At 66.2% G+C, this 54280-nt stretch carries 61 protein-coding genes (1 of these 61 cut by a window edge); 49 read left to right on the forward strand and 12 right to left on the reverse strand.

Annotated elements, in window-relative coordinates; translation table 11 throughout:
* The 29 genes from ABIA71_RS16190 to ABIA71_RS16330 form a co-directional block, all read left to right on the forward strand.
* Positions 1–114: EF-Tu C-terminal domain-related protein (locus ABIA71_RS16190; protein ID WP_502961270.1), on the forward strand; the 114-nt coding region annotated here is incomplete at its 5' end.
* 333 nt (positions 115–447) lie between these two features.
* Positions 448–759, forward strand: coding sequence for a 30S ribosomal protein S10 (gene rpsJ / locus ABIA71_RS16195; protein WP_010341589.1), 312 nt, complete (start codon positions 448–450; stop codon positions 757–759).
* Positions 760–770: 11 nt separating this feature from the next.
* The gene (rplC, locus tag ABIA71_RS16200; protein WP_128095572.1) at positions 771–1421 is read left to right on the forward strand and encodes a 50S ribosomal protein L3; all 651 of its coding nucleotides are present in this window, start codon (positions 771–773) and stop codon (positions 1419–1421) included.
* Between the two features lie 12 nt (positions 1422–1433).
* Positions 1434–2039 (forward strand): 50S ribosomal protein L4, encoded by a 606-nt coding sequence (gene rplD / locus ABIA71_RS16205; protein WP_038690296.1) that lies wholly within the window; start codon positions 1434–1436, stop codon positions 2037–2039.
* Positions 2036–2335 carry a 50S ribosomal protein L23 gene (gene rplW, locus ABIA71_RS16210; RefSeq protein ID WP_038690294.1) on the forward strand — a complete coding sequence of 100 codons (300 nt, stop codon included), beginning with the start codon at positions 2036–2038 and terminating at the stop codon, positions 2333–2335. The genes rplD and rplW overlap by 4 nt, the downstream gene beginning before the upstream one ends.
* Before the next feature lie 10 nt (positions 2336–2345).
* A complete protein-coding gene (gene rplB, locus ABIA71_RS16215) occupies positions 2346–3173 on the forward strand; it encodes a 50S ribosomal protein L2 (protein ID WP_038690292.1) in 828 nt (275 codons plus the stop codon).
* Between the two features lie 6 nt (positions 3174–3179).
* Complete coding sequence (rpsS, locus tag ABIA71_RS16220; protein WP_017355409.1) at positions 3180–3449, forward strand: 30S ribosomal protein S19; 270 nt, start codon at positions 3180–3182, stop codon at positions 3447–3449.
* A gap of 12 nt (positions 3450–3461) precedes the next feature.
* The gene (gene rplV / locus ABIA71_RS16225; RefSeq protein WP_017355410.1) at positions 3462–3797 is read left to right on the forward strand and encodes a 50S ribosomal protein L22; all 336 of its coding nucleotides are present in this window, start codon (positions 3462–3464) and stop codon (positions 3795–3797) included.
* Positions 3798–3814: 17 nt separating this feature from the next.
* Entirely contained in the window at positions 3815–4546 is a 732-nt protein-coding gene (rpsC, locus tag ABIA71_RS16230) for a 30S ribosomal protein S3 (protein WP_038690288.1), read from the forward strand.
* 5 nt (positions 4547–4551) lie between these two features.
* Positions 4552–4965, forward strand: a complete 414-nt coding sequence (rplP, locus tag ABIA71_RS16235; RefSeq protein ID WP_017355412.1) for a 50S ribosomal protein L16 — start codon at positions 4552–4554, stop codon at positions 4963–4965.
* A complete protein-coding gene (gene rpmC, locus ABIA71_RS16240) occupies positions 4965–5150 on the forward strand; it encodes a 50S ribosomal protein L29 (protein WP_017355413.1) in 186 nt (61 codons plus the stop codon). The genes rplP and rpmC overlap by 1 nt, the downstream gene beginning before the upstream one ends.
* Positions 5151–5161: 11 nt before the next feature.
* On the forward strand, positions 5162–5431 hold the full coding sequence (gene rpsQ, locus ABIA71_RS16245; protein ID WP_038692463.1) for a 30S ribosomal protein S17: 270 nt from the start codon (positions 5162–5164) through the stop codon (positions 5429–5431).
* Between the two features lie 13 nt (positions 5432–5444).
* A complete protein-coding gene (gene rplN / locus ABIA71_RS16250; protein ID WP_038690286.1) occupies positions 5445–5813 on the forward strand; it encodes a 50S ribosomal protein L14 in 369 nt (122 codons plus the stop codon).
* Between the two features lie 16 nt (positions 5814–5829).
* Positions 5830–6147: a 50S ribosomal protein L24 gene (gene rplX / locus ABIA71_RS16255; protein ID WP_017355416.1), complete on the forward strand. Its 318-nt coding sequence runs from the start codon at positions 5830–5832 to the stop codon at positions 6145–6147.
* Positions 6148–6157: 10 nt separating this feature from the next.
* Positions 6158–6700 (forward strand): 50S ribosomal protein L5, encoded by a 543-nt coding sequence (gene rplE, locus ABIA71_RS16260; RefSeq protein WP_038690283.1) that lies wholly within the window; start codon positions 6158–6160, stop codon positions 6698–6700.
* Positions 6701–6718: 18 nt separating this feature from the next.
* Positions 6719–7024 (forward strand): 30S ribosomal protein S14, encoded by a 306-nt coding sequence (gene rpsN, locus ABIA71_RS16265; RefSeq protein ID WP_038690281.1) that lies wholly within the window; start codon positions 6719–6721, stop codon positions 7022–7024.
* A 261-nt stretch (positions 7025–7285) separates the two neighbouring features.
* Entirely contained in the window at positions 7286–7684 is a 399-nt protein-coding gene (gene rpsH / locus ABIA71_RS16270; RefSeq protein WP_019186156.1) for a 30S ribosomal protein S8, read from the forward strand.
* Positions 7685–7702: 18 nt separating this feature from the next.
* Positions 7703–8230, forward strand: a complete 528-nt coding sequence (gene rplF, locus ABIA71_RS16275; protein ID WP_128095570.1) for a 50S ribosomal protein L6 — start codon at positions 7703–7705, stop codon at positions 8228–8230.
* A 95-nt stretch (positions 8231–8325) separates the two neighbouring features.
* A complete protein-coding gene (rplR, locus tag ABIA71_RS16280; protein WP_038690277.1) occupies positions 8326–8685 on the forward strand; it encodes a 50S ribosomal protein L18 in 360 nt (119 codons plus the stop codon).
* Between the two features lie 158 nt (positions 8686–8843).
* Positions 8844–9386, forward strand: coding sequence for a 30S ribosomal protein S5 (gene rpsE, locus ABIA71_RS16285; RefSeq protein WP_038690276.1), 543 nt, complete (start codon positions 8844–8846; stop codon positions 9384–9386).
* On the forward strand, positions 9379–9570 hold the full coding sequence (gene rpmD / locus ABIA71_RS16290) for a 50S ribosomal protein L30 (RefSeq protein ID WP_038690275.1): 192 nt from the start codon (positions 9379–9381) through the stop codon (positions 9568–9570). Before rpsE ends, rpmD begins: the two co-directional genes overlap by 8 nt.
* A gap of 4 nt (positions 9571–9574) precedes the next feature.
* Complete coding sequence (gene rplO / locus ABIA71_RS16295; protein WP_128095569.1) at positions 9575–10018, forward strand: 50S ribosomal protein L15; 444 nt, start codon at positions 9575–9577, stop codon at positions 10016–10018.
* Between the two features lie 3 nt (positions 10019–10021).
* A complete protein-coding gene (gene secY, locus ABIA71_RS16300) occupies positions 10022–11377 on the forward strand; it encodes a preprotein translocase subunit SecY (protein WP_038690265.1) in 1356 nt (451 codons plus the stop codon).
* 361 nt (positions 11378–11738) lie between these two features.
* Positions 11739–12095, forward strand: a complete 357-nt coding sequence (gene rpsM / locus ABIA71_RS16305) for a 30S ribosomal protein S13 (RefSeq protein WP_019186163.1) — start codon at positions 11739–11741, stop codon at positions 12093–12095.
* 12 nt (positions 12096–12107) lie between these two features.
* Positions 12108–12497 (forward strand): 30S ribosomal protein S11, encoded by a 390-nt coding sequence (gene rpsK, locus ABIA71_RS16310; RefSeq protein WP_017355427.1) that lies wholly within the window; start codon positions 12108–12110, stop codon positions 12495–12497.
* Between the two features lie 14 nt (positions 12498–12511).
* The gene (rpsD, locus tag ABIA71_RS16315; RefSeq protein ID WP_038690262.1) at positions 12512–13141 is read left to right on the forward strand and encodes a 30S ribosomal protein S4; all 630 of its coding nucleotides are present in this window, start codon (positions 12512–12514) and stop codon (positions 13139–13141) included.
* Positions 13142–13196: 55 nt separating this feature from the next.
* Positions 13197–14195, forward strand: coding sequence for a DNA-directed RNA polymerase subunit alpha (locus ABIA71_RS16320; protein ID WP_038690260.1), 999 nt, complete (start codon positions 13197–13199; stop codon positions 14193–14195).
* Positions 14196–14396: 201 nt separating this feature from the next.
* Complete coding sequence (gene rplQ, locus ABIA71_RS16325) at positions 14397–14783, forward strand: 50S ribosomal protein L17 (protein WP_038690259.1); 387 nt, start codon at positions 14397–14399, stop codon at positions 14781–14783.
* 817 nt (positions 14784–15600) lie between these two features.
* Positions 15601–16107 carry a disulfide bond formation protein B gene (locus tag ABIA71_RS16330; protein ID WP_354286567.1) on the forward strand — a complete coding sequence of 169 codons (507 nt, stop codon included), beginning with the start codon at positions 15601–15603 and terminating at the stop codon, positions 16105–16107.
* A 51-nt stretch (positions 16108–16158) separates the two neighbouring features.
* Here the strand turns inward: ABIA71_RS16330 and ABIA71_RS16335 are convergent, their stop codons facing one another.
* Positions 16159–18279 (reverse strand): TonB-dependent receptor, encoded by a 2121-nt coding sequence (locus ABIA71_RS16335; RefSeq protein ID WP_354286569.1) that lies wholly within the window; start codon positions 18277–18279, stop codon positions 16159–16161.
* A 221-nt stretch (positions 18280–18500) separates the two neighbouring features.
* Between ABIA71_RS16335 and ABIA71_RS16340 the strand changes: the two genes are divergently transcribed.
* Together ABIA71_RS16340 and ABIA71_RS16345 are read left to right on the forward strand one after the other, a co-directional pair.
* A complete protein-coding gene (locus tag ABIA71_RS16340) occupies positions 18501–19892 on the forward strand; it encodes a class II 3-deoxy-7-phosphoheptulonate synthase (RefSeq protein ID WP_354286571.1) in 1392 nt (463 codons plus the stop codon).
* 108 nt (positions 19893–20000) lie between these two features.
* Complete coding sequence (locus ABIA71_RS16345) at positions 20001–21128, forward strand: mechanosensitive ion channel family protein (RefSeq protein ID WP_354286679.1); 1128 nt, start codon at positions 20001–20003, stop codon at positions 21126–21128.
* Between the two features lie 87 nt (positions 21129–21215).
* Here ABIA71_RS16345 and ABIA71_RS16350 read toward each other — a convergent pair whose 3' ends face one another.
* Genes ABIA71_RS16350 through typA form a run of 3 tightly spaced genes read right to left on the reverse strand, consistent with a single transcriptional unit; the run spans position 21216 to position 25243 of the window.
* Positions 21216–22841, reverse strand: coding sequence for an amidase (locus ABIA71_RS16350; protein ID WP_354286573.1), 1626 nt, complete (start codon positions 22839–22841; stop codon positions 21216–21218).
* Between the two features lie 56 nt (positions 22842–22897).
* Positions 22898–23383: a DUF2127 domain-containing protein gene (locus ABIA71_RS16355; protein WP_354286575.1), complete on the reverse strand. Its 486-nt coding sequence runs from the start codon at positions 23381–23383 to the stop codon at positions 22898–22900.
* Between the two features lie 12 nt (positions 23384–23395).
* Positions 23396–25243 (reverse strand): translational GTPase TypA, encoded by a 1848-nt coding sequence (typA, locus tag ABIA71_RS16360; RefSeq protein ID WP_128097090.1) that lies wholly within the window; start codon positions 25241–25243, stop codon positions 23396–23398.
* Between the two features lie 359 nt (positions 25244–25602).
* On the opposite strand from typA, the gene ABIA71_RS16365 reads away from it, so the two are divergent.
* The 6 genes from ABIA71_RS16365 (at position 25603) to ABIA71_RS16390 (ending at position 31581) form a co-directional block, all read left to right on the forward strand.
* Positions 25603–26094: a peptidylprolyl isomerase gene (locus tag ABIA71_RS16365; RefSeq protein WP_038690243.1), complete on the forward strand. Its 492-nt coding sequence runs from the start codon at positions 25603–25605 to the stop codon at positions 26092–26094.
* A 222-nt stretch (positions 26095–26316) separates the two neighbouring features.
* Complete coding sequence (locus ABIA71_RS16370; RefSeq protein ID WP_038690241.1) at positions 26317–27303, forward strand: malate dehydrogenase; 987 nt, start codon at positions 26317–26319, stop codon at positions 27301–27303.
* 225 nt (positions 27304–27528) lie between these two features.
* Positions 27529–29406 carry a propionate--CoA ligase gene (gene prpE, locus ABIA71_RS16375; protein WP_354286578.1) on the forward strand — a complete coding sequence of 626 codons (1878 nt, stop codon included), beginning with the start codon at positions 27529–27531 and terminating at the stop codon, positions 29404–29406.
* Between the two features lie 86 nt (positions 29407–29492).
* The gene (locus tag ABIA71_RS16380) at positions 29493–29702 is read left to right on the forward strand and encodes a hypothetical protein (RefSeq protein ID WP_354286580.1); all 210 of its coding nucleotides are present in this window, start codon (positions 29493–29495) and stop codon (positions 29700–29702) included.
* Between the two features lie 218 nt (positions 29703–29920).
* The gene (locus ABIA71_RS16385) at positions 29921–30445 is read left to right on the forward strand and encodes a hypothetical protein (protein WP_354286582.1); all 525 of its coding nucleotides are present in this window, start codon (positions 29921–29923) and stop codon (positions 30443–30445) included.
* Positions 30446–30522: 77 nt separating this feature from the next.
* Entirely contained in the window at positions 30523–31581 is a 1059-nt protein-coding gene (locus ABIA71_RS16390; protein WP_354286584.1) for a suppressor of fused domain protein, read from the forward strand.
* 275 nt (positions 31582–31856) lie between these two features.
* Here the strand turns inward: ABIA71_RS16390 and ABIA71_RS16395 are convergent, their stop codons facing one another.
* The 5 genes from ABIA71_RS16395 to ABIA71_RS16415 all read right to left on the reverse strand — a co-directional run bounded on the left by ABIA71_RS16395 (position 31857) and on the right by ABIA71_RS16415 (position 37331).
* Positions 31857–32468 carry a glutathione S-transferase N-terminal domain-containing protein gene (locus tag ABIA71_RS16395; protein WP_354286586.1) on the reverse strand — a complete coding sequence of 204 codons (612 nt, stop codon included), beginning with the start codon at positions 32466–32468 and terminating at the stop codon, positions 31857–31859.
* Positions 32469–32558: 90 nt separating this feature from the next.
* Positions 32559–33017 (reverse strand): cell wall hydrolase, encoded by a 459-nt coding sequence (locus ABIA71_RS16400; RefSeq protein WP_038690229.1) that lies wholly within the window; start codon positions 33015–33017, stop codon positions 32559–32561.
* A gap of 291 nt (positions 33018–33308) precedes the next feature.
* The gene (locus ABIA71_RS16405) at positions 33309–35342 is read right to left on the reverse strand and encodes an oxidoreductase (RefSeq protein WP_354286588.1); all 2034 of its coding nucleotides are present in this window, start codon (positions 35340–35342) and stop codon (positions 33309–33311) included.
* A gap of 245 nt (positions 35343–35587) precedes the next feature.
* Entirely contained in the window at positions 35588–36202 is a 615-nt protein-coding gene (gene yczE / locus ABIA71_RS16410) for a membrane protein YczE (RefSeq protein WP_354286590.1), read from the reverse strand.
* A 106-nt stretch (positions 36203–36308) separates the two neighbouring features.
* Positions 36309–37331 carry a zinc-binding alcohol dehydrogenase family protein gene (locus ABIA71_RS16415; protein WP_354286592.1) on the reverse strand — a complete coding sequence of 341 codons (1023 nt, stop codon included), beginning with the start codon at positions 37329–37331 and terminating at the stop codon, positions 36309–36311.
* A 368-nt stretch (positions 37332–37699) separates the two neighbouring features.
* Here ABIA71_RS16415 and ABIA71_RS16420 point away from each other — a divergent pair, with 368 nt between their 5' ends.
* The 4 genes from ABIA71_RS16420 to ABIA71_RS16435 all read left to right on the forward strand — a co-directional run bounded on the left by ABIA71_RS16420 (position 37700) and on the right by ABIA71_RS16435 (position 41147).
* Positions 37700–38791 (forward strand): OmpA family protein, encoded by a 1092-nt coding sequence (locus tag ABIA71_RS16420; protein WP_038690221.1) that lies wholly within the window; start codon positions 37700–37702, stop codon positions 38789–38791.
* Between the two features lie 555 nt (positions 38792–39346).
* Positions 39347–39856 (forward strand): hypothetical protein, encoded by a 510-nt coding sequence (locus ABIA71_RS16425; protein WP_137190941.1) that lies wholly within the window; start codon positions 39347–39349, stop codon positions 39854–39856.
* A gap of 20 nt (positions 39857–39876) precedes the next feature.
* Positions 39877–40710, forward strand: coding sequence for a pseudouridine synthase (locus tag ABIA71_RS16430; protein ID WP_354286595.1), 834 nt, complete (start codon positions 39877–39879; stop codon positions 40708–40710).
* A gap of 92 nt (positions 40711–40802) precedes the next feature.
* Positions 40803–41147, forward strand: a complete 345-nt coding sequence (locus ABIA71_RS16435; protein ID WP_354286597.1) for a hypothetical protein — start codon at positions 40803–40805, stop codon at positions 41145–41147.
* 186 nt (positions 41148–41333) lie between these two features.
* Here ABIA71_RS16435 and kbl read toward each other — a convergent pair whose 3' ends face one another.
* Positions 41334–42545, reverse strand: a complete 1212-nt coding sequence (gene kbl / locus ABIA71_RS16440) for a glycine C-acetyltransferase (protein WP_354286598.1) — start codon at positions 42543–42545, stop codon at positions 41334–41336.
* Between the two features lie 194 nt (positions 42546–42739).
* Between kbl and ABIA71_RS16445 the strand changes: the two genes are divergently transcribed.
* A complete protein-coding gene (locus ABIA71_RS16445; protein ID WP_354286600.1) occupies positions 42740–43441 on the forward strand; it encodes a TorF family putative porin in 702 nt (233 codons plus the stop codon).
* Positions 43442–43514: 73 nt separating this feature from the next.
* Here ABIA71_RS16445 and tdh read toward each other — a convergent pair whose 3' ends face one another.
* A complete protein-coding gene (gene tdh / locus ABIA71_RS16450) occupies positions 43515–44537 on the reverse strand; it encodes an L-threonine 3-dehydrogenase (RefSeq protein WP_128097864.1) in 1023 nt (340 codons plus the stop codon).
* A gap of 391 nt (positions 44538–44928) precedes the next feature.
* Between tdh and ABIA71_RS16455 the strand changes: the two genes are divergently transcribed.
* The 7 genes from ABIA71_RS16455 (at position 44929) to ABIA71_RS16485 (ending at position 53646) form a co-directional block, all read left to right on the forward strand.
* The gene (locus tag ABIA71_RS16455) at positions 44929–47091 is read left to right on the forward strand and encodes a S46 family peptidase (RefSeq protein ID WP_354286602.1); all 2163 of its coding nucleotides are present in this window, start codon (positions 44929–44931) and stop codon (positions 47089–47091) included.
* 222 nt (positions 47092–47313) lie between these two features.
* Positions 47314–47958, forward strand: coding sequence for a histidine phosphatase family protein (locus ABIA71_RS16460; RefSeq protein WP_354286604.1), 645 nt, complete (start codon positions 47314–47316; stop codon positions 47956–47958).
* A gap of 46 nt (positions 47959–48004) precedes the next feature.
* Positions 48005–49279, forward strand: coding sequence for a bifunctional tetrahydrofolate synthase/dihydrofolate synthase (folC, locus tag ABIA71_RS16465; RefSeq protein WP_354286606.1), 1275 nt, complete (start codon positions 48005–48007; stop codon positions 49277–49279).
* A 106-nt stretch (positions 49280–49385) separates the two neighbouring features.
* Positions 49386–50435: an SPOR domain-containing protein gene (locus tag ABIA71_RS16470; RefSeq protein ID WP_354286608.1), complete on the forward strand. Its 1050-nt coding sequence runs from the start codon at positions 49386–49388 to the stop codon at positions 50433–50435.
* Between the two features lie 55 nt (positions 50436–50490).
* Entirely contained in the window at positions 50491–51288 is a 798-nt protein-coding gene (locus ABIA71_RS16475) for a CvpA family protein (RefSeq protein WP_354286610.1), read from the forward strand.
* 29 nt (positions 51289–51317) lie between these two features.
* On the forward strand, positions 51318–52784 hold the full coding sequence (gene purF, locus ABIA71_RS16480; RefSeq protein ID WP_038690198.1) for an amidophosphoribosyltransferase: 1467 nt from the start codon (positions 51318–51320) through the stop codon (positions 52782–52784).
* A gap of 10 nt (positions 52785–52794) precedes the next feature.
* Positions 52795–53646, forward strand: coding sequence for a ferritin-like domain-containing protein (locus ABIA71_RS16485; protein WP_354286612.1), 852 nt, complete (start codon positions 52795–52797; stop codon positions 53644–53646).
* 413 nt (positions 53647–54059) lie between these two features.
* On the opposite strand, the gene ABIA71_RS16490 is transcribed toward ABIA71_RS16485, so the two are convergent.
* Positions 54060–54280, reverse strand: partial view of a T6SS phospholipase effector Tle1-like catalytic domain-containing protein gene (locus ABIA71_RS16490; RefSeq protein ID WP_354286614.1) — the end only. It continues 1267 nt past the right edge of the window; 221 of the gene's 1488 nt are visible here — the last part of the coding sequence; its start codon lies beyond the right edge, outside the window; its stop codon occupies positions 54060–54062.

Raw genomic sequence — 54280 nt, forward strand, 5'->3', positions numbered from 1 at the left:
AAGATGGTTGTCACCCTGATCAACCCGGTCGCCATGGACGAAGGCCTGCGCTTCGCGATTCGCGAAGGCGGCCGTACCGTCGGCGCCGGCGTGGTGTCGAAGATCCTGGCATAATCTGCTAGAATCTGCGCCCCGATGTTGCCTGGGTAGGGCATCGGGGCGTAATTAAATGGGAAAAGAGGCGCAGGACGCACCTCGTGTTCCCCGGACCAGGAAGGGTCGCGCCATTCAGGCAGTGTCAGCAGGTCCCCTGTTGACCGCCGCGTTGTATGCGCGCTATACTTTTTGTCTGGGCAGATCGGGAGACCGGTCTGCCTCGATTTTTGAGGTCTACGGAAAGATCTTGTCGCCGCACGGGAATGTGCGGCGTCTGCATTCAGGATATTCATGGGACAAGGCAACCCAGAGGCCTTGTCCGTCGCTCTTTTAACGAAGGAACCCACCGTCATGGCGGACCAAAAGATCCGGATTCGGCTGAAGGCGTTCGATCATCGTTTGATCGACCGTTCGGCCAGCGAGATCGTAGAAACGGCAAAGCGGACCGGCGCGCAAGTGCGTGGCCCGATCCCCCTGCCGACCAAGATCGAGCGTTACACCATTCTCGTTTCCCCGCACGTCGACAAGGACGCGCGTGACCAGTACGAGACCCGCACGCACAAGCGCGTGCTCGATATCGTTGACCCGAACGACAAGACCGTGGACGCGCTGATGAAGCTCGAACTGGCTGCCGGCGTCGACGTTCAGATCAAGCTGACCTGAGGACTACGACCATGACGAAGAAATATTCGTTGGGCTTCGTGGGCCGCAAGGCTGGCATGAGCCGCGTGTTCACCGAAGATGGCCAGGCCATCCCGGTAACCCTGATTGAAGCTACCCCGAACCGCATCGCGCAGATCAAGACCGTCGAATCCGACGGCTACAGCGCCGTGCAGGTGACCGTCGGCGCGCGTCGCGCTGCCCTGGTCAACAAGCCGGAAGCCGGTCACTTCGCCAAGGCGAAGGTCGACGCGGGCCGTGGCCTGTGGGAATTCCGCGTTGAAGACGCCCAGCTCGGCGATTTCGCCGTCGGTGGCGAAGTCAAGGCGGACATCTTTGAAGTCGGCCAGATCGTCGACGTCCAGGGTGTCACCAAGGGTAAGGGCTTCCAGGGCACCATCAAGCGCTACAACTTCCGTATGGGTGACGCTACCCACGGCAACTCGCTGTCGCATCGCGCGCCGGGTTCGCTGGGTCAGCGCCAGACGCCAGGTCGCGTGTTCCCGGGCAAGAAGATGTCCGGTCACATGGGCTCGGTGCAGCAGAGCACCCAGAACCTGGAAGTTGTCAAGGTCGACGTCGAGCGCGGTCTGATCGCGGTTCGCGGCGCCGTTCCGGGCGCGGCGGGTGGCGACGTGATCGTCCGTCCGGCGAGCAAGGCATAAGGAGAGATGACGATGGAACTCGTTATCACGGGTAGCAACAACAAGGTCTCGGTCTCCGACGCCGTGTTCGGTCGCGATTTCAGCGAAGATCTGGTTCACCAGGTCGTCGTCGCCTATCGCAACGCCGGCCGCGCCGGCACCAAGGCACAGAAGACTCGCTCTGAAGTGGCTGGTACCACCAAGAAGTCGAAGAAGCAGAAGGGCGGCGGCGCGCGTCATGGCGCACTGACGGCTCCGATCTTCGTCGGCGGCGGTGTCACCTTCGCGGCCAAGCCGCGCAGCTTCGAGCAGAAGGTCAATCGCAAGCAGTACCGTGCAGCCATGTGCGCGATCCTGTCCGAGCTGAACCGTCAGGGCCGTCTGACCATCGTGGAGTCCTTCGATGTCGAAGCGACCAACACGAAGGCTCTGATCGCCAAGCTGGCCGGCCTGGAAGTGGGCAAGCGTCCGCTGATCGTCACCGAAGATGCTTCCGAGCACCTGTACCTGTCGGCCCGCAACATTCCCTACGTGGAAGTGCGTGACGTGCAGGGCCTGGACCCGGTGTCGCTGGTCGGTGCCGACACGGTCGTCATCACCGCTGACGCGGTCAAGAAGGTCGAGGAGTGGCTGGCATGAGCGCCAACGAGAAAATCTTCAGCGTTCTTCGCGCTCCGCGAGTCTCCGAAAAGACCGCGCGCCTGCAGGAACATTCCAACCAGTATGTCTTTGAAGTGTCGAACGAAGCGACCAAGGCCGATGTAAAGGCCGCGGTTGAGCAGCTGTTCGATGTCAAGGTCGAGTCGGTCAACGTGCTGAACGTGAAGGGCAAGAACAAGTCCTTCCGTAACCGCACCGGCCGTCGCGGCGATTGGCGCAAGGCATACGTGCGTCTCGCCGATGGCCAGTCCATCGATGTAACGGCCAAGGCCTGAGGTACATCCCATGCCATTGATGAAATTCAAGCCCACTTCCCCCGGCCGCCGTTCGGCCGTGCGCGTGGTTACGCCCGATCTGCACAAGGGCGCACCGCACGCAGCGTTGCTGGAGCCGCAGAGCAAGTCCGGTGGTCGTAACCACCACGGCCGCATCACCACCCGTCACGTTGGTGGTGGCCACAAGCAGCACTACCGTGTCATCGACTTCAAGCGCAACAAGGAAGGCATTCCGGCGCGCGTGGAACGCATCGAATACGATCCGAACCGCACCGCCCATATCGCCCTGCTGTGCTACGTCGACGGCGAACGCCGCTACATCATCGCACCGAAGGGCCTGAAGGCCGGTGACCAGGTGATCGCGGGTTCGGATGCGCCGATCAAGACCGGTAACACGCTGCCGCTGCGCAACATCCCGGTCGGTACCACTGTCCACGGCATCGAACTGAAGCCGGGCAAGGGTGCCCAGATCGCACGTGCCGCCGGCGCCGCCGTGCAGCTCGTCGCTCGTGAAGGTATCTACGCCACCCTGCGCCTGCGCTCGGGTGAAATGCGTAAGGTGCCGGTCGAGTGCCGCGCCACCATCGGTGAAGTCGGTAACGACGAACACAACCTGGAAAAGCTGGGCAAGGCTGGCGCCAAGCGCTGGCGCGGTGTCCGCCCGACCGTTCGTGGTGCTGCCATGAACCCGGTTGACCATCCGCACGGTGGTGGTGAGGCGAAGGCCGGCCAGGGTAATCCGCATCCGGTCACCCCGTGGGGTGTTCCGACCAAGGGTTACAAGACGCGCAAGAACAAGCGCACCCAGCAATTCATCGTCCGCGATCGTAGGGGCTAATCGACCATGGCACGTTCACTCAAGAAGGGCCCGTTCGTCGATCACCACCTCGTCAAGAAGGTGGAGGCCGCTGCGGGTAGCAAGAAGCCGATCAAGACCTGGTCGCGCCGTTCGATGATCCTGCCGGAAATGGTAGGCATCACCATCGCCGTTCATAACGGCAAGAACCACGTTCCGGTGCTCGTCAACGAGAACATGGTCGGCCACAAGCTCGGCGAATTTGCCATCACCCGGACCTTCAAGGGTCACGGTGGTGACAAGAAGTCGGGCAAGTAAGGAGAGATGACAATGGAAGCGAAAGCAATCCTGCGCTCCGCGCGCATCTCTGCGCAGAAAGCCCGCCTGGTCGCTGACCAGGTGCGCGGCCTGCCGGCCGAGCGTGCGGTCAACCTGCTGAAGTTTTCGGACAAGAAGGCTGCCCACCTGATCAAGAAGGTGGTGGAGTCGGCTATCGCAAATGCCGAGAACAACCAGGGCGCCGACGTCGACGAGCTGAAGGTTCAGACCATCATGGTAGATGAAGGTCCGACCCTGAAGCGTTTCATGGCGCGGGCGAAAGGCCGCGGCACCCGCATCCTCAAGCGCACCAGCCACATCACTGTGGTTGTGGGCGCCGGCAAGTAAGCGGAAAGGAAAACACCATGGGTCATAAAGTTCATCCGATTGGTATCCGCCTCGGTATTTCCAAGGACTGGAACTCCAAGTGGTACGCCAACAAGGGCGAGTTCGCTGGTTACCTGGCGGCCGACCTGAAGGTGCGGGAAATGCTGCGCAAGAAGCTTGCGCAGGCCGGCATCAGCAAGATCCTTATCGAGCGTCCGGCAAAGACCGCTCGCGTGACGATCCACACCGCCCGTCCGGGCGTGGTGATCGGCAAGCGCGGTGAGGACATCGAAAAGCTGCGTAAGGAAGTGAGCGAGATGATGGGCGTTCCGGCGCACATCAACGTCACCGAAGTGCGCAAGCCCGAGCTGGACGCACAGCTGGTTGCCGAGTCGATCGCGCAGCAGCTGGAGCGTCGCATCATGTTCCGCCGCGCCATGAAGCGCTCGGTCGGCAACGCGATGCGCCTGGGTGCCCTGGGCATCAAGGTCAACGTGGGTGGCCGCCTCAACGGTGCAGAAATCGCCCGTTCGGAGTGGTACCGCGAAGGCCGCGTGCCGCTGCACACGCTGCGTGCCGACATCGACTATGGCTTCGCTGAAGCCAAGACGACCTACGGCATCATCGGCATCAAGGTCTGGATCTACAAGGGCGAGGTTTTCGATTTCTCCCAGGTTGGCCAGGAAAAGCAGGACGATTCCCCGCGCAACGATCGTAACGATCGCGGCGACCGCGGTGACCGTCAGCGCCCGGCTCGTGAAGCGAGGTAACGGCAATGTTGCAACCCAAGCGAACCAAATACCGCAAGGTACACAAGGGCCGTAACGATGGCCTGAGCTGGAGCGCCAACGCTGTCAGCTTCGGCGAATACGGCCTGAAGGCAACCGCTCATGGTCAGCTGACCGCGCGTCAGATCGAAGCGGCTCGCCGCTCGATCAGCCGCTACGTCAAGCGCGGCGGCAAGATGTGGATCCGAGTGTTCCCCGACAAGCCGATCACCAAGAAGCCCATCGAAGTTCGAATGGGTTCTGGTAAGGGCAACGTGGAGTACTGGGTAGCCCAGATCCAGCCCGGCCGCATGATCTATGAAATTGAAGGTGTGGATGAAAGCGTGGCTCGCGAGGCGTTCCGCCTGGCAGCTGCCAAGCTCTCCGTGACCACCACCTTCGTGACCCGGACGGTGATGTAATGGATATCAAACAACTTCGCGAAAAGTCGGCTGACGATCTGAAGGCCCACCTGACCGACCTGCGTAAGGAGCAGTTCTCGCTCCGTATGCAGCAGGTTACTGGCCAGCTGCCGAAGACTCACGAAACCCGCCGGGTCCGCCGCGAGATTGCTCGCGTCAAGACCCTGCTCGGCAGCACCAAGTAAGGATGGCCGCGATGAGCGACAATACTGAAAACAAAGCGCTGCGCACGGTCGAAGGCCGTGTCGTCAGCAACAAGATGGACAAGACGGTCACCGTGTTGGTGGAACGCCTGGTCAAGCACGCCCTGTACGGCAAGTACATCAAGCGTTCGACCAAGCTGCACGCCCACGACGCCGACAACGCCTGCAACGAAGGCGATGTCGTCCGCGTGACCGAGATTGCTCCGATGTCCAAGACCAAGAACTGGCGCGTGGTGGAAGTCATCACGCGTGCGGCTGAATAAGGAGATCTGAATCATGATCCAGATGCAGAGCTACCTCGAGGTCGCGGACAATTCCGGTGCCAAGGAAGTGATGTGCATCAAGGTGCTGGGCGGCTCCAAGCGTCGCTACGCCCACATCGGTGACATCATCAAGGTCACCGTGAAGGATGCGATCCCGCGCGGCAAGGTCAAGAAGGGTGAAGTGTTCGACGCCGTCGTGGTGCGTACCCGCAAGGGTGTGCGTCGCGCCGACGGTTCGCTGATCCGTTTTGACGCCAACGCCGCGGTCCTGCTCAACAACAAGCAAGAGCCGATCGGCACCCGCATCTTCGGACCGGTGACGCGTGAACTTCGTACCGAGAAGTTCATGAAGATCGTCTCGCTCGCTCCCGAAGTGCTGTGAGCGACAGGAGATAATCATGGCTAACCGTATCAAGAAGGGCGACCAGGTCGTCGTCAACACCGGCAAGGACAAGGGCAAGCAGGGCGAAGTCGTCCGCGTCGACGGCGATCGTGTGATCGTCGCCAACGTGAACATCGTCAAGCGCCACACCAAGCCGAACCCGCAGGCAGGCGTTGCCGGCGGCGTGGTCGAGCGTGAAGCGTCGATCCATATCTCCAACGTGAATGTGCTGAACCCGGCTTCGGGCAAGGGCGAACGCGTTGGTTTCAAGGTGCTGGAGGATGGACGCAAACTGCGTGTGTTCCGCTCCAGCGGTGAGGCGCTCGACGCCTGAGGATGCGCTGATGAATACCCGTCTCGAAAAGTTCTACAAGGAAGAAGTGGTGCCGGCGCTGATGAAGCAGTTCGGCTACACCAATCCGATGCAGGTTCCGAAGCTGGTCAAGGTCACCCTGAACATGGGTGTCGGCGAAGCAGCCACGAACAAGAAGATCCTGGAAAATGCCGTCGCCGACATGGCCAAGGTCTCCGGCCAGAAGCCGATCGTGACCAAGTCCCGCGTCTCGGTGGCTTCGTTCAAGATCCGCGATGGTTGGCCGATCGGCTGCAAGACCACGCTGCGTCGTGAAAAGATGTATGAGTTCCTGGACCGCCTGATCAACATCTCGCTGCCGCGCGTGCGCGACTTCCGTGGTGTCTCGGGTCGTTCCTTCGACGGTCGCGGCAACTTCAACATGGGTGTGAAGGAACAGATCATCTTCCCGGAAATCGACTTCGACGCTGTCGACGCGATCCGCGGCATGGATATCGCCATCACCACCACCGCCAAGACCGACGCGGAAGCGAAGGCGCTGCTCGCAGCGTTCAAGTTCCCGTTCCGTAACTGATACGTCGAGGAAACCGAAATGGCAAAGACCTCCATGGTCAACCGCGATCTGAAGCGCGCCAAGCTGGCCGTCAAGTTCGCTGGCAAGCGTGAAGAGCTGAAGAAGATCATCTCCAGCCCGACCGCTTCCTACGCCGACAAGGCCGACGCTGTCGTGAAGTTGCAGAAGCTGCCGCGCGATTCGTCGCCGAGCCGCCACCGCAACCGTTGCGAACTGTCCGGCCGCCCGCGTGGCGTCTACAGCAAGTTCGGCCTCGGCCGCAACAAGCTGCGCGAAGCCACCATGCGTGGCGACGTGCCGGGCCTGCGCAAGGCCAGCTGGTAAGGGATTCGTCCCGGAACCTGCCCCGCATCCCCTGGATGTGGGGCAGGGGGACCGACCGGTTGTTCAGGTTTGTTCCCAATTAAGGAGTCCGACGCAAGTCGGGCTCTTTTTGCCGTATACTCCCGCGTCTTGCTCCGTCACAGGGGCTGGCGCAGAGCGGACCGTTGGTCCGCTGAACAGGTAACAAGGGTTCTGGCCCATCCCAGGAACACAGCAAGATTTTCGCGAAAGCGGATATCGGTGCACTCAAAGGTATCGACTATGAGCATGACTGATCCCATCGCCGACCTGCTGGTACGCATCAAGAATGCGGCCGCGGTAGGCAAGCAGACGGTGAAGGCACCGTCCTCCAAGATCAAGGTTGCAATCGCAGAAGTGTTGAAGGCCGAAGGCTACATCACCGACCTGCGCGTGACCAAGATCGAGAACAACAAGGCCGAGCTTGAAATCGTCCTGAAGTATTTCGAAGGCAAGCCGGTTATCGAGACCCTGAAGCGCTTCTCGCGTTCGGGCCTGCGCCAGTACCGTGGCAAGTCTGAGCTGCCGAAGGTCCTCAACGGCCTGGGCATCTCCATCATCTCCACCTCCAAGGGCATCATGACTGATGCGCAGGCGCGCCAGTTGGGCGTCGGCGGCGAAGTCCTGTGCTTCGTGGCCTAAGGCGAGAAGGAACCAACTATGTCCCGCGTAGCCAAGAAGCCGGTCAACCTGCCCAAGGGCGTTGAACTGAACATCCAGCCGGAATCCGTCAGCGTGAAGGGCCCCAAGGGCACCCTGTCGCTGCCCAAGGTTGCTGGCGTTGAAATCACCGTCGACAACGGCGTGGCCACCCTGGCCGCCAATGACGAGAGCCTGATCGCACTGACCGGTACCGTGCGCGCCATCCTGGCCAACATGGTCAAGGGCGTCACCGACGGTTTCGAGCGCAAGCTCGAGCTGGTCGGCGTGGGTTACCGCGCCGCGATGCAGGGCAAGGACCTGAGCCTGTCGCTCGGTTTCTCGCACCCGATCGTGTTCGTGGCCCCGGAAGGCATCACCATCACCACCCCGACCCAGACCGAAGTGCTGGTCCAGGGCGCTGACAAGCAGCAGGTTGGTGAAGTGGCTGCCAAGATCCGTGGCTACCGTCCGCCGGAGCCCTACAAGGGCAAGGGTGTGAAGTACGCCGGCGAAGTCATCATTCGTAAGGAAGCCAAGAAGGCCTAATCAGGCGCGGGAACTTCCACGGGAACCCGGCGGTCAATCGCTGGGTTCCTCAAAGCAAAAGCCCGCTTCACTTCAGCTTTCAAGGAACTCAAATCATGAGCATCAACAAGAACATCGCCCGCCTGCGTCGCGCCAAGTCGACCCGTGCACACATCCGCGTTCTCGGCGTGCCGCGTCTGTCGGTGCTGCGCACCGGTCAGCACCTGTACGCCCAGGTCTTCACCGCCGATGGCTCCAAGGTGCTGGCCGCTGCCAACACCACCCAGGCCGACGTCAAGGAAGGCCTGAAGAACGGCAAGAACAGCGACGCCGCCGCCAAGGTGGGCAAGCTGGTCGCCGAGCGCGCCAAGGCTGCGGGCATCGAGAAGGTCGCTTTCGACCGCTCGGGCTACCGCTACCACGGCCGCATCAAGGCACTGGCCGACGCAGCCCGCGAAGGCGGCCTGCAGTTCTAAGGGATTCGGGGGCAGGGCACAGCCCTGCCTCCACCTGCCTGCCGGCGCGGGTTGCGCCGGGCGACGTCCTTCTTCTGCAGGGACGAACGATTCACCGCACCACTTCACAGCTATAAGCGGCCTCGAGCCGTACATACTCAATCAATCAAGGAATCAACATGGCAGAAGAACGTCAGCAGCGGGGTCGCGATCGCGACCGTAACCGCGAAGAGAAAGTCGACGACGGCATGATCGAAAAGCTGGTCGCGGTCAACCGCGTCAGCAAGACCGTCAAGGGTGGTCGTCAGTTCACCTTCACCGCACTGACCGTGGTCGGTGATGGCGCAGGCAAGGTCGGTTTCGGCTATGGCAAGGCGCGCGAAGTGCCGGTCGCCATCCAGAAGTCGATGGAGCAGGCCCGCAAGAACCTGGCCGACGTCGATCTGAACAACGGCACCCTGTGGCACCCGGTGAAGTCCGGCCACGGCGCAGCCCGCGTGTTCATGATGCCGGCCTCGGAAGGTACGGGTGTCATCGCCGGTGGTGCCATGCGCGCCGTGCTGGAAGCCGTTGGCGTCAAGAACGTGCTGGCCAAGGCCGTTGGTTCGCGCAACCCGATCAACCTGGTTCGCGCCACGTTGAAGGGTCTGAGCGAAATGCAGTCGCCGGCCCGCATCGCGGCCAAGCGCGGCAAGAAGGTAGAGGATCTCAACCATGGCTAATGACACCACCAAGACCGTCAAGGTCCGTCTGGTTCGCGGCCTGCGTGGTGCCCAGGCGCGTCATCGCCTGTCGGTGCGTGCGCTGGGTCTGGGCAAGCTCAACGATGTCCGTGAACTGAAGGACAGCCCGCAGGTTCGCGGTCTGATCAACAAGGTCCACTACCTCGTCAAGGTTGAGGAATAATCCAATGACCATGCATCTGAATGAATTGAGCCCGGCACCGGGCGCTCGTAAAGAGCGTACCCGCGTCGGTCGTGGTATCGGCTCCGGCCTGGGCAAGACCTGCGGCCGCGGCCACAAGGGTTCGTTCGCCCGTAAGGGTGGCGGCAAGATCAAGGCGGGCTTCGAAGGCGGCCAGACCCCCATGCAGCGTCGTCTGCCGAAGGTCGGTTTCCGTTCCAAGATTGCCAAGGACACCGCTGAAGTCCTGTCCTACCAGCTGGAACGCCTGGAAGCCGGCGAGATCGACTTTGCCGCGCTGCGCGCTGCCAAGCTGGTCCCGAGCTCCGCAAAGCGTGCCAAGATTGTCATGAAGGGCGACGTCACCAAGGCGTTCACCCTGAAGGGCGTCGCTGCAACGGCCAGTGCCAAGGCCGCGATCGAAGCTGCCGGCGGCAGCGTACAGGAGTAAGACATGGCGCAAGCTGGCATTGGTAACCTCGGCGGCGGGCTCGGCAAGTTCACGGAACTTCGCCAGCGTCTGCTGTTCGTCATCGGGGCATTGATCGTCTATCGCATCGGCTGTTATGTGCCGGTGCCGGGCGTGAATCCCGATGCCATGCTTGCGCTCATGCAGGCGCAGGGCGGCGGCATCGTGGACATGTTCAACATGTTCTCGGGCGGCGCCCTGCACCGTTTCAGCATTTTTGCGCTGAACGTGATGCCGTACATCTCGGCGTCCATCGTGATGCAGCTGGCGGTCCATATCTTCCCGGCATTGAAGGCAATGCAGAAGGAAGGTGAGTCGGGCCGTCGCAAGATCACCCAATATTCCCGCATCGGGGCCGTGTTGCTGGCCGTGGTGCAGGGCGGCAGCATCGCGCTGGCGCTGCAGAACCAGCTGTCGCCGAGCGGCGCGCCGGTTGTGTACGCCCCGGGCATGGGCTTCGTGCTCACCGCCATCGTTGCGCTGACCGCCGGTACGATCTTCCTGATGTGGGTTGGCGAGCAGGTCACCGAGCGTGGCATCGGCAACGGCGTCTCGCTGATCATCTTCGCCGGCATCGTGGCCGGCCTGCCGGGCGCGGTCATCCACACCGTGGAAGCCTACCGCGACGGCAACATGAGCTTCATCGCGCTGCTCCTGATCGTGCTGGTGGTGCTGGCCTTCACCTACTTCGTGGTGTTCGTCGAGCGTGGCCAGCGTCGGATCACGGTGAACTACGCGCGCCGCCAGGGCGGTCGCAACGCGTACATGAACCAGACCTCGTTCCTGCCGCTGAAGCTGAACATGGCGGGCGTGATCCCGGCCATCTTCGCCTCGTCGATCCTGGCGTTCCCGACCACCCTGGCCATGTGGTCCGGCCAGGCCAGTTCGGCCACCTGGCTGCAGAAGGTGGCCAACGCGCTGGGTCCGGGCGAGCCGCTGCACATGATCGTGTTCGCCGCGCTGATCACCGGTTTCGCGTTCTTCTATACCGCGCTGGTGTTCAACTCGCAGGAAACCGCCGACAACCTGAAGAAGTCGGGCGCGCTGATTCCGGGCATCCGTCCGGGCAAGGCGACGGCCGACTATGTCGACGCCGTGCTGACCCGCCTGACCGCCGCCGGTTCGCTGTACCTGGTGATCGTCTGCCTGCTGCCGGAAATCATGCGCACCCAGCTGGGCGCGTCGTTCTACTTCGGCGGCACCTCGCTGCTGATCGTGGTGGTGGTGGTGATGGACTTCATTGCGCAGATCCAGGCGCACCTGATGTCGCACCAGTACGAGAGCCTGCTGAAAAAGGCCAACCTGAAGGGCGGCAATCGCGGCGGTTTTGCCCGCGGCTGATAAGCCTGTTACACTTTCGTCTTCCTGACGTGATGGTCCTCCGCTTCGCGGACCTGGCCACACAAACGAAGGGCGGCCCCCGCAGCGGTTCCGGGTGGGGGTGAGATCGGGTGGTCCCGCGCGGGAGTAGCGCGGGCGTCACCGGGAAGGGCACCAAGGTGCCATTTCCTGGGGTCAACCTGATCCGGCGCCGGAGCCTGGGCACACTCCCTGGGCCAAGTTCGTGAAACCTTGTGTTTCACGGGCTTCCAAGTAAACCGGAACCTTGTTAGTATCGCTAGTTCACTTTTTTGATCCATCCTGCCGGATTGGCGCGCCCCATGGTGCGCTGTCGGCCATCACTCAGCTGGAGAACCGCGTCATGGCGCGTATTGCAGGCGTCAACCTGCCAGCCCAGAAGCACGTCTGGGTCGGGTTGCAAAGCATTTACGGCATCGGCCGTACCCGTTCGAAGAAGGTCTGCGACGCCGCAGGCGTTACCTCGACCACCAAGATCCGCGATCTGTCGGAGCCGGAAATCGAGCGTCTTCGTCTCGAAGTCGGCAAGTACATCGTGGAAGGCGATCTGCGCCGTGAAATCGGTATCGCGATCAAGCGCCTGATGGATCTGGGCTGCTACCGCGGTCTGCGTCACCGTCGCGGTCTTCCGCTGCGTGGCCAGCGCACCCGTACCAACGCCCGCACCCGCAAGGGCCCGCGCAAGGCGATCAGGAAGTAAGGGACCTAAGAAATGGCTAAGCCCGTCGCTAAGACCAAGAAGAAGATCAAGCGCGTCGTCACTGACGGCGTCGCCCACGTCCACGCTTCTTTCAACAACACCATCGTGACCATCACCGACCGTCAGGGCAACGCTCTGTCGTGGGCGACCTCCGGTGGCGCTGGCTTCCGCGGTTCGCGCAAGTCCACCCCGTTCGCTGCCCAGGTGGCTGCCGAGAAGGCCGGCCGTGCCGCGCTCGACTACGGCGTCAAGTCCCTGGAAGTCCGCATCAAGGGCCCGGGTCCGGGTCGTGAGTCGGCCGTGCGCTCGCTGAACAACGTGGGCTACAAGATCACCAACATCATCGACGTGACGCCAATCCCGCACAACGGGTGCCGTCCGCCGAAGAAGCGTCGCGTCTAAAGGAGCGATAAGAAATGGCTCGTTATATCGGTCCTACCTGTAAGCTCGCCCGCCGCGAAGGCGCCGACCTTTCCCTCAAGAGCCCGGCGCGTGCGCTGGACTCCAAGTGCAAGCTGGAGCAGAAGCCCGGCCAGCACGGCGCCACTGCCCGTAAGGGCAAGCTGTCCGACTACGCTACCCAGCTGCGCGAAAAGCAGAAGGTCAAGCGTATCTACGGTCTGCTGGAGCGTCAGTTCCGCAACTACTACAAGAAGGCCTCGACCAAGAAGGGCAACACCGGCGAGAACCTCCTGCAGCTGCTGGAAACCCGCCTGGACAACGTTGTCTACCGCATGGGCTTCGCTGTGACCCGTCCGGCTGCCCGTCAGCTGGTCTCGCACCGCGGTGTCACCGTGAACGGCAAGTCGGTCAACCTGGCTTCTTACCAGGTCAAGGCTGGCGACGCTGTTGCGCTGTCCGAGAAGGCTGCCAAGCAGCTGCGCGTTCAGGAAGCCCTGACCGTGTCGGCCACGCACGACCTGCGTCCGTCGTGGGTTGAAGTGGATTCCGGCAAGTTCGCCGGCATCTTCAAGGCGGTTCCGGATCGTGCGGACCTGCCTGCGGATATCAACGAAGCGCTGATCGTCGAGTTGTATTCGAAGTAATTCACATTGGAGAATCCCCGGCGACGGCCGGGGATTCACTAGGAGAACCCGCAACATGACGGTTACCGCCAACCAGGTTCTGCGTCCTCGCGGTCCGCAGATCGAACGCCTTACCGACACCCGCGCCAAGGTCGTTATCGAACCCTTGGAGCGTGGTTACGGGCATACGCTGGGCAATGCCCTGCGTCGCGTGCTGCTGTCGTCCATCCCGGGCTTCGCCATCACGGAAGTTGAGATCGACGGCGTGCTGCACGAGTACACCACCCTTGAAGGCTTGCAGGAGGACGTGCTTGAAGTCCTGCTCAACCTGAAGGACGTGGCGATCCGTATGCATACCGGTGACAACGCAACCGTGTCGCTGTCCAAGCAGGGTCCGGGTGTCGTGACTGCTGCCGATATCAAGGTCGATCACAACGTCGAGATCCTCAACAACGACCATATCATTTGCCACCTGACCAAGGACACGGCAATCAATATGCGTTTGAAGGTCGAGCGTGGTTTCGGCTACCAGCCGGCGGCCGCGCGTCGTCGTCCGGATGAAGAAACCCGTGCCATCGGTCGTCTGGTCCTGGACGCCTCGTTCTCGCCGGTCCGTCGCGTCGCCTATTCGGTGGAAGCGGCCCGCGTTGAACAGCGTACCGATCTGGACAAGCTGGTGCTGGACATCGAAACCAACGGCACGATCGATGCCGAGGAAGCCGTGCGCACTGCCGCGGATATCCTCAGCGATCAGCTGTCGGTCTTCGGTGACTTCACCCACCGCGACCGCGGTGCAGCCAAGCCGGCCAACAACGGCGTGGATCCGGTGCTGCTGCGCCCGATCGACGATCTGGAATTGACCGTTCGCTCGGCCAACTGCCTGAAGGCAGAGAGCATTTACTACATCGGCGATCTGATCCAGAAGACCGAAGTGGAACTGCTCAAGACCCCGAACCTCGGCAAGAAGTCGCTGACCGAGATCAAGGAAGTCCTCGCACAGCGCGGTCTTTCGCTCGGCATGAAGCTGGAGAACTGGCCGCCGGCCGGTGTCGCCCAGCACGGCATGCTCGGCTGATCCAGCGCTACGCAAGATGCTTGACCCCGCACCTTCGGGTGCGGGGGCTTTACCCGCAGTACCTCGCATCGACAGGCCCATAGCCTGCGGTGACGGTCGGCCAGGAGGGCCGGCATCGGACCAACCGCAGTCCAAGCAGCAACGCCAGGATGGCGACAGCGATACCCAACCGATCCAACATTCAATCAAGGAATCACGTCCATGCGTCACATGAAGTCCGGCCGCAAGTTCAACCGCACCAGCGCCCACCGCGAAGCTATGTTCAAGAACATGGCCGCCTCGCTGTTCAAGCACGAGCTGATCAAGACCACGCTGCCGAAGGCCAAGGAACTGCGCCGCGTCGCCGAGCCGCTGATCACCCTGGCCAAGGTCGACTCCGTCGCCAACCGTCGTCTGGCCTTCGCCCGTCTGCGTGACAACGAAGCCGTGGGCAACCTGTTCACCATCCTGGGCCCGCGCTACGCGACCCGTCCGGGTGGCTACCTGCGTCTGCTGAAGTGCGGCTTCCGCGCTGGCGACAACGCTCCGATGGCCTACGTCGAACTGGTCGACCGTCCGGCTGCCGTGGCTGAAGCCGTCGAAGAATAATCGACGCGCAACACCCGTAATTCGGTGAAGAACCCGGCCTTGTGCCGGGTTTTTCCGTTTCTGGGGTAGGGGTTTCTTGGTGTGTTGATCAACGGCAACGGTCAGGCGCATCGCGTACTACGGTGGGGCGCTGGTGTGGGTGGGTCTACGGGACACGCCGCAAGTCCCGCTCCGCGGCCCGGCCGAGCCGCTGGCGGCTGTGCGTTCGGACGCATGCGAGGCAGTGCCTCGCAAGCAATGCGCCCTCACCCGTGTGGGCTCCGTCGCGCCATCCATGGCGCTCAGGGTCCCGTAGACCCACCCACACCAGCGCCTGGACAGTTGGTCGGTGCGCATGGGAAGGGCCGAGCCATGCACCTCAACCCCAGCGCGCGTTTGCGCCAGCGGACGTGCAGCCAATCACGTTGCTCGATAGCTTGCTGTTCAATTGCCTGCGGCACCAGCGAACTGTCAGGCGGCGGTTCGGGTGGGTTGGCGGGACCCTGAGCCGCATGGGTCCGACGCATGCGTCGGACGGGCTGGGCAGGACGCCCAGCCCCGCCCTTGCCGAGTGCGCAGGATTGCGCACTCGCGCAAGCGGCGACGGAGCCTCCAGGGACGGATTCACGGCGTGTCCCGCCAATCCACCCGTACCGACGCCCCTTCCGGGGCAAGGAGTCAAAGGCATTCGCTCTTGCTGTCGGGTCACAGCCAAGATCTCAAACGTCAACAGAACACGCTGTCTGGTCCAGCGGGCCGATAGCCGGTAGGTCGGTACGGGTCGGGGCCTGCGGCGCCCTGTTAATCTTGGCGCCTTGCACGTTCACGAGTGTTGCCAATGAATCCACTGCGCTGGAATTACCGCGCCCAGTTCCTGCTGGGGTTCCTGATCTGCGCCGGGCTGCTCGCCTATGCGATCTTCCTGCAGCTGAAGATCGGGTTGGAGCCGTGCCCGTTGTGCATCTTCCAGCGCCTGGCGTTCGCCGCGCTCGGCCTGCTGTTCCTGATTGGCGCCCTGCATGGCCCGCGCGAGCGTGCCGGCCGTGGCACCTATGGCGTGCTGGCCTTCATCGCTGCGGCCGTCGGGATGGGCATTGCCGGGCGCCACGTCTACGTGCAGCTGCTGCCCAAGGACATGGGGTCGAGCTGTGGCCCGCCGCTGGCCTTCCTCAGCGAAACCATGGGCCCGCTCGAAGTGTTCCGCACCGTGCTGACCGGCACCGGTGATTGCGGCAACATCGACTGGCGTTTCCTCGGCCTCACCATGCCCATGTGGAGCCTGGTGTGGTTCGTGCTGCTGGCCGGCTGGGCGCTGTACGCCTCGTTACGCACGCGCCGCGCCTGATCCTGCGCATCCCGGGCCCGCCGGCGCACGGCCGGCGGACCGGGTAGCCGCTTAGAAGTCCTGCTGCAGGCTCAGGTAGGCACCACGGCGCGGCCCCCACTGCGGCGCGAACACCCCGATGCCGCCGCCGTCGCGCAGCTGGTAGCTGCGGTCCAGTGCGTTGACCAGCGCCAGCTGCGCGTGCAGCGGGTGTCCGCTGTCGGCGTTGAAATCGTGCGCCGCACTCAGGTTCACCTGCAGGTAGGACGGCAGCTCACCGCCGTTGGGCACGCCTTCGATATCCGAGCGCAGCCCACTGCCGAACACATAGTTCGCGCCCACCCGGTTGTGGCCGGCGAAGGCGTAGCTCACCCCGCCCGAGGAGGTCAGCTTCTGGTCGTGGTCCAGGTGGATCCAGTTGTCCTGCACGTAGGCCAGTGCCTCCGGGTCCAGGTTGTACTGGCCGGTGATCACCTGCTTGCCCATCGCCTTGTTGTAGGCCGCATTGACGTAGGCGCTCAGCGGGCCACGGCTGTAGTCCGCGCTGAACTCCACCCCGTGGATGTGGCCGCGGCGGTAGTTGAAGGTGGAGTAGATGTAGGCCGCGCCGAACTGGCCTTCGTCCTGCAGGCGAGCCACCTTGCGGTCGTAGGCGTCCAGGCCCAGGGTCAGGTGCTCGCCGACCTGCTGGGAGATCCCCACGTCGTAATAGTCGCTGCGCTCGGACAGCGGCGTGGTGCTGCCGATGGCCGGCTGCGCATTGGTGGTGCCGTCGTACAGCGCGATGTCGCTGCCGGCCACCAGCTCACTGGCCGGGGGCGTGAAGTAGCGCGAGTAGCCCGCGTGCACGGTCGTGCTGTCGGTGGCGTTCCAGACCACGCCCAGGCGCGGGCTAAGCTGGCCTTCGGTGCCGCCGAAGGCCCGGTAGCGGTCGCCGCGCAGGCCGTAGTTGAGCGTCCAGTCGGTGCCGAGGCGCCATTCGTCCTGCACGTACAGCGCGGTGGTGCTGGCGTGGAAGGCGCTGGCGTCGGGGATCACACGGGGCGTGGTGCTGGCCTGGTTGCCGTCCGCATCGACCGGGAACACCCAGGCGGTACTGCCCGCCCGCGCACGCTCGCTGTTGCCGTACAGGCCGTAACGCAGGGTGTGGTTGTCGCCCAGCGGGGTGGAGAAGTCGGCCTGCACGGTGGAGGCGCGGTTGCTGCGCTGCACCTGCGAGGCCACTCCGCTGAAGACCAGGTCGCCGGCCACGTCCGGGTTGAACGCCAGGTCGCTGTACCGTTGCCCGGCCGAGACCTGGTAGGCGGTGTCGCCCAACGTGCCCTGCAGCACCAGCATGCCGAAGCGGGTGGTCTCGCGCTGGGTCTCGTCCAGCTGTGCCGAGTCCTGCCCGGCGGTATCCAGGTAGCCGAACTGCGGCGCCTGGCCGGGGTTGGTCGGGATCTGGAAGCGGTTGTTGGCGAACCCGGCGAACAGGCTCAGCCGGGTGCTGTCGTTGACCAGGTAGGTGAGGTCGGCGAACGCCTTGCCCTGGTGGGTGTCGTCATGATCGGGCCGGCGCGACGCGGTCGGGTTCTCCAGGCCCACCTGGTTCTGGTTGTAGTTGCCGGTCAGGTACCAGCTCCAGCGGCCCTGGCTGCCCCACCAGGAGGCGTTGGGGTTGAGCGTGCCGAACGACCCGGTGGTGAGGCCGGCGCTGCCGCCATTGCCCAGCTCGGCGCCGCTGCGGGTGGTGATGTCCACCACGGCGGCGGTGCGCTCGCCGAACTGGGCCGGCAGCGCGCCATCCATCAGGCGGATGCTCTTGATCGTGCGCGCGTCCAGGGTCTGGCCGAAGCCGGAGATCGATTCGGGCAGCAGGACCCCGTTGAGGCGGTACTGCAGGTTGGCGTGGTCACCCCGCACGTGGACCCCGCCGTAGCTGTCCTGGACCACGCCAGGGGCCTGCAGGAGCACTTGGCTGAGCGGGGCCGACGCGCCCAGCGGCTGCTTCTGGATGTCCTCGGCGGTGATCTGGTACTGGCTGCTGCCGATGTCGGGTGACAGCGTGTTGCGGGCCTGGTCGAGCTGGGCACTGACGGTGACCGCATCCAGGTCGGTGACGGCGGGCGTGGCGGGCGCGTCGGCCAGCGCGGGCAAGCTGGTGACGGCAAGGGCGAAGGCAATGGCGGCGGTGAGCGCAGAGGGCTTCATGGGGGCAGGCGTTTGGCTGGGCAGGGAAGGGGGTGCCGGCCTGGCAGTGTTACTCCGTAACAAATCATGCGCCTGTCCGCTGGTCCTTGGGCATGCCGTTCGTGGCCGATCGCGCTGGCCGTTTTCCGGCGTTCAGCTGCCGCCGCCGGGCGCGTGGTGCTTTGCGTGGGCGGCGCGCTCTGCGACCATGGCCGGTCCCCACCCCCTCCCGGAAGTCCGTGATGAGCCCGTCCGCCCCGCCCGTAGCCGATCCTGTCGCGACCGATGTCGATACCGCCTGGTCGCCGGAAAGCTGGCGCGGCAAGCCCGCGCTGCAGATGCCGACCTATCCCGACCCGCTGGCACTGGACGCGTCCCTGCACGAGCTCAAGCGGCTGCCGCCGCTGGTCACCTCCTGGGAAATCCTGGCGCTCAAGCAGCAGCTGGCCGATGCGCAGGAGGGCAAGCGCTTCCTGCTGCAGGGCGGTGACTGCGCCGAGAACTTCAGCGACTGCGAATCCACCACCATTTCCAACCGGCTCAAGGTGCTGCTGCAGATGAGCTTGGTGATGGTGCATGGCATGCGCAAGCCGGTAATCCGGGTGGGCCGCTTCGCCGGCCAGTACGCCAAGCCGCGTTCGGCCGATACCGAAACCCGCGACGGCGTGACCCTGCCCAGCTACCGCGGCGATGTGATCAACGCACCGGAGTTCACCGAAGCGGCGCGCTTGCCCGATCCGCGCCGGATGCTGCAGGCCCATGCGCATTCGGCGATGACCATGAACTTCGTGCGGGCGCTGATCGACGGCGGCTTCGCCGACCTGCACCACCCCGAATACTGGAACCTGGACTGGGTGCAGCATTCGCCGCTGGCCGCCGACTACCAGAAGATGGTCGCGTCGATCGGCGACGCGGTGCACTTCATGGAGACGCTGGCCGGGGTGCGCGTGCACAACCTCAACCGGATCGATTTCTACACCTCGCACGAAGCGCTGCTGCTGCCCTACGAACAGGCGCTGACCCGCCAGGTGCCGCGCCAGCAGGGCTGGTTGAACCTGAGCACGCATTACCCGTGGATCGGCATGCGCACCGCCGCGCTCGACGGCGCGCACGTGGAATACCTGCGCGGCGTGCGCAATCCGATTGCGATCAAGGTGGGCCCGTCGGTGCAACCGGACCAGCTGCTGCGCCTGATCGACGTGCTCAACCCCGATGACGAGCCCGGCCGCCTGAGCTTCATCCACCGCATGGGCGCGGCGCATATCGCCGAGAAGCTGCCGCCGCTGCTGGATGCGGTCAAGCGCGACGGGCGCCGCGTGCTGTGGGTGTGCGATGCGATGCACGGCAACACCGAAAGCACCAGCAACGGCTACAAGACCCGCCGCTTCGACAACGTGCGGGGCGAAGTGGAGCTGTCCTTCGACCTGCATGCGGCCGCCGGCACCCGCCTGGGCGGCGTGCATCTTGAACTGACCGGCGAAGACGTCACCGAGTGCACCGGCGGCGCGCGCGAACTGACCGAACGTGATCTTGAGCGTGCCTACCGTTCGTCGGTGGATCCGCGCCTGAACTACGACCAGTCGCTGGAGATCGCCATGGCGATCGTGCGCAAGCAGCAGCATTACGCCGCCTGACGCAGCGGTTGCCGTCCACGCGCGGCTTACATCCGGCTGACATGCTGGTCATGGCCACGCTGGCATCCTGCGGTCTTCCGTTGAAGACCGCAGGAGCGTGCAGTGACCCTGGACTGGCAACTGGCGAGCGTGTATCTGTGGCCGATCGGCATCGCGCTGGTGGTGGGTTTCACCGGCTGGTGGCTGCTGATGGCGCTGACCCGCCGCCTCAAGGGCCGTGACTACCGACGTGCACGCATTGCTCGGGTGATCAGCCGCCCGCTGGCATTCGCGCTGCCGTTGCTGCTGCTGGTTCCCGCGCTGGAGGCCACGCCGCTGCAGGGGCGCTGGCTGGACGGCTCGCTGCGCATGCTGCACATCGGGCTGACCGCCTGCTTCATCTGGCTGCTGGTGCGCGCGGTGGCCGCCGGCGAGCAGGCGATCCTGCGCGACCACCCGATGGAGGTGGCCGACAACCTCGAGGCCCGCCGCGTGCAGACCCAGACCCGGGTGCTCAGCCGCGTGTTGATGGGCGCGATCATTCTGGTGGGCATTTCGCTGATCCTGCTCACCTTCCCGATGGTGCGCCAGATCGGCACCGCGTTGCTGGCCTCGGCCGGCATCATCGGCCTGGTCGCGGGTATCGCCGCCAAGCCGGTGTTCGGCAACCTGATCGCCGGCCTGCAGATCGCCTTGACCCAGCCGATCCGGCTGGACGATGTGGTGATCGTGGAGGGCGAGTGGGGCCGGGTGGAGGAGATCGGCAGCAGCTACGTGGTGGTGCGCATCTGGGATGAGCGGCGGATGGTGGTGCCGCTGACATGGTTCATCGAGAACCCGTTCCAGAACTGGACCCGGCGCAGCGCCGACCTGCTCGGCACCGCGTTCCTGTGGCTGGACTACCGGGCGCCGATTGCGGCGATCCGCGCCGAGCTGGAGCGTATCTGCAAGGGCGAAGCGTTGTGGGATGGCCGGGTGTGCGTGACCCAGGTGACCGAGACCACCGACCACACGCTGCAGGTGCGCCTGCTGGTCAGCGCGCGCAACTCCGGCGATGCCTTCGACCTGCGCTGCATCGTGCGCGAGCGGATGCTGGACTTCCTGGCCCGCGAACACCCGCAGGCGCTGCCGCGCACGCGTGCCGAACTGTTGCAGCAGCCTGATCCGGGTCTACGTGGGCCGCGTTCGCAGCCGGCCGACGATGTGCGCTCGCCCGGCGCCGAGGATGGTGCGCCGGCAATCCCGCCGGGGCCGTAACGGCGGTCGAGGGGCGGGGTGTCGCCGCCGACCCGCGTCGATGGTTCCGCAGCCGGTAGGTACCGACCGTGGGCCGGTACGCCGCGCTCAGGGCGGGCTGATATGCGGCAGCAGGCTGTTGGTCTGGAACCGCGGCGGGCGCCGGGCGCGGGTGCGCTGCTCGTAGGCGTAGGCCAGTTCGATCAGGCGGGGCTCGCTCCAGGCCGTGCCCATGAACAGCAGGCCCAGCGGCAGACCGTCCACGTGCGCCATCGGCACGCTCAGGCTGGGGTAGCCGGCCACCGCGGCCGCGCTGTAGCTCTCGCCGGGGAAATCGTCGCCCGCGCCGGCCCGGATTGGCCAGGCCACGCCGGTGGTGGGGGCGATCAGTGCGTCCAGCTGCTGCGCGCGCAGCGCGGCGTCGATGCCGTCCGGTCCGGCCAGGCGCCGTGCCTGACTGCGCGCGGCGATGTAGGTCGGGTCGCCCAGTCCGCCCACCGCGGCCGCTTCGTCCATCAGGTCCTGGCCGAACGGGAGCAGCTCCTTGTCGGCGTGCTCACGGTTCCAGACGATTACCTGGTCCAGGCTGCGCACCGGCGCGTTGTATCGGGTCAGGTAACGCTGCAGGCCGGCCTTGAACTCATGCAGCAGCACGATGCGCTCGGCCTCCTGCCACTGGCCCTGGGTGGGCAGCTGCACCGGCACCACCACGGCGCCGGCCTCGCGCAGCACGCCGATCGCGTGCTGCAGCGCCGGGGCGATTCCCGGGCGCTGGTCCAGCGGGCCCTGCAACACGCCGATGCGCGCACCGCGCAGGCTGTCGGCGTTCAATCGCGCGGTGTAGTCGTAGACCGCGCGTCCGGGCATGGTCGCGGTTGCCGGGTCGGCGTCGTCGCGGCCGGCCATGGCGGTCAGCAGGGCCGCGGCGTCGGCGACGCTGCGCGTCATCGGCCCGGCGGTGTCCTGGCTGAAGGAGATCGGGATGATGCCCTCCCGGCTGATCAGCCCGACGGTAGGCTTGAGGCCGACCACGCCGTTGATCGCCGCCGGGCAGACGATGCTGCCGTCGGTTTCGGTGCCCACCGCGGCGGCCGCCAGGTTGGCCGACACCGCCACCGCGCTGCCGCTGCTGGAGCCGCAGGGGTTGTGGCTGAGGCGGTAGGGATTGCGGGTCTGGCCGCCCCGCGCGCTCCAGCCGGAAATGGACTGGCTGGAGCGGAAATTGGCCCATTCGCTCAGGTTGGTCTTGCCCAGCACCACCGCGCCGGCCGTGCGCAGGCGGGTGACCAGGAAGGCGTCGTCGGGGCGGAATTTCGCCAGCGCCAGCGAGCCGGCACTGTTGCTCATCGGGCGCGCGCCGATGTTGTCCTTGAGCAGCACGGGGATGCCGTGCAGCGGACCGCGCAGTTGCCCGTGCCGGCGTTCGGCATCCAGGGCGGCGGCCTCCTTGAGGGCGTCGGGATTGAGCTCGATCACCGCGTTGAGGCGCGGGCCGGCGCGGTCGAGGCGCGCGATCCGCTCCAGGTAGGCACGGGTCAGGGTGACGCTGTCCAGGGCGCCGGCGGTCATCTGCGCCTGCAGGTCGACGATGTCGGTCTCGGCGTAGGCGAAGGGAACATCGGGGGGCGGCACGGCAGGGGCGGCGTTCGCTTCGCTGGCGTGTACCGGCGCGGGCGCAGGCGCGCAGCCGCACAGCGACACGAGCATCACCATCGATGTCAGCGGCAGACGCATCAGGGTGTTCCGGGAACCGGCGCTCAGGCTAACCAGCCGGTGCCACGCTTGGCAACTCAGCGCGGGGCGGTCGGCTTGGGATGACGCTTGCGGATATCGCGGGCGAGCACGCCGACCACGATCAGGTTGATCACCAGCACCGACCACGAGGCCCAGCCAGGGTGGCGGATGATGGCGTAGATATCGAACGGCAGGTAGATGCCGGCAGTGACGCAGCCCAGCCAGGAGGCCCAGGCCTTGGCGCGCCAGAGGCCCCAGGCCTCGAAAAGATGCAGCACCCCGTAGGCCAGCATGGCCACCGCGGCCAGGTGCACCGCATCGGGATTGATCATGTTGAGCAGTGAGGGCAGGGTGCCGTGATCCGGGTCCAGACTGAAACGCCGGATCAGGGCATTGACCGCCTCGCGCAGTGGCTGCGGGCCGAGCATTTCCAGCCCGGTTGCCGCCAACAGCGCCAGGACCGCCTTGCTGGCTTCCAGCAAGGCGATCAGGTGCAACCCCGGATGCTTGTGAGGATCCGGGTTGTAGGGCTTGTCGGTCACGACAGGGTCCTATCAGCCGCCGCGCGATGCCTTCTTGCGGTCGCTTTCGGTCAGGCCCTTCTTGCGCAGGCGGATTTCCTTCGGGGTGATCTCGACCAGCTCGTCGTCTTCGATGAAGTCCAGGGCCTGTTCCAGCGAGTACTTGATCGCCGGGGTCAGCTGGATCGCATCGTCCTTGCCCGAAGCGCGCATGTTGGTCAGCGGCTTGGTCTTGATGGCGTTGACGGTCAGGTCGTTGTCCTTGGAGTGGATGCCGACCAGCTGGCCTTCATACACGTTGTCGCCTTCAGCAGCGAACAGCTTGCCGCGTTCCTGCAGCGGCCCCAGGGAGTACGCCGGGGTGGCACCCGGAGCGTTGGCGATCATCACGCCGTTCTGGCGCTTGGCGATGGCGCCCTGTTCCTTCGGACCGTAATGGTCGAACACGTGGAACAGCAGGCCCGAACCCTGGGTCAGGGTCTTGAACTCGTTCTGGAAACCGATCAGGCCACGGGCCGGGATCTGGTATTCCAGGCGCACGCGGCCCTTGCCGTCCGGCTCCATGTTCTTCAGCTGGCCCTTGCGGGTGCCCAGCTTTTCCATCACGCCGCCCTGGTGCTGTTCTTCGATGTCCACCACCAGCTGCTCGATCGGCTCCATGGCCTGGCCGTCGATGTGCTTGATGATCACTTCCGGGCGCGACACGGCCAGCTCGTAGCCTTCACGACGCATGTTTTCGATCAGCACCGACAGGTGCAGTTCGCCACGGCCGGAGACCAGGAACTTGTCGGCGTCTTCCAGCTGTTCGACCTTCAGGGCCACGTTGTGGACCTGCTCGCGGTCCAGACGGTCCTTGATCTGGCGGCTGGTCAGGAACTTGCCACCGGACAGGTCCTTGTTGCCGGCGAACGGCGAGTTGTTGACCTGGAAGGTCATCGAGATGGTCGGCTCGTCGACGGTCAGGGCCGGCAGCGCTTCCGGGGTGTCCGGGTGGCACAGGGTGTCGGAGATGGTCAGCTCGGCGATGCCGGAGATGGCGACGATGTCACCGGCTTCGGCGGTGTCCTGCTCGATGCGCTCCAGGCCCAGGAAGCCCAGCACCTGCGCGACCTTGCCGTTGCGCTTCTTGCCTTCACGGTCGATGACCGCGACCTGCATGTTCTTCTTCAGGGTGCCGCGCTGGATGCGGCCGATGCCGATCACGCCCACGAAATTGTTGTAGTCCAGCTGGCTGATGCGCATCTGGAACGGACCGTCCGGGTCCACTTCCGGCTTCGGCGCGTGCTGCATGATCGCTTCGTACAGCGGGGTCATGTCGCCGTCGCGCACGGTGTCTTCCAGGCCGGCGTAGCCGTTCAGGGCCGAGGCGTAGACGATCGGGAAGTCGAGCTGTTCATTGGTGGCGCCGAGCTTGTCGAACAGGTCGAAGACCTGGTCGATCACCCAATCCGGACGCGAGCCCGGGCGGTCGACCTTGTTGACCACGACGATCGGCTTGAAGCCCATCGCGAAGGCCTTCTGGGTGACGAAGCGGGTCTGCGGCATCGGGCCGTCCATCGCGTCGACGAGGATCAGCACGGTGTCCACCATGGACAGCACGCGCTCCACTTCGCCGCCGAAGTCGGCGTGTCCCGGGGTGTCGACGATGTTGATCCGGTTCTTGATACCGGTCTTCTTGTCTTCCCAGGTGATGGCCGTGTTCTTGGCCAGGATGGTGATGCCGCGTTCCTTTTCCTGGTCATTGCTGTCCATCACGCGCTCGGCGAGCACGGTGCGCTCGGAGAGGGTGCCGGACTGCTTGAGCAGCTGGTCGACGAGGGTGGTCTTACCGTGGTCGACGTGGGCGACGATGGCGATGTTGCGAAGATTTTCGATAGACATGCGAAAGGGGGCCAGTCGGCGCCGGATTTGGAAAAAGAAGTCCAACATTATACGGCCAAGATGACCAATCGCGAAAAGTGCGTTTCAGGGCGCCCCGCATCCCCATTCAGGTAACGACTTTCGCGGGCCGGACCTGCCACGTCGGATCGTGTGGAAGCCGTGCCACGGCGGGCGGCCGTTGGCAGGCCCGGAGGGAAAGCCCCCTGAGTCAGGGGGCGGCCGCGAAGCGGCGGGGGTATGGACAATGGTAAATGGGGCCCGCGGTTTGCGCAGCGAACCGTGGGGCGGCAGCGCGAATGCGATGACGCGAGGTGTATCCTATGGGGCTAACGACAAACCCCCGTACCCCAAGGATTTGCATGTCCCTCATCGCCACTTTCGACACCACCCAGGGCCCGATCAAGGTCGAGCTGTTCGCCGACAAGGCCCCGCTGACGGTTGCCAACTTCGTCAACCTGGTCAAGCGCGGCTTCTATGACGGCCTGGTCTTCCACCGCGTGATCCCGGACTTCATGATCCAGGGCGGCTGCCCGAAGGGTCAGGGCACCGGCGGTCCGGGCTACAAGTTTGAAGACGAGAAGAACGGCGTGCGCCATCAGGTGGGCTCGCTGTCGATGGCCAATGCCGGTCCGAACACCAACGGCAGCCAGTTCTTCATCACCCACATCAAGACCGACTGGCTGGACGGCAAGCACACCGTGTTCGGCCAGGTCCTGGACGGCCAGGCCATCGTTGACTCGGTCAAGCAGGGCGACGTGATCCATTCGATCACCCTGGAAGGCGACACCGACGCCGTGCTGGCCGCCCAGGCCGAGCGCGTGGCCGAGTGGAACAAGCTGATCCCGGCCTGATCCCGAAAAACACGAACGGCCCCCTGCAAAGGGGGCCGTTTCTACGTTCCGGCCGCCCCGCCAGGCCTGTCCCCGCCCGTGCGGCCATCTCCCACCGGTACTCCGCCGGCCAGCGGCCGGCACTATTCAGCCGGCCAGCGGCCGGCACTACTCAGCCGGCCAGCGGCCGGCACTACAGCCGGCCAGCGGCCGGCACTACGCTTCTTAGCAGAGGAAATCCCCATGAAAGCACCTGTTCGTGTTGCCGTGACCGGCGCCGCCGGCCAGATCGGCTACGCCCTGCTGTTCCGCATCGCCTCCGGCGAAATGCTGGGCAAGGACCAGCCGGTCATCCTGCAGCTGCTCGAGCTGCCGGTGGACAAGGCCCAGGCCGCGCTGCGCGGCGTGATGATGGAACTGGAAGACTGCGCGTTCCCGCTGCTGGCCGGCATGGTCGGCACCGATGACGCCGAAGTGGCCTTCAAGGATGCCGACATCGCCCTGCTGGTCGGCGCGCGTCCGCGCGGCCCGGGCATGGAGCGCAAGGACCTGCTGCTGGAAAACGCCAAGATCTTCACCGCGCAGGGCGCGGCGCTGAACAAGGTCGCCAGCCGCAACGTGAAGGTGCTGGTGGTCGGCAACCCGGCCAACACCAACGCCTACATCGCCATGAAGTCGGCGCCGGACCTGAACCCGCGCAACTTCACCGCCATGCTGCGCCTGGACCACAACCGCGCGCTGAGCCAGCTGTCGTCCAAGCTGGGCAAGTCGGTTGGTGGCATCGAGAAGCTGGTCGTGTGGGGCAACCACAGCCCGACCATGTACCCGGACTACCGCTTTGCCACCGCCGATGGTGCGTCGGTTGCCGATGCGATCAACGACCAGGAATGGAACGCCGGCACCTTCATCCCGACCGTGGGCAAGCGCGGCGCGGCGATCATCGAAGCCCGTGGTTCGTCCTCGGCCGCCTCGGCCGCCAATGCCGCCATCGACCACGTGCGCGACTGGGTGCTGGGCAGCAACGGCAAGTGGGTGACCATGGGCGTGCCGTCCGACGGTTCCTACGGCATTCCGGAAGGCGTGATCTTCGGCTTTGCGGTGACCACCGAAAACGGTGAGTACACCCTGGTCAAGGACCTGCCGGTGGACGACTTCAGCCAGAAGTACATCGACAAGACCCTGGCCGAGCTGGAAGAAGAGCGCAGCGGCGTGGCCCACCTGCTGGGTTGATCGACCCGCGGCGCCCTGCCGACCCTGTGTCGGCACGCTGTCAGAAAACGCCGGGCATTGCCCGGCGTTTTTTTGTGGAACATACCGGCCGCAGCCCGCGGTAGTGCCGGCCGCTGGCCGGCTCTCGACCCTGCCTGGCAGCACCCAAGTACGACCAAGGTCGTGCGGTTCGTTCGCCGCCATCGGACTATGCTCGATCCCATGATTCTGTCTGGGAGGGCTGTCATGCGTTACGAAGAGATGTACCGGCGTTCGGTGGATGAACCCGAGGCGTTCTGGGCTGAAGAGGCCCAGCGCATCTACTGGCATAAAGCGCCGGAACAGATCCTCGACTACAGCAACCCGCCCTTCCGGCGCTGGTTCGTCGGCGGGGAAACCAACCTCTGCTACAACGCCGTGGACCGCCACCTGGTCGATCGCCCGGACCAGCTCGCACTGGTAGCCATCTCCACCGAAACCGACGTCACCCGCGAGATCACTTACCGGCAGCTGTATCGCGAGGTGAACGCGTTCGCCGCCGTGCTGCAGCGCCTGGACGTGGGCCGTGGCGACCGCGTGGTGATCTACATGCCCAACATGGCCGAGGCGGTCTTTGCGATGCTCGCCTGCGCGCGCATCGGGGCGATCCACTCGGTGGTGTTCGGCGGCTTCGCCGCGCACAACCTGGCGCTGCGCATCGACGACGCCGAGCCCAAGCTGCTGATCGCCGCCGATGCCGGCAAGCGCGGTGGCAAGGTGATTCCGTACAAGGCGATGGTCGATGCGGCCTGTGCCGAGGCCACCGCGCCGCCGCCGCACGTGCTGATCGTCTCGCGTGGGCTGGACCCGGCCGAGCCGAAGGTACCCGGTCGCGACGTCGACTACGCCACGCTGCGTGCCGAGGTGGGCGACCAGGACGTGCCGGTGGTCTGGCTGGAATCCAGCGAGCCCAGCTACCTGCTGTATACCTCCGGCACCACCGGCAAACCCAAAGGCGTGCAGCGCGACGTGGGCGGCTACGCGGTGGCGATGGCGCAGTCGATGCAGACCGTGTTCGACTGCAAGCCGGGCCAGGTGATGTTCTCCACCTCCGACGTGGGCTGGGCGGTGGGCCATTCCTACAACGTGTACGGCCCGCTGATCGGCGGCTGCACGTCGCTGCTCTACGAAGGCCTGCCAACCAACCCCGACCCGGGCATCTGGTGGGCGTTGTGCGAGCAGTACGGCGTGCGCACGCTGTTCTCTTCGCCTACCGCCATCCGCGTGCTGAAGAAGCACGACACCGACTTCATCACGCGCCACGACCTGGACGCGCTCAAGTACGTGTTCCTGGCCGGCGAGCCGCTCGACGAACCCACCGCGCACTGGATCAACGACGCGCTGGGCAAGCCGATCATCGACAACTACTGGCAGACCGAAACCGGCTGGCCGGCGCTGACGTTGTTGCCCGGGGTGGACATGAAGCCGGTGCGGTTCGGCTCGCCCGGCTTCCCCAACCTCGGCTACAAGATGAAGGTCATCGACGAGAACACCGGCGATGAAGTGGCGCCCGGGCAGAAGGGCGTACTGGTGATGACCCCGCCGTTGCCGCCGGGCTGCATGAGCACCGTGTGGAAGGACGACGACCGGTTCCTGCAGAGCTATTTCAGCCACTTCAAGGAGCTGCTGTACAGCTCGCTGGACTGGGCGATCCGCGACGCGGACGGCTACACCTTCATCCTTGGCCGCACCGACGATGTGATCAACGTGGCCGGGCACCGGCTGGGCACGCGCGAGATCGAAGAGTGCATCTCCGGCCACCCGCTGGTGGCCGAGGCGGCGGTGATCGGGGTCAAGGACGAGCTCAAGGGCCAGGTGCCGCTGGTGTTCGTCACCCTGCGCCAGGCGGTGGACGGCGATGGCAGCACGGTGATCACCGAGATGATGCAGCGGGTGACCCACTCTCTGGGCGCTCTGGCGCGGCCGGCCCACATCCATATCGTCAACGCGCTGCCCAAGACCCGCTCCGGCAAGCTGCTGCGGCGCTCGCTGCAGGCGCTGGCCGAGGAGCGTGATCCGGGGGACCTGTCCACGCTGGATGATCCGGCGGCACTGGACGAGATCCGGCGCGCGCTGGGGCACTGAGGCGCGCCGTTCGCGTCGCATGGTACAAACGCGCAGGCGCGGCCCCGGAAGGGGCTGCCTCGGTGCGGATTCCCATGGAGAACGGCATGGCGATGGAACGCAGGATGCGGGTAAGCAAAGCGCTGGTAACGGCGATCGGCTGGTGCTGCCTGCTGGGCTACGCGATCTATCTGATCGCCGATGCCTGGTGGGATTCCCGGCCGCTGAACATCCTCCAGGTGATCGCGGTGCCGGTCCTGCTGCTGGTAGTCATCCGTGCCATCCGCAGGTACCTGCAGTTCCGCGCGAACGCCTGACCGGCGTGTGCTGCAACGCATTATCGGTGTCGGCCAGCCTCAGGTAAGCTCCGGACGTGACCGCTGCAGGCTCCGTGCCTGGCGTCGCGCGCTGGGGACACGGCGCGCGGGGGCGCCGGCGTGGAAATCCGCCTGCAACGGTCGCAAGGGGACGCGCGCGCGCCGGCCAACGGCTGGAGCACGGGCGTGGCACTGCAGCAGGCAACAGGGGGAAGTACATGGCCTACATCCATGCCAAGACGGCCGCGGGCCGCCAGGAAATCGAAGACCGTGCACGTCGGCTGCCGCCGGCGTTGCGCTCCATTCTGCTGATGGTCGATGGTCAGCGCGATGACGATGCGTTGACCGCATTGTTGCCGGGCCTGCGCGCGCCGGACGACGCGCTGGCGCAGCTGGCGCAGATGGGACTGATCGAGGTTGTCGGCGGTGCCGTCGCACCGCCCGCCGCGCGCGCGCTCACCGCCGGGCGCGAGCAGGACCCCGATCTGTACAAGCGCCTGTACGACTGGATGAGCGAATCGGTGCGCCGCCATCTGGGCCTGAAGGGCTATTTCATGCAGCTCAAGATCGAGCGCTGCACCGATGCGGCAGGGCTGGAAAAACTGTGGCCTGACATGGCCGCCGCCGTCGCCAAGGCCAAGAGCCCGGCGTTGGCCAGCCGCTGGTTGAGCGACACCCATGCAGTGCTCGACGCATCGCCGCAGCCGCAGCCCGACGCCAGCGCCGAGCCCGTGCCTGGCTGAATCGCCAGCGCCTGCCAGGGTGGTCGTTGCCGCGCGGGGGCGTTACCTTGCCCGGCTACACCTGCAGGAGCACCGCGATGGACCCCACGCACGATGACCACGGCACCCCCGGCTGGGATGCCATCAATGCGGCCTTGGCCGCGTTGTACCCGGGGCAGGAACCCAAACACTTCGGTACAGCGCTGCCGTACACCCTGGGCGGCAATGACCCGCTCGACGGGATCAGCGTGTACTGGGCCGAATCGCCCCGCCCGCACTGGCATTACGTCACCTACGGCTTCTCCGAGCTGTACGACAAGCAGAGCGACGATGCGGCCGACAGCGGCTACGGCTTCGAGCTGACCTTCCGCCTGGCCGCCGCGCCGGGGCAGGGCGCGGACGACGCGCCGCCGGTGTGGCCGATGAACCTGCTGCAGAACCTGGCGCGCTATGTCTTCAGCAGCGGCAATGTGTTCGAGGCCGGCCACCACCTGGACGCCAACGGTCCGATCGCGCTGGACACCGACACCGTGCTGCGCCACCTGGCGCTGGTGGAGGATCCGCAGTTGCCGCCGCGCGACACCGCCAACGGCCGCGTGCGCTTCCTGCAGGTGGTCGGGCTGGCCGATGACGAAATGGCGGCGGTGCGCCGCTGGTCCACCCAGGGCGTGCTGGATGCGCTGTTGCCGGCCATGCCGCTGTGGATCACCGACCTGCAGCGCGGTTCGCTGCTGGCCGATCCGGCCCTGGCTGCGCAGGTCGAGGTGGGCAGTGCCCGCGACGGCTCCACCACCGGCCTGCTGTTCCTGGAAACGCTCGACTGGGAGGCCCAGGGCGACAGCGTGGAGCTGGTGCTGGGCGCCGGCCAGGTGCCGGGCGTGCTGGAACTGCTGCCGCTGCGGCTGGACCATGGCCACGCGCTGACCCTGCTCAACGCGCAGCGCAGCTGGCGCTTCGAGCCCGGTGAGGTGGATCAGCTGGAGATCGAGACGGACACTGCACGCTGCGTGCTCAGCCCGGCCACCCTGCGCGCCCTGCTGGACCACCTGCAGGCCCAGCGCGGCGTCTACCCGCTGCCCGGCGGCCGCCTGCAGATCCGGGTGGAGCCCACCCAGCTGCGCGACGCACAGGGCAACGTAGTGCGCACCGTCGGCTGATCCCGCCCACCCTCGTCGGGTGGTATACCCACCCCATGGGTGGCTGGAACAACCAATTCGGGTAGAGCCACCCCATGGGTGGCTGCGCGCGATGCCGCATTTGCGGACCGCCACCCATGGCGAGACAGCCACCTGTCGAGAGACAGCCACCTCGAGAGACAGCCACCTCGAGAGACAGCCACCCATGGGGTGGCTCTACCCCTCCCCGGGTGACCGCAAAAGAAAACGCCCGGCAATGCCGGGCGCTTCACTATATATATGTCGCGTTGAACGACTCAGCTCAGGCCTTCGGCCTTCAGCGTGGCCTGCACGCCGGCATCGGCGTCCATGCGGGTCTTGTACGCGGCGATGTTGTCCAGGCCGCTCAGGTCGATCTTGGCGCCGGCCGCCCAGCGCAGGGTGATGTAGAAGTACGGGTCGGCGAAGCTGCGGAAGCCGGCCAGCCACGGGCGGTCGGCGAGCTGCTTGTCGGCGCGTTCGAACAGGCCGCGCAGGCGCTTGCGCGCGGTGGCACGGAGCGCGTCGAACTGGGTGTCGTCTTCGATGAAATTGCCCGGCCCGAACAGCGGCTTGAACGCCGGGTGCAGGTCCGAGTTGACGAAGGACAGCCAGCGGGTGGCCTCGGCGCGCTGCTGGGCGCTGCCATCACCGGCCAGGCCGGCCTGCGGGTAGGTGTCGGCGATGTAGCCCATGATCGCCGCGTTCTGGGTCAGGATGAAATCGCCATCGACCACCGCGGGCACCGAACCGGCCGGGTTGATCTTCAGGAATGCCGGCGCCTTCAGCGTGTCCTTGTCGAGCAGTTCCACCTCGAACGGCTGGCCGGTCCACTGCAGGGCGATGTGGTCGGCGGTGGAGCAGGCACCGGGCTTGCTGTACAGCTTCATGGGAACTCCGTTGACGGATGGGTGGAAGGTCAGCTGCCCACTATTCCAGAGTGGGCCCCGCATCCTCAACGGTATGGCCGTAACAGACCGTTACGACGTGCGCGGCTTGAGTTTCTGCACGCGGTAGAACGTGTGGTCACCGATGGTGGCCACCTGGTAGGCATTGCGCCAGCTGGGGTTGGCGATTGCCAGGGCGGCGAAGTGGCTTGCGCCGGGCACGATTTCCTTGCGCTCACCCACCGGCAGCGCCCAGTTGCGCTCGGCATCGAAGGCCACCGTCATCGCTTCCTGCCAGGCATCGGCATTGCCCAGCTGGGTGCCGGGCGCCACGATGGTCGGTGCGAACTGCTTGCGCGCGGTGACCACCTTGCACATCGAGTCGCCCCACAGCCCGCTGTCCAGGCGGCGCAGGGCCACCTCGGCGACGGCTTGCTGGCCGCGCAGGGTCTGGTCACGCGCTTCCAGGTAGACGGTCGTGCTCAGGCACAACGAATCGGCGGCCGGCTGCGGCAACAACTGCGACAGCCAGAGAATCCAGGCCAGTTTCATAAATCTCCTTGCTCCGTGTAGGCCGCACCTGGCTGGTCCATCCGATCATGCGGACGGGGCGGGGGTACGACTTGGCGTCATGGGGAGGCGACCATCGGGGTCGCCCGGGGGCGGACCCGAACAAGACGTGGGGTCCGCGCGCTCACTCGAACTGGGTGGTGAGCGGGAAAGTTGGCGCACGATAGGGGGCCATTTCCCAATGCATCCTGAACCCGAAAGCTTGACATTCAGGTTCGGAGGGCGGGCCGGAATGTGCTTCCGGACCCGTATTCAGGTCGTCGAGGACCCGTTTCAGAGCTGCGCGGCGAGGTGGCTGCCCTGGTGGATGGCGCGCTTGGCATCCAGTTCGGCGGCCACGTCGGCGCCGCCAATCAGGTGCGCGTTGACCCCGGCCGCCTGCAGCGCGGCGTGCAGATCCCGGCGCGGTTCCTGGCCGGCGCAGACCACCACGTGATCCACCGGCAGGGTCTGTTCCTGGCCCTCGATGCGCACCCGCAGGCCGGTGTCGTCCACGCCCAGGTACTCCACGCCGCCCAGCATTTTCACGCCCTTGGCCTTGAGCGTGGCGCGGTGGATCCAGCCGGTGGTCTTGCCCAGGCGCGCGCCGGGCTTGCCCAGACTGCGCTGCAGCAGCCAAACCTTGCGCGCCGGCGCTTCGGGCGCGGGCGTTGCCAGTGCACCGCGGGCTTCGAAGCTGGGGTCCACGCCCCATTCGGCCATCCAGCGGGCGGGATCGAGCGCGCTGGAGGGGCCCTCGTGGACCAGGAACTCGCCGACATCGAAGCCGATCCCGCCGGCACCGATGATCGCCACCTGCGCGCCGGCCTGGACCCGGCCCAGCAGCACGTCCAGGTAGTTGACCACCTTGGGGTGGTCGGCACCGGGGAAGTCGACCCGGCGCGGGGTGATGCCGGTGGCCACCACCACCTCGTCGAAACCGGCCAACGTGGCGACATCGGCCACGGTGTCCAGCTTCACCTCGACCCGGGTCTGCTCGAGCGTGTGGCGGAAGTAGCGCAGGGTCTCGTGGAACTCTTCCTTGCCCGGAATGCGCTTGGCCACGTTGAACTGGCCGCCGATCTCGCTGCCGGCGTCGAACAGGGTCACGTGGTGGCCGCGTTCGGCGGCGACCGTGGCGCAGGCCAGCCCGGCCGGGCCCGCACCGACCACGGCCACCCGCTTGGCGACGGTGACCGGGCGGTAGACCAGTTCGGTCTCGTGCACGGCGCGCGGGTTGACCAGGCAGCTGGCGGTCTTGTTCTCGAACACGTGGTCCAGGCAGGCCTGGTTGCAGGCAATGCAGGTGTTGATCGCTTCGGGGCGACCGGCGCGGGCCTTGTTGGCCCATTCCGGATCGGCAAGCAGCGGCCGTGCCAGCGACACCATGTCCGCGCCACCGCTGGCCAGGATGCGTTCGGCCACGTCGGGCATGTTGATCCGGTTGGTGGCGATCACCGGCAGCTGCACATGCGGCTTGAGCTTGGCGGTGACCCCGGCGAACGCCGCGCGCGGTACCGAGGTGGCGATGGTGGGGATGCGTGCTTCGTGCCAGCCGATACCGGCATTGATCAAGGTCGCGCCGGCCGCCTCGATGGCCTTGGCCTGCTGCACGATTTCATCCCAATTGCTGCCGCCGTCGACCAGATCCACCAGCGACAGCCGGTAGATGATGATGAAGTCCGGGCCGCAGGCCTCGCGGATGCGGCGCACGATCTCCACCGCGAAGCGCATGCGCTGGGTCGCGTCGCCGCCCCAGCGGTCGGTGCGCGTGTTGGTGCGCGGGGCGATGAACTCGTTGATCAGATAGCCTTCCGAGCCCATCACTTCAACGCCGTCGTAACCGGCCTCGCGCGCCAGCCGCGCGCTGCGCGCGTAGTCGGCGATATGGCGGTCAACGCCGCCAGCGCTCAACGCGCGCGGGGTGAACGGATTGATCGGCGCCTTCAGCTTGCTGGGGGCCACCGACAGGGGGTGGTAGGCATAACGTCCGGCGTGCAGCAGCTGCAGGCAGATCTTGCCGCCGTTGTCGTGCACCGCGGCTGTCACCTGGCGGTGCGGTCGCACTTCCCACGGCCAGGACAGCTTGCCGCCGAAGGGCTTGAGCCAGCCGACCACGTTCGGTGCGAAGCCGCCGGTCACGATCAGGCCGACCCCGCCGGCGGCGCGTTCGGCGAAATAGGCGGCCAGGCGCGGGAAGTCGCGCGCGCGGTCCTCCAGGCCGGTGTGCATGGAACCCATCAGGACGCGGTTGCGCAGCTGGGTGAAGCCCAGGTCCAGCGGGGCGAACAGATGGGGGTAGGCGGGGGATTCGGCGGCTGGCGACATGTCGATACGCTTGCGTACGGAAGCGCGCAGGGTGCCGTGAAAGGGCCTTGCGCGCAAGGCCCTTTCACGGCGCCGTGCGCGCCTCGCTCCAAGGTTCGCTGCGCGAACCTTGGACCCTGATGCATGCCTCTTCTCCCCCCGCCTGTTGGCGCGCCCCTTCAACAGAAGCGGGCTTTTCTCCGGAGGGGCGCGCGCGCTGCATTGGGTAGGTGCCGACCGTTGGTCGGCACGGCGGTGGCGGCGGCTTACGGTGCCGCGACGGTGGCGGGGGCGGGCTTGCGGATGCCGAACAGCGGCAGCGTGACGCCGCAGAGCGGGCCGATCAGGAGGGCGAAGGCGAGGGTGCCCACGCCGACGTTGCCGCCCAGCCACCAGCCGATCAGCAGCACGGTACCTTCAATCAGGCTGCGTACCACCCAGATCGGCCAACCGGTGCGGGCGTGCAGGCCGGTCATCAGGCCGTCGCGCGGGCCGGGGCCGAACCGTGCGCCGATATACAGGCCGGTGGCCACGGCCACCATCAGCAGGCCACAGACGAACAGCGGCACCTGCCACGCCAGCCCGTGCACCTCCGGCAGCAGCCACAGGCCGAACTGCGCGCTCGGGCCGATCAGCATGACGTTGAGTACCGTGCCCAGCCCCGGCTTCTGCCGGATCGGCCACCACAGCAACAGCACCAGCGCGCCGATCACGTTGGTGGCCACGCCGAACGACAGCGGCGTCTGCAACGCGATGCCCTGCGACAGCACATCCCACGGCGCCACTCCGATCGCGGCGCGGATCATCACCGCCGCGCCCATGCCGTACAGGAACAGGCCAAGCAACAGTTGCAACAGGCGCAGGGGGAGTGAAGTGGGCATGGCAGGTGTCACCGGAAGGGCCCTCGACTGTAGGTCGCGCCCGCCACGCCGGACAGATACAGATGCACGCCAATATGCGCCGACACCTGTGCCACCGCGCGGGCGTCTACCACCCGGCCAACACCAGCTTGCCGACCGTGCCACCGCTTTCCAGTTGCCGGTGGGCCTCGCGCAGGTTGGCGGCGTTGATCAGGCCCAGGTGCGCGCTGCGCGTGCTGCGCAGTTCGCCGGCATCGATCAGGCTTGCAACGCGGTTCAGGATGCGGTGCTGTTCGATCATGTCGGCGGTGCGGAACTTCGCGCGTGCAAACATGAATTCCCAATGGATGCCGATGCACTTGGCTTTGTAGGGATCGCCGATGCGCAATGCATCGCGCGGTTCGACAATCAGGCCGACATGCCCCTGTGGGGCCAGCAGTTCGCCCAGCACGTCCCAATAGCGGTCGGTGTCGGCCAGGTTGAGCGCCACCTGCACCTGCGCGATGCCCAGTGCCAGCAATTGCGGTGGCAACGGCTGATGATGGTCGACCACATGATGGGCGCCCATCTGCAGGCACCATTGCACCGACGCTGGGCGCGAGGCCGTGGCGACGACGGTGAAGCCGGCATGCCGGGCGAGCTGGATGGCGATGGAGCCCACGCCGCCGGCACCGCCGATAACCAGCAGCACCTGGCCGGCATGGCGACGGTCATCAAACTCCAATGGCATGCGCTGGAACAGCAGTTCCCAGGCGGTCAACGTGGTCAGCGGCAGTGCCGCAGCCTCGGCAAAATCGAGCGTGGTGGGTTTGCGCCCGACCAGTCGCTCGTCCACCAGGTGCCATTGCCCGTTGCTGCCGGGGCGTGTCACATCGCCGGCGTAATACACCTCGTCGCCGGGAGCGAAGGCCACTACATCGGGTCCGACGGCTTCGACGGTTCCGGCCGCGTCGTAGCCAAGAATGCGCGGGGGATCTTCGCGTTCCGGGCGCGGCGCGCGCTGCTTGGTATCGACCGGGTTGACGGAAACGGCCTGTATTCGCACCAGCAGGTCCGAACCCGTAGGTGGGGCAGGGGCGGGCAGCGTGAGATCAAGCAGTGCGGCGGGGTCGTCAATCGGCAGGTACTGGCGCAAACCCACGGCTTTCATGGCAGCTCCGGTGCAGGACGTTCCCCATCATACGTCCGCCAACAAAGCTGTTCTTGCGCTGAATCAAGGCGGGTGCGGATTTTTCACGGAATACTGCGAGGGCGCAGTCCAGAGGTAGCAAAATTGGGTCGGATCCCTTGCCATTGCTGGGTCTTGCGCAATTTCATCAACCTGTATAGGGTGCCACCAGCTGGGCCGGTAGAGGTCTGGCGGTCGTCTTCACATGTTACGTGACTGTTAACATCACCTTCACCCTCCTGAGCATAATGTTCGCGGCGGTGGCGTGCTGAATCGGCAGTCTGAAAACGACGCAGGTGCTGGCCCATGCCTCTACCGGTTTCATACCCCCGAAATAGGAGCTGTACTCAATGAACAAGAAGATCCTCACTGCCGCGCTGCTGGGCGGTCTGGCTTTCGCCCAGGCTGCATCGGCGCAGGATTTTGACGACCGCTGGTACCTGACCGGTTCGGCCGGCTTCAACTTCCAGGATAACGACCGTCTGACCAACGACGCTCCGTTCGTGACCCTGGGCCTCGGTAAGTTCATCAGCCCCAACTGGTCGCTGGACGGCGAGCTGAACTACCAGAACCCGAACTTCGACGCCAACCAGGATCTGAACTGGAGCCAGTACGGCGTGTCGCTGGACATGCGTCGCCACTTCATCGCTGAAGGCCGTGGCTGGAACCCGTACCTGCTGATGGGTCTGGGCTACCAGAAGTCGGAAGAAGAGTACGCTGCCAACAGCCTGAATGGTCCGCGTGAGCGCAAGGACGGCAACTTCGCCGCCAAGCTCGGCGTCGGCCTGCAGACCACCTTCGAAAAGCGCGTTGCTGTTCGCGCCGAAGTGGCCTACCGCGCTGACTTCGACGATCAGAGCATCTCCGCTCCGGACGAGAGCTGGTTCGGCGACGTGCTGGCTTCGGTCGGCGTCGTGATCCCGCTGGGCCCGGCCCCGACCGCTGCTGTGGTTGCCCCGGCTCCGGTGGCTCCGAGCTGCGCCGATCTGGATGACGACGGTGACGGCGTCAACAACTGCGACGACAAGTGCCCGGATTCGCAGCCGGGTCAGACCATCGGTCCGGACGGTTGCCCGGTCCCGGTGTCGATCGATCTGAAGGGTGTGAACTTCGACTTCGACAAGGCGACCCTGCGTCCGGACGCCGTGGCGATCCTGAGCGAAGCCACCGAGATCCTGAAGCGTTACCCGGATCTGCGCGTTGAAGTTGCTGGTCACACCGACTCGAAGGGTACCGACGCTTACAACCAGAAGCTGTCGGAGCGTCGCGCCACCACCGTGTATGACTACCTGACCAAGAACGGCGTGTCCGCTTCGCGTCTGGTGGGCCCGATCGGCTACGGCGAGAGCCGTCCGATTGCGCCGAACACCAACCCGGATGGCTCGGACAACCCGGAAGGTCGTGCAAAGAACCGTCGTACCGAGCTGAACGTCCAGAACTAATTCTTCTGGTAGTACAGTTTCAGAAGAGGGCCCGGCATTGCCGGGCCCTTTTTTTTTGTTCTTTTTCCGCCCGGGTGGCAAAAGAGCACGTGCCGTTGTTTTGACCCGTTCCTGGCGCGGCGGTCGGTGGGTCGGGCGCTGGGTCCCCATGCCCTTTCCGGCGAATGTCCCCCGGCGTCGGCCTGCGGCCGCCGCCTCCCCCTTTACTTCGCCTCCAAGGGCATGGGGACCCAGCGCCCGACCCACCGACAGCACGAGAAAAGCCTGGCGCCCCCTGCTTGCAGGAAGCAGAGCCCCGTAGCGGCCGGCAGGCCCCTGGGCAAAGTAAAGGAGGAGGCCGCCGCGCGGCCGGGGGACATTTGCGCCAGGGGCCTACCGGCCGCTACGGGGCCCTCACGCTCGCGGATGACCGCACGACGCCGGCTTTTCAAAAGCCTTGATCAAGAAATCAACAATAAATCCAACAAGTTGCCGTATTCATTGAATGTGGGATCTTGAAAGCCGTTGTGGCGCTGTTAAACTCGCCGCGTCGCCCCTTTTCCCTGGATGCATCCCATGCTGCGTATCGCACTGGCCGCCGTGCTCGGCCTGGCCTTGGTTCCCACCGCCTACGCAGCTGTGGATTGCTCGGCGCATGCCATCAGCGCCTCGCCGCTGCCGCTGCCGGCCACCGCGATTGCCCCGGTCGCTGAAGAGCTTTACATCCGTAATGTGCAGCTGGGCATGCCTGCTGGCGTGCTTACCTCCAATTTCGACCAGCAGCAGTCGCTGGATCGCGTCCTGCAGCGCCTGCGCATCGATGGTTGCCAGAACATCGCCAAGGCCATGCCCGGCGCACCGGCCATCAAGGCCAACGACCCGGCCGCCTACAAGCCGGCTACCGAGTTCGACAACACGCCGTGGCGCTTCGACATGAGCCAGAACGGCAAGCGCATGACCGCCGAAGAGTTTGATGCCTGGATGAAGGCCCGTGGCGTGCGCGTCGTCAAGGCGCGTCCGGTTCCCGCTGCAGCCCCGGCCGCGGCCGAAGCACCGGCTGACACCAAGCCGGGCGAGAAGAAGTAAGCCGCCCTGCGCGGAGCACGATGAGCACACGCCGGCCCCCTGCCGCGCCTGCCTCTCGACCACGCCGCCCCGAGCGGCGTGCGTCACCGGTAACACGTCCGCGCAGCGACGATGCACCGCGCCATGGCTTGGCGCGCGTGCTCTCCAAGGCCGGGCTGTGTTCGCGCACCGAAGCGGCGCGCTGGATCCAGGCAGGCCGCGTCACCGTTGATGGCCGCGTCATCAACAACCCCGAATTTCCCATCATCGACGGTCGCCACCACGTGCGCGTCGATGGCCAGCCGCTGGATGCGCCACGCCGCATCCACCTGATGCTCAACAAGCCGCGCGGCCTGGTCACCACCGCGCAGGACGCGCAGGGCCGTGACACTGTCTACCGCTGTTTCGATGGTGCCGGCCTGCCGTGGATCGCCCCGGTCGGGCGCCTGGACAAGGCCAGCGAAGGCCTGCTGTTGTTCAGCAACGACCCGCAATGGGCCGCGCGCCTGACCGACCCCAGCACCGGCCCGGACAAGACCTACCACGTCCAGATCGACGCCATTCCCGATGCGGCGCAGCTGCAGGCGCTGTGCACCGGGGTGGAGGACGAAGGCGAGCACCTGCGCGCGCGCCGCGCCACCCTGCTGCGCAGTGGCGACAAGACCGCCTGGCTGGAAGTGGTGCTGGAAGAAGGCCGCAACCGGCATATCCGCCGCCTGCTGGCTGCGTTCGACATCAACGTGCTGCGCCTGGTGCGCGTGGCCATCGGGCAACTGCCGATGGGTGCGCTGGGCAAGGGCACCTGGCGCGAACTGAGCGCGCACGACCTGGACCTGCTGTATGCCGCGGCCGACGGTGCCGTGGCGCCGCCGTGACTTCCTGGCCTGCCCGTGCGTGGCAGGCCAACCGAACCGGGCAATGGATGGCCTTGTACCCGACGTTCCATTCACTCCCGGGAGATTCCCCCATGCACGCCCAACGCCCCAACCTTTCCCTGTTCCGCGGCGCCTGCCTGCTGGCGTCGGCCGCACTGCTGGCTGCCTGCGGCGGACACAAGCATGCCGCCAAGGCGGACGCCCCGGTGGCTGACAAGGTGGTGGAAGTCACGACCCCTGAACTCGACGGCCGCGGCAGCTACCGTTTCATGATGAGCAACGGCGACAAGAAGATGTCTGCCGACGAGTTCGATGCCTGGATGAAGGCCAACGGCATCCGCGTGGCCAAGGGCAACGGCCAGGACCGCCCGGTGGCCGCACCGGTGGTGGTGGCCAGCAAGGAACAGGCCAAGGACAAGAAGAAAAAGAAGAAGTAACCCCGCCGCGCGCGTCGCACCGACGGTAGAGCCGACCGTTGGTCGGCAGGGGCACGCAAGGCGTGCCCCTGTGTCGGATGTGGATGACCCACATTCAAGGTTGATGACCTGCGATGGAGGGCAGCCGACCAACGGTCGGCTCTACCCCCCGTAATGCGCGGGTGCGGCGGTAGCGCCGTGCGGCACTCAGCCCTTGATCACGCCCAGTTCCACACCGATGCGGGTGAACGCATCGATGGCGCGGTCCAGGTGGGCACGGGTGTGCGCCGCGCTGATCTGGGTGCGGATGCGTGCCTGGCCCTTGGGCACCACCGGGAAGAAGAAGCCGATCGCGTAGATGCCTTCTTCCAGCAGGCGCTCGGCTAACTTCTGCGCGAGCGGCGCGTCGTACAGCATGACCGGGCTGATCGGGTGCACGCCCGGCTTCACGTCGAAACCGGCGGCGGTCATCTTCTCGCGGAAGTAGGCGGTGTTCTCGGCCAGGGTGCTGCGCAAGTCGTCGGCGGCGGCCAGCATCTCGAACGCCTTGATGCCGGCAGCGACCACGTGCGGCGGCAGCGAGTTGGAGAACAGGTACGGCCGCGAGCGCTGGCGCAGCAGTTCGATCACTTCGGCGCTGGCGCAGGTGAAGCCGCCCAGCGCGCCGCCCATGGCCTTGCCCAGGGTGCCGGTGATGATGTCGATCTTCTCCAGCACGCCCTTGACCTCGGCCGAGCCGCGGCCGGTGGCGCCGAGGAAGCCGGTGGCATGGCATTCGTCGATGTGCACCAGCGCGTTGTACTTCTTGGCCAGCGCGGTGATCTCGTCCAGCGGGGCGATGAAGCCGTCCATCGAGAACACGCCGTCGGTGGTGATCAGCTTGGTCTTGCAGCCGGCGGCATCGGCGGCCTGCAGCTGGGCTTCCAGGTCGGCCATGTCGCAGTTGGCGTAGCGGAAGCGCTTGGCCTTGCACAGGCGCACGCCGTCGATGATCGAGGCGTGGTTGAGCGCGTCGGAGATGATGGCGTCGTTTTCGCCCAGCAGCGGCTCGAACAGGCCGCCGTTGGCATCGAAGCAGGCCGCGTACAGGATGGTGTCCTGCTTGCCGAAGAAGGTGGCGATCTGCTTTTCCAGCTGCTTGTGCAGGTCCTGGGTGCCACAGATGAAGCGCACCGAGGCCATGCCGAAGCCGTGGCTGTCCAGCGCGTCCTTGGCAGCCTGGATCAGGTCGGGGTGGTCGGCCAGGCCCAGGTAGTTGTTGGCGCAGAAGTTCAGCACCGTGCGGCCGTCGTCCAGGGTGATCTCGGCCGACTGCGGGCTGGTGATGATGCGTTCGGACTTGAACAGGCCCTGGGCGCGGATCGCCTCCAGTTCTTCAACGTAGTGCTGGGTCAGCGGGGCGGAGGTGGCGTCGCTCATGGCAGGCAGTCTTCGGCACGGGAAAACCGGGATTTTACCTGTCGGCGCCGGGCCCGGGGGCGCCGACGGGGTCTCGGCAGGCCGGTGCCGGGCAGAACGGTTGCACACGTGATTGTTGCATCGCAATATCAATCAGGTTAAAAAACCGTAAACCCCCGCTGTACCGCCCACCCCACGTCCCGGAGAGACCCCGCATGAACCACGCCACGCGCTGTACCGCCGCCGCTGTGCTCTGCGCCGCCCTGCTTGCCCCGTTTGCCGCCAGTGCCCAGGACGAGGCCGAATCGCCGTTCAGCTGGAACATCACCGGTGTGTCCGATTACGTGTTCCGCGGGGTATCGCAGACCGATGAGAACCCGACCGGCCAGGCCGGCTTCACCTACACCTCCCCGGTTGGCCTGTACGCCGGCGTGTGGGGGTCGGGGGTGGACTTCGGCGACGGCAGCCCGGATGTCGAAGTCGACTACTTCATCGGCTACGGGGTGGATGTCAGCCCGAACGTCAACTTCGACGTGATGCTCAATCACTACAGCTACCCGGGTGCGAGCGATCTGGCGTACACCGAGCTGATCACCAAGACCACCTTCGCCGAGCACTACAACCTCACCGTGGCCTACACCAACGATGTCTGGAACACCGACACCGACGGCTGGTACTACGCGGTGGGTGGCGAGTGGGCGCTGCCGCAGGAATTCAACCTGACCGCCAACGTGGGCCGCAGCACCTTCGAGGACGGTATCGCCAAGGACTACACCGACTGGAACGTCGGCGTGAACCGCAGCTTCGGCATGGTCACCCTGGGCCTGGGGTACTACGGCACCGATGGCAACGGTCGCGACAACTCGGGCAAGCTGGCCGACAACCGCGTGGTGTTCACCGCCTCGGTCGGGAAATGACCTGACGGTGCGATGGGCATGAAAAAGGCGCCGAAAGGCGCCTTTTTCGTTTGCCGGTCGGTACCGCGCTGCCTCAGTTCCAGCTCAGCACGACCTTGCCGGCCTTGCCCTGTTCCATCAGGTCGAAGCCCTTCTGGAAGTCGTCGATCGGCAGCTGGTGGGTGAGCACCTTGCCGAGCGGGAAGCCGGACAGCACCAGCTGGGTCATCTTGTACCAGGTCTCGTACATCTTGCGGCCGTAGATGCCCTGCACGGTCAGGCCCTTGAAGATGATCTTGTCCCAGTCGCAGCCGGCGCCCTTGGGCATGATGCCGAGCATGGCGATCTTGCCGCCGTGGTACATGCAGTCGAGCATGTCGTTGAAGGCGCGCGGGTTGCCGCTCATTTCCAGGCCGACGTCGAAGCCCTCCATGTGCAGGTCCTTCATGACGTCCTTGAGCGAGGTGTTGGACACGTTGACCACGCGGGTGGCGCCCATGTCCGCGGCCAGCTTGAGGCGGAAGTCGTTGACGTCGGTGACCACCACGTTGCGCGCGCCGATGTGCTTGCAGATGCCCGCGGCGATGATGCCGATGGGGCCGGCGCCGGTGATGAGTACGTCTTCGCCGATGACGTTGAACTCCAGCGCGCAGTGCGCGGCGTTGCCGTACGGGTCGAAGAAGGCGGCCAGCTCGGACGGGATCTGGTCGGGGATGGGCCACAGGTTGCTGGCCGGCATCACCATGTATTCGGCGAAGGCACCGTTGACGTTGACGCCGATGCCGACGGTGTTGGGGCACAGGTGCGGGCGGCCGCCACGGCAGTTGCGGCAGTGGCCGCAGACGATGTGGCCTTCGGCCGAGACGCGCTGGCCGAGCTCATAGCCGGTGACGCCGGGGCCGATCTCGGCGATGCGGCCGACGAATTCGTGGCCGATGGTCAGGCCGGGCTTGATGGTGCGCTGGCTCCATTCGTCCCACAGGTAGATGTGCAGGTCGGTACCGCAGATGGCGGTCTTTTCGAGCTTGATCAGGACCTCGTTCGGGCCCGGGGTGGGGACCGGAACCTCTTCCAGCCAGATGCCCTTGGCGGCTTCACGCTTGACCAGGGCCTTCATTGTTTGCTGCGCCATCGGGGTGGAACTCGTCTGGGGGAAAACGCGGATTATAGGGCCGCGGGCGGTTTTCCCATGTTGCATTGCGGGTGGTTTGGCCGGGCGGCAGCGCCTGCTTCTGCGAGCGAGGTGGCGGGCAGGCCGGTGCAGGACACGCCGTAAACCCGTCCTTGGGGGCTCGTGGTCCGCATCCATGCGGCCCAACGGTCCTGCACCGGCCTGCCCGCCACCTCCAGCCGGCTGTCCGTGCCCGCGGAGGGCGTAGAGCCGGGCTCTGCCCGGCTGACTTTCGTCGGCTGGCCATTGCCGGTTGGCGCGCTCCATGACTTCCGGGCATCGGGCCGGGGCAGGGGGCTGGGCTACACTCGGCGGTTCTTTCACCAGGGGCTGCTCAATGCGCTCGAACCTGCTCGCTTTCTCCGTCGTCGCCAGCCTTGGGCTGGTCCAGGTCGCCCATGCCGCTGAAGGCATGTGGGTGCCGCAGCAGCTGCCGGAGATTGCCGGGCCGCTCAAGCAGGCCGGTCTGAAGCTGTCCGCCGAGCAGATCTCCAACCTCACCGGCGACCCGATGGGCGCGGTGGTGGCGTTGGGCGGCTGCACGGCCAGCTTCGTGTCCCCGCAGGGTCTGGTGGTGACCAACCACCATTGCGCGTATGGCGCGATCCAGCTGAACTCGACCGCCGAGAAGAACCTGATCAAGGACGGCTTCAACGCGCCGACCCTGAAGGACGAGCTGAGCGCCGGCCCGAACGCGCGCGTGTTCGTGCTCGACCAGATCACCGATGTGACCGCGCAGGCCAAGGCCGCGATCGCCGCCGCCGGCAAGGACCCGCTGGCCCGTACCCGCGCGCTGGACGCCTTCGACAAGGCCCAGACCGCCGCCTGTGAAGCCGATGCCGGTTTCCGCTGCCGTCTCTTCAGCTTCTCCGGTGGCAACACCTACCGGCTGTTCCGCAACATGGAAATCAAAGACGTTCGCCTGGTCTATGCGCCCCCGGGCAGCGTGGGCAAGTTCGGTGGCGACGTCGACAACTGGATGTGGCCGCGCCACACCGGCGATTTCTCGTTCTACCGGGCCTACGTGGGCAAGGACGGCAAGCCGGCGGCCTTCGCGGCCGACAACGTGCCGTACCAGCCGAAGCACTTCCTGAAATTCGCCGACCAGCCGCTGGGCGCCGACGACTTCGTGATGGTGGCCGGCTACCCGGGCCGCACCAACCGCTATGCGCTGGCCGGTGAGTTCAACGAAACCGCAGGCTGGACCTACCCGACCATCGCCCAGCACTACGCGGCGGTGCTGAAGATGATCGACGAGGCCGGCAAGGCCGACGCCGATATCAAGGTGAAGTACGCCGCCACTGCGGCCAGCATGAACAACGTGGCCAAGAACTACGTGGGCCAGCTGGAAGGTTTCAAGCGCATCGACGCGGCCGGCCAGAAAAAGGCCGAAGAAGCGGCCGTGCTGGCCTGGCTGAAGCAGCAGGGCGCGGCAGGCAAGCCGGCGCTGGCCGCGCACGCGCAGCTGATCAAGCACCTGGATACCAGCAAGGCCACGCGCGAGCGCGACTTGTTCGTGAGCCAGTTCAACAGCACCTCGGCGGTGGGCGCAGCCCTGTCGCTGTACCGCCTGTCGATCGAGCGCGCCAAGCCCGATGCCGAGCGCGAAGCGGGCTTCCAGGAGCGCGACCTGACCACCATCGAAGGCGGCCTGAAGCAGATGGATCGCCGCTACGTGGCGAAGATGGACCAGCAGCTGCAGACCTACTGGCTGGACCAGTACGTCGCCCTGCCGGCCGATCAGCGCAGCAACGCGGTGCTCAACACGTGGCTGGCCGGCAGTGACGCCGCTGCAGTCAAGGCGCTGGTGGCCAAGCTGGGCGGCACCGAACTGGGCAGCCTGGACAAGCGCCTGAGCTGGTTCAAGGCCGACCGCGCCGCCTTCGAGGCGAGCACCGATCCGGCCATCCAGTACGCCGTGGCGGCGATGCCGGCGCTGCTCAAGCAGGAAGAGCAGAAGAAGATCCGCGAAGGCGAATCGCTGACCGCCCGCCCGCTGTACCTGCAGGCCGTGGCCGACTACAAGAAGAGCAAGGGCGGCTTCGTCTACCCCGATGCCAACCTGTCGCTGCGCATCACCTTTGGCAACGTCATGGGCTATGGCAAGGACGGCGTGAACTACACCCCGTTCACCACTCTGGAAGGCGTGGCCGCCAAGGAAACCGGCGTGGATCCGTTCGATTCGCCCAAGGCGCTGCTGGAGGCGGTCAAGGCCAAGCGCTACGGCGGCCTGGAAGACAAGCGGATCGGCTCGGTGCCGGTGAACTTCCTGTCCAACCTGGACATCACCGGCGGCAACTCCGGTTCGCCGGTGCTGGATGCGCACGGCAAGCTGGTGGGCCTGGCGTTCGACGGCAACTGGGAGTCGGTGAGCTCCAACTGGGTGTTCGACCCGGTGATGACCCGCATGATCGCGGTGGACAGCCGCTACATGCAGTGGATCATGCAGGAAGTGGCGCCGGCGCCGCAGCTGCTGAAAGAGCTGAACCTGGCGAAGTGACCCTCACAACCCCGCGGCGAAAGCCGCGGGGTTTTTCGTTGGGGGATCGGGCGTACCCGGCGGCGATGGAGGCCGACCGAGGGTCGGCATGCGGCCCGTGCAGGCCAATCGCGCGTGCCGACCAACGGTCGGCATCTACCGGGTATCATGCGGTGCTCGCGGTCATTCACATCATGTGAACGATTGCGACAGCATTCCTCCCCCCAAGGACTCCCAGTACGCATGCGCATCCTGCTTGCCCGCCACGGTGAAACGCCGTGGAATGCCGAAGGCCGTTACCAGGGCCAGATCGATATCCCGTTGTCGCCGATCGGCGAAGCCCAGGCCCAGGCCCTCGGGGAGCGCCTGAAGTCGGTGGACATCACCCGTGCGGTGGCATCGCCACTGTCGCGTGCACAGCGCACCGCGCAGCTGGCGCTGGGTGCCGAACGCGCGTCGATGCTGCTGACCGAACCGGAGCTGCAGGAGATCGCGCACGGTGAGTGGGAAGGCCTGCTGGCCAGTGAAATCCATGAAAAAGACCCGTCGCGCCTGCAGGCCTGGCGCGACGAGCCCGATACCGTGCTGATGCCCGGTGGCGAATCGCTGCGCCTGGTGCTGGAGCGCAGCTGGCGCGGCCTGGCGCGTGCCGCCGAAGGCCTGGGCGAGCACGACACCCTGCTGGTGGTCGCCCACGATGCGGTGAACCGGGTCATCCTGTGCCGCATCCTCGGCCTGCCGCTGTCGCGCCTGTGGACCTTCCGCCAGGCCCCGACCACGCTGAACCTGCTCGAAGGTCCCGACCTGGACCAGCTCGAACTGGTGCGCCTGAACGACTGCGCGCACCACACCCCGTTCTTCGGCGAAGCCAAGCACCGCGCGCTGTAACCGTCCCGCGTCCCATTCCGTCGTCCGCCCCACTGATCCAATGCCCATGACCACCGCACGCCCGCAGACCCTTTCCGCCTGGCTCAGCCATATCGAGCAGCAGCACCCGGCCACCATCGACATGGGCCTGGAGCGCGTGCGCAGTGTGGCGCAGGCATTGGGGTTGGCGCAGCCGGGCGCGTACACCGTGGTCGTGGGCGGCACCAATGGCAAGGGCTCCACGGTGGCCTTCATCGAGGCGATCGCGCGGGCGGCCGGCTGGAAGGTCGGCGCGTACACCTCGCCGCACCTGCTGCGTTACAACGAGCGCGTGCGCATCGATGGGCAGGACGTCGCCGACGAGGCGCTGATGGCCGCTTTCAATGCCATCGAAGATGCACGCGGCAGCACCACGCTGACCTATTTCGAGTACGGCACGCTGGCCGCGCTGTACCTGTTCGGGCAGGCCGGGCTGGACCTGGCGGTGCTCGAAGTGGGCCTGGGCGGGCGCCTGGATGCGGTCAACATCGTCGACGCCGACGTGGCGGTGATCACCACCGTGGACATCGATCACAGCGAGTGGCTGGGCGAGGATCGCGAAGCGATCGGCGTGGAGAAGGCCGGCATCATCCGCGGCTGGAAGCCGGTGATCCTGGGCGAAACCGATCCGCCGTCCAGCGTGCTGGCCCGTGCCTACCTGCTGGGTGCCAACGCGATCCGCGGCGGCAGCGATTTCTTCGCCGACGTCATCGATGCGCAACACTGGCGCTGGCGCGATGTGGGGTTCAGCATCGAATTGCCCACCCCGGGCCTGCGCGGCCCGATCCAGCTGCGTAATGCCGCCTCGGCGATCGCCGCGCTGCGCACCCTGGACAAGCCGCTGTCGCGCGCGGCGATCACCGAGGGCGTGGCCTCTGCGCGCATCCGCGGCCGGTTGCAGGCCGTGCAGCGCAACGGCGTGGACGTGCTGGTGGATGTGGGCCACAACCCGCAGGCCGCGCGCGAACTGGCGGCCGCACTGAAGGCCGCACCGGTGGCCGGGCGCACCCGGGCGGTATTTGCCGCCCTGCAGGACAAGGATGCGGCCGGCGTGGTCGACGCGCTGGGCGGGCAGGTCGATGCGTGGCACCTGGCCGGCCTGGACGGTGCCCGCGCGCAGAGCGCGCAGGCGCTGCAGGCCCGCCTGCAGGACACCGCCGCCGCCGATGCCCGTCAGCACGCCACCGTTGCCGATGCGCTGGAGGCGGCACTGGCCGCCGCTGCCGCCGGGGACCGGGTGCTGGTATTCGGCTCGTTCCATACCGCCGCACAGGCGCTGCAGTGGCTGGACGCAGCGGACTGACGCACGCGTTCATTGCGCTGCGGCCGTTCAGCCGCCACCGTCGCCGCTCACGCCGACACCCGTATAATCGCCGTGGCATTCCGCCGCGCCGCCCTGCCTGCCTTCCGTGGATACTCCTCTGAAACAGCGACTGATTGGTGCCATCGTTCTGGTGGCTTTGGCTGTGATCTTCCTGCCCATGCTGGTCAAAGGCCCTGCGCCTGACAGTGGCGTGGCCAGCGTACCCATCAGTGCACCGGCAGCGCCGTCGGACGGCCAGTTCGAAACCCGCGAACTGCCGCTGGTCGCGCCCACCGGTGCGGCAACCGGCCTGCAGGGGGCATCGACCACCCAGCCGCTGCAGGACGGCGTGGACGCCACGTCCGCCCCGGCTGCGGCCGACAGCTCGCCTGCGGTGGCGGCCGGCAACTTCGCGGTCAGCTTTGGTGCCTATGGCAGCCAGGCCGACGCCGATGCGGTGATTGCCTACCTGAAAAAATCGCAGCTGCCCGGCTTTGCCGAACCGGCCACCATCAATGGTCGCCAGGCGTGGCGCGTGCGGGTTGGCCCGTATGCCGATCGTGCCCAGGCCGAAGCCGCCCGCCTGCAGGCGGTGAAGGTGCGCAACGACGTCAAGGCCGAAGTGGTCACGCTGGACGCGCGCGCCGACACGGCCGTGGCCGCTGCACCGGCCCCGTCGCCGGCCGCCGCCGCCCCGGCCACCGCCACTGCGTCCAGTGCGTCCAGTGCGGCCGCTGCGCCGTCCAGCGCCGCGGTCAAGACCGAAGCGCTGCCGCCGGAGCCGGTCGCCACCGTGAAGCCGGTGGCCCCCAAGCCCGAACCCAAGCCGGCCCCGGCCAAGCCCGAACCGGCCAAGCCGGATCCGGCGGCAACTGCTGCCGCCAAGCCGGTGGCACCCCCGGCGGCGCCGGCCGCCAGCAGCATCGGCTTCGCCGTGCAGCTGGGTGCGTTCGGCCAGGCTGCCGAAGCCAACGCGCTGCGCGACAAGGTTCGCGCCGCCGGCTTCAGCGCGTTCGTGGAACAGGTACGCACCGACAAGGGCACGCTCAACCGCGTCCGTGTCGGTCCGGTGGCCAACCGCGCCGAGGCCGAAAACCTCAAGGCCCAGGTGGCGTCCAAGGTGGGCGTGGCAGGCATGGTCCGGCCGCACCCCTGATGCTGCACGCGTCCGCGCGCCCTGAGCCCACACGGCCCCGGTGCCGGGGGCGCGCATGATCGATATCGCCCTGCTGGTGGTGATCGCGCTGTCGGCCCTGCTGGGCGTGCTGCGCGGCTTTGTCAGCATCGTCATCAGCCTGGCGTCGTGGGTGCTGGGCGCCTGGGCCGCGCTGGTGTTCGGGCAGGACGCGGCCACCTGGTGGGCCGGCTCGGCCGAACCCGGCACCGGCCATGTGATCGCCGGTTACGTGTCGGTGTTCCTGCTGGTCATGGTGGCGGTGTGGGCCATCGGCCTGGTGATCCGCCAGCTGGTGCGGGCCACCAGTCTCAACGGTGCCGACCGCCTGCTGGGCGGGGTACTCGGCGTGGCACGCGGCGCGGTGATCGGCTGCGTGCTGTTGCTGGCGGCGTCCTACACCCCGATGGTCAATGAGCCCAGCTGGCGCGACTCCCAGCTGCGGGGCGTGCTCGACCCCGGCGTGGCCTGGTTGCAGGCGCGCATGCCGGGCATGCCCGAGCTGCCGCAGCTGCCCGGCGTGGACGCACTGCAGGGCCTGGCCGGCCTGCCGGCGGCGCTGCCGGAGGTGAATGCGGCGCAACTGCCCGGCGCGGAGTTGGGCAAGCCGGGCCTGACAGGCGATAATGGCGTGCTTGGCGGATTGCTGGCAGGGCGCGGATGGCCGCGACCACTGGATGAAACCCCGCAGCAGGCGGGAGACCCCACCGACGTGGGGGCGCGCAGCGGCAGCCCAGGTTCCTCGCAGCACAACGATCCGGCGCGCGTGCGCCCGGATCAGCCTGTTCCCGCACGGAACGGGTCCCCCGGCCAGGCACGGCCACCTTCACTGTAGATGGGCACAGCCCAGCGGAGATTCGCACCATGTGTGGCATCGTCGGAATCGTCGGCAACCAGAACGTCGCCGGGCAGTTGTATGACGGCCTGACCGTCCTCCAGCATCGTGGCCAGGACGCGGCCGGCATCGCCACCGCCGACGGCACGCGGCTGCGCGTGCAGAAGGCCAACGGGCTGGTCCGCGACGTGTTCGACGCCAAGCGGATGTCGACCCTGGAAGGCCGCGTCGGCATCGCCCACGTGCGCTACCCGACCGCCGGCTCCGAAGGCATGGACGAGGCGCAGCCGTTCTACGTGAACTCGCCGTACGGCATCGCGCTGGCCCACAACGGCAACCTGATCAATACCGAAGCCCTGCGCCAGCAGGTGTTCGAACAGGACCGCCGCAACGTCAACACCGACTCGGACAGCGAAGTGCTGCTGAACGTGTTCGCCTACGAACTGGACGCGCAGCGCCAGCTCACCCCGGAGGCGGCCATCCGCGCCGTGGCCGGCGTGCACCGCCGGGTCAAGGGCGGCTATGCGGTGATCAGCGTGGTGCTGGGCCTGGGTTTGGTGGCCTTCCGCGACCCGCACGGCATCCGCCCGCTGGTGCTGGGCAAGCGCGCCCACGCCGAAGGCGATGAATACATCGTGGCGTCCGAATCGGCCGCGCTGGACGTGCTGGGCTTCCAGCGCGTGCGCGACGTGCGTCCCGGCGAAGCGCTGGTGATCACTGCGCGTGGCGAGCTGTTCTCCGAGGTCTGCGCCGAGCCGGCCGAACACAGCCCGTGCATCTTCGAGTACGTGTATTTCGCACGTCCCGATTCGATGATCGACAACGTGTCGGTGCACAAGGCGCGCATGCGCATGGGCATCAAGCTGGGCGAGAAGATCCTGCGCCTGCGTCCGGACCACGACATCGACACCATCATCCCGATCCCGGACACCTCGCGCGACGCCGCGCTGGAGATCTCCAACACGCTCGGGGTGAAGTACCGCGAAGGCTTCATCAAGAACCGCTACATCGGCCGCACCTTCATCATGCCGGGGCAGGGCGAGCGCGTGAAATCGGTGCGTCGCAAGCTCAACCCGATCCACCTGGAGTTCCGCAACCGCGTGGTGCTGCTGGTGGACGACTCGATCGTGCGCGGCACCACCAGCCAGCAGATCGTGCAGATGGCGCGCGACGCCGGCGCGCGCAAGGTGTACCTGGCCAGCGCCGCGCCGCCGGTGCGTTACCCCAACATCTACGGCATCGACATGCCGGCCGCCGAAGAACTGGTGGCGCACAACCGCAGCATCGAAGACATCGAGAAGCACCTGGGCTGCGACTGGTTGATCTACCAGGACATCGAAGACATGGAAGCGGCGGTACGCGAAGGCAACCCGGAGCTGAAGGCCTTCGATTCGTCGTGCTTCAACGGCGTCTACCCGACCGGCATCGAGCCGGGGTACTTCGAGCGCATCCAGCAGTTGCGTTCGGACGATGCCAAGCACAAGCGTCGCGCCTGAGGCTACGCCGATGGCCGAGCAGTTGCCGCTGGAGGCGGCCGGTGACCTGCTGCGCGCCGCGCAGCAGTGTCTGGCCGCAACGGACCCGCTGCAGAAAGTCGCGCTGACCCAGGCCTACGCGGTGCAGTTCCGCGCGGGCCAGCTCAAGGCCCGCGCCGCTGCCGCGCCGCCCGCGCCGATCCGCATGCCGGGTCGGCCGCCCAGGCCGAACCTGGTGCACCCGCGCGACCTGCCCAAGCGCGGGCTGGGCAGTGCGGAGGGACGCGCCGCGTTCATCCATGCCATCGCGCATATCGAACTCAATGCCATCGACCTGGCCTGGGACGCGGTGTACCGCTTCCGTGGCCTGCCCGGTGCGTTCCATGCCGACTGGGTGAGCGTGGCCGACGACGAATCACGCCATTTCATGCTGCTGCACGGGCGGCTGCAGGCGCTGGGATTCGACTACGGGGATTTCGACGCCCATAACGGCCTGTGGGAAATGTGCGAGAAGACCGCGCACGATGGGCTGTCGCGCATGGCGCTGGTACCGCGCGTGCTGGAGGCCCGCGGGCTGGATGTCACGCCGGGCATGATCAACAAGCTGCGGTCGGCCAACGACCACGCCACCGCCGATGTGCTGGAGATCATCCTGCGCGAGGAAGTGGCGCACGTGGCCGCCGGCTCGCGCTGGTATCACTGGTACTGCAAGCGCGACGGCGTCGAACCGCGCGAACGCTTCATCGCGCTGTTGAACGAGTACGCCGGCGGCTTCCTGTATGGCCCCTTCAACCTGGAGGCGCGCCTGCTGGCCGGGTTCGACGAAGAAGAACTGGCCAACCTGATCGAACAGGCCGGCCGCACCAGCGGCCCGGTGCGATAACACCACACCGCGTGCAGCCACCCATGGGGTGGCTCTACCGCATCACGCCCGCGTAGAGCCACCCCATGGGTGGCCGCACGCAGACCACAAGCCAAGGTAGAGCCACCCCACGGGTGGCTGCACGCAGACCACACGCCCAGGTAGAGCCACCCCATGGGTGGCCGCACGCAGACCACGCGCCCAGGTAGAGCCACCCCATGGGTGGCTGCACGCAGATCACACGCCCAGGTAGAGCCACCCCATGGGTGGCCGCACGCAGACCACAAGCCCAGGTAGAGCCACCCCACGGGTGGCCGCATGCAGACCACACGCCCAGGTAGAGCCACCCCATGGGTGGCTGCACGCAGCCCACGCGCCAAGGTAGAGCCACCCGATGGGTGGCTAGCCCACCACGTCTGGTGGCTGCACGCACATCACGCGTTGGGCAACACCACGCGTTTGCCATCCTCGGTGGGTCGGTTGATGTAGAACAGTCCCGGCCCGGGGCGATACGGCAATTCGCGGGTGCCTTCATCGGCGGCGTAGAGCAGGGCGGTATCGCCGAGCGCATCGAAGTTCCAGTGCGCCGACTGCATCAGGTACTGCTGCCGCAGCAGCTGTTCCTGTGCCGCATCCAGCGCCTGGCCCGACACCA

Origin of the sequence: Stenotrophomonas sp. 2619, assembly GCF_040548725.1 — a bacterium.
GTDB classification, from domain to species: domain Bacteria; phylum Pseudomonadota; class Gammaproteobacteria; order Xanthomonadales; family Xanthomonadaceae; genus Stenotrophomonas; species Stenotrophomonas maltophilia_AP.

Excerpts from the sequence above, each read along its gene's own strand:
- ABIA71_RS16415 (WP_354286592.1), bottom strand. The coding sequence starts at position 37,331 with ATGAAAGCCGTGGGTTTGCGCCAGTACCTGCCGATTGACGACCCCGCC.
- rpsH (WP_019186156.1), top strand. The coding sequence starts at position 7,286 with ATGAGCATGACTGATCCCATCGCCGACCTGCTGGTACGCATCAAGAAT.
- rpsN (WP_038690281.1), top strand. The coding sequence starts at position 6,719 with ATGGCAAAGACCTCCATGGTCAACCGCGATCTGAAGCGCGCCAAGCTG.
- rplP (WP_017355412.1), top strand. The coding sequence starts at position 4,552 with ATGTTGCAACCCAAGCGAACCAAATACCGCAAGGTACACAAGGGCCGT.
- ABIA71_RS16370 (WP_038690241.1), top strand. The coding sequence starts at position 26,317 with ATGAAAGCACCTGTTCGTGTTGCCGTGACCGGCGCCGCCGGCCAGATC.
- purF (WP_038690198.1), top strand. The coding sequence starts at position 51,318 with ATGTGTGGCATCGTCGGAATCGTCGGCAACCAGAACGTCGCCGGGCAG.
- rplO (WP_128095569.1), top strand. The coding sequence starts at position 9,575 with ATGACCATGCATCTGAATGAATTGAGCCCGGCACCGGGCGCTCGTAAA.
- ABIA71_RS16475 (WP_354286610.1), top strand. The coding sequence starts at position 50,491 with ATGATCGATATCGCCCTGCTGGTGGTGATCGCGCTGTCGGCCCTGCTG.
- ABIA71_RS16335 (WP_354286569.1), bottom strand. The coding sequence starts at position 18,279 with ATGAAGCCCTCTGCGCTCACCGCCGCCATTGCCTTCGCCCTTGCCGTC.
- ABIA71_RS16445 (WP_354286600.1), top strand. The coding sequence starts at position 42,740 with ATGAACCACGCCACGCGCTGTACCGCCGCCGCTGTGCTCTGCGCCGCC.
- ABIA71_RS16395 (WP_354286586.1), bottom strand. The coding sequence starts at position 32,468 with ATGAAGCTGTACAGCAAGCCCGGTGCCTGCTCCACCGCCGACCACATC.
- ABIA71_RS16485 (WP_354286612.1), top strand. The coding sequence starts at position 52,795 with ATGGCCGAGCAGTTGCCGCTGGAGGCGGCCGGTGACCTGCTGCGCGCC.
- ABIA71_RS16350 (WP_354286573.1), bottom strand. The coding sequence starts at position 22,841 with ATGCGTCTGCCGCTGACATCGATGGTGATGCTCGTGTCGCTGTGCGGC.
- rplE (WP_038690283.1), top strand. The coding sequence starts at position 6,158 with ATGAATACCCGTCTCGAAAAGTTCTACAAGGAAGAAGTGGTGCCGGCG.
- prpE (WP_354286578.1), top strand. The coding sequence starts at position 27,529 with ATGCGTTACGAAGAGATGTACCGGCGTTCGGTGGATGAACCCGAGGCG.
- rpsS (WP_017355409.1), top strand. The coding sequence starts at position 3,180 with ATGGCACGTTCACTCAAGAAGGGCCCGTTCGTCGATCACCACCTCGTC.
- ABIA71_RS16435 (WP_354286597.1), top strand. The coding sequence starts at position 40,803 with ATGCACGCCCAACGCCCCAACCTTTCCCTGTTCCGCGGCGCCTGCCTG.
- ABIA71_RS16420 (WP_038690221.1), top strand. The coding sequence starts at position 37,700 with ATGAACAAGAAGATCCTCACTGCCGCGCTGCTGGGCGGTCTGGCTTTC.
- ABIA71_RS16460 (WP_354286604.1), top strand. The coding sequence starts at position 47,314 with ATGCGCATCCTGCTTGCCCGCCACGGTGAAACGCCGTGGAATGCCGAA.
- rplX (WP_017355416.1), top strand. The coding sequence starts at position 5,830 with ATGGCTAACCGTATCAAGAAGGGCGACCAGGTCGTCGTCAACACCGGC.
- ABIA71_RS16340 (WP_354286571.1), top strand. The coding sequence starts at position 18,501 with ATGAGCCCGTCCGCCCCGCCCGTAGCCGATCCTGTCGCGACCGATGTC.
- rpmD (WP_038690275.1), top strand. The coding sequence starts at position 9,379 with ATGGCTAATGACACCACCAAGACCGTCAAGGTCCGTCTGGTTCGCGGC.
- yczE (WP_354286590.1), bottom strand. The coding sequence starts at position 36,202 with ATGCCCACTTCACTCCCCCTGCGCCTGTTGCAACTGTTGCTTGGCCTG.
- rplN (WP_038690286.1), top strand. The coding sequence starts at position 5,445 with ATGATCCAGATGCAGAGCTACCTCGAGGTCGCGGACAATTCCGGTGCC.
- rpsJ (WP_010341589.1), top strand. The coding sequence starts at position 448 with ATGGCGGACCAAAAGATCCGGATTCGGCTGAAGGCGTTCGATCATCGT.
- rplQ (WP_038690259.1), top strand. The coding sequence starts at position 14,397 with ATGCGTCACATGAAGTCCGGCCGCAAGTTCAACCGCACCAGCGCCCAC.
- rpmC (WP_017355413.1), top strand. The coding sequence starts at position 4,965 with ATGGATATCAAACAACTTCGCGAAAAGTCGGCTGACGATCTGAAGGCC.
- rplD (WP_038690296.1), top strand. The coding sequence starts at position 1,434 with ATGGAACTCGTTATCACGGGTAGCAACAACAAGGTCTCGGTCTCCGAC.
- rpsC (WP_038690288.1), top strand. The coding sequence starts at position 3,815 with ATGGGTCATAAAGTTCATCCGATTGGTATCCGCCTCGGTATTTCCAAG.
- secY (WP_038690265.1), top strand. The coding sequence starts at position 10,022 with ATGGCGCAAGCTGGCATTGGTAACCTCGGCGGCGGGCTCGGCAAGTTC.
- rpsM (WP_019186163.1), top strand. The coding sequence starts at position 11,739 with ATGGCGCGTATTGCAGGCGTCAACCTGCCAGCCCAGAAGCACGTCTGG.
- rpsE (WP_038690276.1), top strand. The coding sequence starts at position 8,844 with ATGGCAGAAGAACGTCAGCAGCGGGGTCGCGATCGCGACCGTAACCGC.
- ABIA71_RS16365 (WP_038690243.1), top strand. The coding sequence starts at position 25,603 with ATGTCCCTCATCGCCACTTTCGACACCACCCAGGGCCCGATCAAGGTC.
- typA (WP_128097090.1), bottom strand. The coding sequence starts at position 25,243 with ATGTCTATCGAAAATCTTCGCAACATCGCCATCGTCGCCCACGTCGAC.
- rplW (WP_038690294.1), top strand. The coding sequence starts at position 2,036 with ATGAGCGCCAACGAGAAAATCTTCAGCGTTCTTCGCGCTCCGCGAGTC.
- kbl (WP_354286598.1), bottom strand. The coding sequence starts at position 42,545 with ATGAGCGACGCCACCTCCGCCCCGCTGACCCAGCACTACGTTGAAGAA.
- ABIA71_RS16390 (WP_354286584.1), top strand. The coding sequence starts at position 30,523 with ATGGACCCCACGCACGATGACCACGGCACCCCCGGCTGGGATGCCATC.
- rpsK (WP_017355427.1), top strand. The coding sequence starts at position 12,108 with ATGGCTAAGCCCGTCGCTAAGACCAAGAAGAAGATCAAGCGCGTCGTC.
- ABIA71_RS16455 (WP_354286602.1), top strand. The coding sequence starts at position 44,929 with ATGCGCTCGAACCTGCTCGCTTTCTCCGTCGTCGCCAGCCTTGGGCTG.
- rpsQ (WP_038692463.1), top strand. The coding sequence starts at position 5,162 with ATGAGCGACAATACTGAAAACAAAGCGCTGCGCACGGTCGAAGGCCGT.
- ABIA71_RS16405 (WP_354286588.1), bottom strand. The coding sequence starts at position 35,342 with ATGTCGCCAGCCGCCGAATCCCCCGCCTACCCCCATCTGTTCGCCCCG.
- rplF (WP_128095570.1), top strand. The coding sequence starts at position 7,703 with ATGTCCCGCGTAGCCAAGAAGCCGGTCAACCTGCCCAAGGGCGTTGAA.
- ABIA71_RS16430 (WP_354286595.1), top strand. The coding sequence starts at position 39,877 with ATGAGCACACGCCGGCCCCCTGCCGCGCCTGCCTCTCGACCACGCCGC.
- rplC (WP_128095572.1), top strand. The coding sequence starts at position 771 with ATGACGAAGAAATATTCGTTGGGCTTCGTGGGCCGCAAGGCTGGCATG.
- tdh (WP_128097864.1), bottom strand. The coding sequence starts at position 44,537 with ATGAAGGCCCTGGTCAAGCGTGAAGCCGCCAAGGGCATCTGGCTGGAA.
- ABIA71_RS16320 (WP_038690260.1), top strand. The coding sequence starts at position 13,197 with ATGACGGTTACCGCCAACCAGGTTCTGCGTCCTCGCGGTCCGCAGATC.
- ABIA71_RS16330 (WP_354286567.1), top strand. The coding sequence starts at position 15,601 with ATGAATCCACTGCGCTGGAATTACCGCGCCCAGTTCCTGCTGGGGTTC.
- ABIA71_RS16380 (WP_354286580.1), top strand. The coding sequence starts at position 29,493 with ATGGCGATGGAACGCAGGATGCGGGTAAGCAAAGCGCTGGTAACGGCG.
- rpsD (WP_038690262.1), top strand. The coding sequence starts at position 12,512 with ATGGCTCGTTATATCGGTCCTACCTGTAAGCTCGCCCGCCGCGAAGGC.
- ABIA71_RS16400 (WP_038690229.1), bottom strand. The coding sequence starts at position 33,017 with ATGAAACTGGCCTGGATTCTCTGGCTGTCGCAGTTGTTGCCGCAGCCG.
- rplV (WP_017355410.1), top strand. The coding sequence starts at position 3,462 with ATGGAAGCGAAAGCAATCCTGCGCTCCGCGCGCATCTCTGCGCAGAAA.
- folC (WP_354286606.1), top strand. The coding sequence starts at position 48,005 with ATGACCACCGCACGCCCGCAGACCCTTTCCGCCTGGCTCAGCCATATC.
- rplB (WP_038690292.1), top strand. The coding sequence starts at position 2,346 with ATGCCATTGATGAAATTCAAGCCCACTTCCCCCGGCCGCCGTTCGGCC.
- rplR (WP_038690277.1), top strand. The coding sequence starts at position 8,326 with ATGAGCATCAACAAGAACATCGCCCGCCTGCGTCGCGCCAAGTCGACC.
- ABIA71_RS16425 (WP_137190941.1), top strand. The coding sequence starts at position 39,347 with ATGCTGCGTATCGCACTGGCCGCCGTGCTCGGCCTGGCCTTGGTTCCC.
- ABIA71_RS16385 (WP_354286582.1), top strand. The coding sequence starts at position 29,921 with ATGGCCTACATCCATGCCAAGACGGCCGCGGGCCGCCAGGAAATCGAA.